A 57671-nucleotide genomic window follows, 5' to 3' on the forward strand; every position below is an offset into this window, starting at 1 on the left:
GGCAGCAGCATTTATGTCGGCATTTCTCGATGCCCTGACAGTTGTCGCTGTTATCATCAGCGTGGCGGTAGGTTTTTATGGCATCTATCACCAGGTGGCTTCCAATAGTGGAGAAGAAGGCAATATTCTTGATGACAGCAGCCTGGAAACAGACAGCAGAACCATCCTCGAACAATTCCGCGGATTTTTACGCAGCCTGATGATGCATGCAGGGGTGGGCACAGCACTGGGTGGCGTAATGACCATGGTGGGCGAACCGCAGAACCTGATCATTGCCAGTGCAGCTGGCTGGCATTTTAAAGACTTTTTGCTGCGCATGGCGCCTGTAACCATTCCGGTGCTATTTTTCGGTGTTATCACTTGTGTGTTGTTAGAAAAGACCCGCACCTTTGGTTATGGTGACCCACTCCCCGAAAAAGTTCGCCAGATACTCCAGGACTATGAACTACGCAGCAGCAAAAAGCGTACACGCCAGGACACCGTGCGCCTGGTTGTTCAGGGAATCATTGCAGTATGGTTGATTGTCGCGCTGGCTCTGCACTTAGCTGAGGTTGGCCTGATTGGTTTATCGGTGATTATTTTCGCAACAGCGTTGTGCGGTGTAACCGATGAACATGCAATCGGAAAAGCGTTTACCGAGGCCCTGCCTTTCACGGCTTTGTTAACCGTGTTCTTTTCGGTCGTTGCCGTTATTATCGACCAGCACTTATTTACCCCAATCATTCAGTTTGTACTGAATGCCAGCCCCCACGCGCAGCTCTCCTTGTTTTATTTATTTACCGGCGTGCTGTCATCCATTTCTGATAACGTGTTTGTCGGAACGGTTTACATCAACGAAGCCAAAAGCGCACTGGAAGCAGGGGTCATTACACTTAAGCAATATGAAATGCTGGCGGTTGCCATCAATACTGGCACCAACCTGCCATCCGTTGCCACACCCAATGGCCAGGCAGCATTTCTGTTTCTGCTTACCTCAGCACTGGCACCCTTGATTCGCCTCTCATATGGGCGGATGGTTATCATGGCATTGCCTTACACTATTGTCCTGACTTTGGTAGGGTTGTTCTGCGTTGAATTCACGCTGATTCCTATGACTGAGTGGATGCAAGTGCATCACTGGTTCACTTCGCCAACCTTATCAATGGTGGAATAACAAAAGGTCAGTTATTGCAAAAGAACTCACAAGCGGGGTTCTTTTGCAGGTTCAGATTTTCTTACGCTATTGTTTGATATTTCGCTGGCGCAATCAGTAAGTTGGGGTAGACTGCCACACAGTGATATATCCGGGATAAAAAATTATGTTGCGATATTTAAACCAGTGTTCACGTGGCCGTGGAGCCTGGCTATTAATGGCATTGACGGCATTAGCACTGGAATTGACGGCTCTGTGGTTTCAACATGTTATGAAATTACAGCCTTGCGTTATGTGTATTTATGAACGTTGCGCTTTGTTTGGTATTTTAGCCGCATCACTGGTGGGTGCTATTGCCCCCAAAACACCTTTGCGCTTTGTGGCGATGATTATCTGGGTTTACAGTGCTGTACGTGGGTTACAGCTTTCCTGGGAACATACCATGTTGCAACTTCACCCATCGCCCTTTGCTGTGTGCCCTTTCAAGGTAGATTTTCCAACCTGGTTACCACTTGATCAATGGGTGCCACAAGTGTTTGTCGCGACAGGAGACTGCTCCGTACGCCAGTGGCAATTCCTTACACTGGATATGCCACAATGGCTGGTAGGGATTTTTGCAGCTTACCTGGTTATGGCCGTGCTGGTTATCATTGCGCAGCCTTTTAAACCGAAAAGACGCGACCTGTTTGGCCGCTAAGCAATTGTATATATTAAAGGGAGGCCGCAGCCTCCCTTTAATTTTGCATCACGTTCAGGAAATTACTGGTGAGTTTGGCGTTTCGCCTCAATATTACGCAATGCCGTTATCACATCAGCCACAATAAAACACATGCCAATTATGATACAAATAGCAGCGACCGGGATCAGTGGCAAAGGGTCATGTAATACGCCGTACGCATCAACCACTGGTGGGAAAACATAATAAGCAGCTAAAAATGCGCCAGTAGCCACTAAGAAAGCGAATATCCAAATACCTCGAATCCACTTTTGCATGTTATTCGTTCCTGATGGTATCAAAACAAACAGAAAAGCAACGCGACAGGAAAACTCATAGGCCAGGTTGCCCCGACTAACAACGCGCTTAATCCCCGAATAACTGGCCTTTCCTTTGCCAAAAAAAACGTAATCAGCGTGCATAAAAATGCCATTACGCCATAAAAAACCAACATCTTCTGGTAAATTGTCATAGTTTCACACAAAACGTCACTTGACTTGCTGGCGTAATATGCGCGTTTTGTTGACTCAGATCAAGTTTATCACTCTGAGATTTACTACTGCAGCGGTGAGTCGGTAAAAAAGGCCTATAAAACAGGGTGAACGGCCAGATACCCGCTATCATAAGACAGGCTATCAATTTAAGACGGGAGCAGAATTATTTCTCCCACTCCGGCTTATTCAAAATATGCTCTTCCCAGTCACGCACATCTGATTCACGCACAGCAATATGGCGCACTGAAATGCGCTCAGCATGCATTGCCGCTTTAGAACCAGTACGCAATGGATGCCAGATTGGAAGCGGTTTGCCCTCACCCACCAGGCGGTAAGCGCAAGTGGGTGGTAACCATTCAAACTGTGTCAGGTTTTCACGCGTGAGCTTGATACAGTCGGGCTCATATTCAAAGCGGCGGGAATAATTACGGCACTGGCAGGATTTGATATTAAGCTGCTGGCAGGCAACATTGGTAAAATAAATTTCGTCAGTATCTTCATCCTGCAATTTGTGAAGACAACATTGCCCACACCCATCACACAACGACTCCCACTCAGCATCACTCATCTGCTCCAGGGTTTTCACTGCCCAAAATTCTTCTGCCGCCATTATTTAGCCCACCATCAAAAATAAGCTGCACCTTATAAACACTCTGCACCCAGGATGCAAGTCTTTAAATTGATGACCTGGGCACTACAACACTCGAGTAGATACCGACTTCCCGTCAAAAACCACTTCCAAATTATCACCGCTGTTTAGCGGGCCAACCCCTTCCGGCGTACCAGTGAGCACTACATCACCAGGGCGTAAGGTGAAATATTTGCTCATATAAGCAATTAACGGAATGATCGGCGTGATCATATCTTCCGTATTCCCTTGCTGGCGCCATTCGCCATTAATTTTTAACCCTAAAACTGTATTTTGTGGATTATTAGCAAAATCTTTAGCCGGGATAAAACCAGACATCGGGCAAGCGTTATCAAACCCTTTCGCTTTTTCCCAAGGCCGCCCCGTTTTTTTCAGTTCCGCCTGAACCTGGCGCAAAGTCAGATCAAGTGCCACACCATAACCCACAATACCCTGAATAACCTGCTCGGTAGTTGCCTGACGTAAGGTAGTACCAATGAGTACCGCTAATTCGACTTCATGATGGATTTCACCCAAACCTTGCGGCAGTGCCAATGGCTGTTTCAAATCACACAATGCTGTTTCTGGCTTAATAAACAGTACAGGCTCTTGCGGGGTTGCACTGCCCATCTCTTTGATGTGCTTTGCATAATTACTCCCCACACAGACCACTTTATTTACTGGATAATCGAGCAAACAGCCCTGCCAGTCATGATGCTGATACATGCTAATCCCCTGTAAAATGTTTTTACCTTGTTGATAAAACAACTATTGCGGTGAGCGTGGGGTGTGTCAATGACAAAATAGTAAGGTGATGAAAGAAAACAGGCAGCAGGGAAATACGCTGCCTGGCAGGAACATTAATTTTTATCCTGTACTTCGCGATGCTGCTTGAGTAAGTCCTCTACCGGAGGTGGTATTTGTAAATAATACCCTTGTGTTTCCAGGGCTTCTCTTACGGTATCAATATTGGCATTAGCCAGCTTTTTATCACCATTGAGTGGTAAGAGCATGGTCATAATAGGCTTTCCAAAACCCGCCATTAGCGCTTCCGGCACCCGGGAGAAATCGTCTTTTTTTTCAACATAAAGATAAGTCTGGTCGCGCTTGCTACTTCTATAGATCACACAAAACATGTTTTTTACTCTGAATCATTCGTTGGTGACTTGCTTCAACATATTCTGAACTATAACATGCCTGCTATGCTTGGGATATCGTCCCGTATTTTCGGGAATTTAAACTGAATTGAGTAAGGCCAGGATGTCAAATTCGCCCATTGAACTAAAAGGCAGTAGTTTTACACTCTCCGTGGTTCATTTGCATGATGCAAACCCCGCGCTTATCCGCAAAGCTCTTGAAGACAAAGTGGCCCAGGCCCCGGCATTTTTAAAAAATGCACCCGTTGTTGTGAATGTAGCCGATGTTGATGGCGCAATAATCTGGCAGCAAGTTAATGAAGCTGTTAGTGCATCGGGTTTACACGTTGTAGGTGTCAGTGGTAGTAAAAACCCGCAATTTAAAGCGCAAGTAGAATTGGCGGGCCTTCCTTTGCTAACTGAAGGCGCTAAACCCCCTCGCCCAGTACGTGAAGCAAAGCAAGACACGCCTCCTGCAACGCCTGAAGTCACCGTTTCCAGAACACGTCTGATTGATACCCCGGTACGTTCCGGGCAACGTATCTACGCTCAGCACAGTGATCTGGTTGTGACAAATCATGTGAGTGCCGGTGCTGAACTTATTGCCGATGGTAATATTCATGTATACGGCACCATGCGAGGACGGGCACTTGCTGGCGCAGCAGGTGATAAAGACGCACAAATATTTTGTACTCACCTCGTTGCTGAGCTGGTCTCAATTGGTGGGGTCTACTGGCTGAGTGACCAGGTTCCAACAGATTATTATGGTAAAGCGGCACGGCTAAAGCTGGTCGGCGGCGCTTTAACGGTTCAACCTTTATACTAAATAAGCCCTTTAACAAGGAACTCCTCTATGGCACGCATTATTGTTGTTACATCGGGTAAAGGGGGCGTTGGAAAGACTACGTCCAGCGCGGCCATCGCTACAGGTCTGGCCCAAAAGGGAAAAAAGACCGTTGTTATCGATTTCGATATTGGTCTGCGTAATCTTGATTTGATCATGGGTTGTGAACGTCGTGTGGTTTATGATTTCGTTAATGTGATTCAGGGCGACGCAACTCTCAACCAGGCGCTGATTAAAGACAAACGTACCGAGAACCTGCATATTCTTCCCGCCTCGCAAACACGTGACAAAGATGCACTGACTCGTGAAGGGGTTGGCAAGGTTCTGGACGAACTGAAAAAAATGGAGTTTGATTTCATTGTCTGCGATTCACCTGCGGGCATTGAAACCGGGGCGTTAATGGCACTCTATTTTGCAGATGAAGCCGTAATTACTACGAACCCTGAAGTCTCTTCTGTGCGTGACTCTGACCGCATACTCGGTATCCTTTCATCTAAATCTCGCCGCGCTGAAGCTGGCGAAGACCCTATTAAAGAACACCTGCTATTGACTCGCTACAATCCGGGGCGGGTTAATAAAGGTGATATGTTGAGCATGGAAGACGTGCTTGAGATTCTGCGCATTCCGTTGGTTGGTTTGATTCCCGAAGATCAGTCAGTTTTACGTGCATCAAACCAGGGTGAGCCTGTAATTCTTGATACTGAGTCAGATGCAGGTAAAGCCTATGCCGATACAGTAGACCGCCTGCTGGGTGAAGAACGTCCTTTCCGCTTCATTGAAGAAGAAAAGAAAGGTTTCCTCAAACGCCTGTTCGGAGGATAAATTATGGCACTGCTCGACTTTTTTCTTTCACGAAAAAAGAATACCGCCAATATTGCAAAAGAGCGCTTGCAGATAATTGTGGCAGAACGTCGCCGTAGCGAAATGGAACCCCAATATCTGCCCCAGTTAAAACGCGATATTCTGGAAGTGATTTGTAGGTATGTGAAAATTGACCCTGAGATGGTCACTGTTCAGTTAGACCAGAAAGGTGATGATATTTCAGTTCTGGAATTGAACGTCACACTCCCCGAAACTGAAGAAACCAAGTAACACTGGCTATACACCCACGCAATTATATGTGGTGCCCGCCTGAACAGGTTCTAACGCAGCCTGTTCAGGCACTGACTGTTGCGGGTTAATACTGTGCCAGTAAAGGCTTCAGGGAATCAGCCAGTAACTTTGCTCGCCAGCCATTTGTCAGCTCCGGTTTCAGGCCGGGCTTAAGTTGCCAGTGCCAGTTCAGTAACTGATTTATCTGGCGGCGCGATGCCAGCAATTCCGGGCTCAGACCACACTGTTCCCCAACCTGTTGTACAACAGCTTTAATCGCCTTAAAGGCTTTACGGTAGCCAGGCATATCAATCAGGCTGCTAATGGGCGCTGGCAGGTCGCTTTCGGGTATTTCCTGAGCCTTTTCAACAAGGCTGAGTAACGTTTTGCCATGATAGCGAATTTCGCTGCCATTAAGCCCCATGCCATCCAGCTCACCAAGTGAACCCGGTAAATAGCGAGCGACCGACAGCAAGTTTTCTTCTTTAACAACGAAGTTAACCGCCAGGTCACGTTTACGGGCTTCACGCAAGCGCCAGGACGCCAGAAGTTTGAGGCAACCCAATTGCCGTGGACGCAATTGCCACGCATTGCTAATGTCGCGCCAGGCCTCTTCCGGGTCAGTGATATCGCTGCGGCGCTGCATCATAAGCTGGCATTCGTCCAGTGCGGCATCCAGCCAGCCACTCTGTTGCGCTTCCTGATAAAGCTTGCCTGCCAGCGGCAGTAAATACCAGACATCAGCCGCAGCATACTCACACTGTTTAGTACTAAGCGGCCTGGCCAGCCAGTCGGTGCGTGCTTCACTCTTGTCCAGCACCACACCATCATATTTTTCAACCAGTTTGGCAAACCCCGTAGAAAGGGGCATTCCCGTAAAAGAAGCCAGCACTTGTGTGTCTATCATATTGACGGGCAAATTACCAAAACTGTGAAGAAAGACCTCAAGGTCTTCACTGCCAGCATGGAGATATTTGACAATATCAGACTGAGTAAGCAACGAAATAAAGGGTTGCCAGTTAGTTATATTCAACGGGTCAATTAGTGATAAACGCTCCCCATCAAACATTTGTACTAACCCCAGTTGCGGGTAAAAGGTTCTGGTGCGGACAAATTCAGTATCAAGCGCGAGGGTTGTATGACTGGCAGCGGCCTGGCACACTTCTTCAAGGGATGAATCATTTGTAATTATCTGATAGTTCAAAACAATTTCTCTATCTTTAGCTCATTACCCAAAAAAAACGCCGGGATCACCCGGCGTTATGGGAGATGGATTAAATTCTCAGGGCTTATTGTCACCTGCCTTCAGCACTTCGTCACGTAATTCTCGCCGTAAAATTTTGCCTACATTCGATTTAGGCAATTCTGAACGAAATTCAACCTGCTTAGGCACTTTATAACCTGTAAGGTGCCGACGACAAAACGTTATCAGTGCTTCTTCAGTTAATGAATCCTCTTTTTTTACAACAAAGAGTTTCACCATTTCACCACTGGCCTCTGATGGCACACCTACTGCTGCCACTTCCTGAACACCGCTATGTTGCATCACAACATCTTCGATTTCATTAGGGTACACATTAAACCCCGAGACCAGGATCATATCTTTTTTGCGATCGACAATACGCATAAAGCCTTCATCGTCCATGACGGCTATGTCACCGGTACGTAGCCAGCCATCCTGCAAAATTTCATCTGTTGCATCAGGGCGGTTCCAGTAACCCTCCATCACTTGAGGGCCTTTCACGCAGAGTTCACCAGGTTCGCCAGGCTTAACGCAATCACCATCGTCATTCACCAGACGAACATCCGTGGAAGGTACTGGCAAGCCTATGCTGCCACTGTGATAATCAATATCATGAGGATTTACGCTCACCAATGGTGAACATTCTGTGAGGCCGTATCCTTCAAGCAAATAGTGCCCGGTTAGTTTTTCCCAACGTTCAGCCACAGCGTGCTGCACCGGCATACCGCCACCAGCAGCTAAATTTAGCGTTGAGAAATCTAGCTTCTGGAACTCTGGGTTGTTAAGCAATGCATTAAATAAAGTATTCACACCCGTCATGGCAGTGAATGGATATTTGGCCAGTTCTTTAACCAAACCTGGAATGTCGCGTGGATTGGTGATAAGCAAGTTCTGCCCACCAAGCTCAATAAACAGCAGGCAATTCATGGTTAATGCAAAGATGTGATATAGCGGTAGCGCTGTGACCACCAGCTCTTTTCCGTTGAACAACAAGGGCCCATAGGTTGCTTTAACTTGCTCAATATTCGCGAGCATATTGCGATGAGTAAGCATTGCCCCTTTCGCCACCCCAGTGGTTCCGCCAGTATATTGCAGGAATGCCAGCGACGTATTTTCCAGTTCAGGTTTCACATATTGCATGCGATATCCCTGATGCATGGCGCGACGAAACGAAATAGCATCAGGCAAGTGATACTTTGGAACCAACCGCTTAACGTATTTGACGACAAAGTTAATTAACGTGCCTTTTGCCGTAGAAAGCTGGTCCCCCATGCGCGTCAGAATCACATGTTTTACTGGGGTATTTTCAACCACTTTTTCCAGTGTGTGGGCGAAGTTAGAAACAATGACTATCGCAGTGGCACCACTGTCTTTCAGTTGGTGTTCCAGCTCACGCGGGGTATACAATGGGTTAACATTCACCACAACCATTCCCGCCCGTAAAATACCAAACAACGCGACGGGATATTGCAGCAAATTCGGCATCATCAACGCAACCCGGTCTCCCGGTTTCAAACCGAGCCCTTCCTGAAGGTAAGCTGCAAATGCACGACTGCGTTCCTCCAGTTTGCGAAATGTCATGGTTTCACCCATGTTGATGAATGCTGGCTGGTCGGCATAACGCACACAGGCGTGTTCAAACAATTCAACCAGGGATTGGTAACGATCGGGATTGATCTCAGCCGGTACATCTTCCGGGTATCGGTTTAGCCAAACCTTCTTCAACGCATCACCTCTGTATGTTGTATTTATCGTCATCGCAACCCCAGAAACAAACAAATAATTAACATTATATTAACTCAGCGTACCAGTTAACTCTGTCACGCTGTGTACAGGTTGCGAAGCGCGTCACTAATTATTTTTCCGTCCATGAAAACAAAGAAACAGCGACAAAGTCACTGTTTCTAAATACTCAAACCCGGACCTCTGTTTAACTGATTATTCAGTCACAACTGATTCGACACGTGCCGGACCATAGTTGTAATACCCCCATGGAGCCGGGCGCATCCGTAAGTGGTAACCCGCCCCCCACATCCATGGGTCAACGACATCTGGCGGGCTTACTACCTGCTGCACTACACGCCAGCGCTTGAATCCATCCGCTTTCATGACCATCCAGGTATACTGGCTCTGGCCAATTTTGCCTTTTTCGGTTCCGGTAATCGGCCCGACAACAGTAATAAGGTGCCCTCGGTAATCAACCGGGTCGAGGAACCCCGCAACATCAGCATATATACGCCCAATGGACGCCTGACCGAGTACAGGCCTCGCACCATCGTCCAGAGGCATCACAGCAATCTCAAGGCGCGTTTTACCATCCAGATTCTGCAAGCCAATCACTTTGCCCCCGAAACGCGCTTCTTCCCCAACATACAGAGAAGGCGCATTCATCACCCTGACTAAATCCATTTGCGGAGTTGGGCTGGTGCCTTTTATAGCATCCGGTACACTCACACAACCGGTTAATAGCAGGCAAGCTGCAAGCCCCAAACCGTAAATACCGCGACGCACTGAAAAACCAGCCATGAAAAACTCCTTACTCAAAAAGCAAGTGCTGTTATTCCCGACCTGGTAATTTTTTCCAGGCCACTTCATTTCTCAGGTACACAGGCTCAGATTGCTCAACCGCCAAAGTTTTATGCTGCTCAACCGCCTGAATGGCAAACGGCAGCATGTCCTCGGCCATCGGTAAAGTAACGCCCGCGGATGTTACTGACAGACCGGTATCCTTTGCCATTTCTGGCCAGGCTTCCCAGCCAGTGCCTACAGTCACCCATTCACCTTCGAGTTGCTGTAAACGTGCCGTCACCGCTTCAGGCTTACAGACACATTCTGTTTCTTCTCCATGCCACTGGCCTTGCGCATCACGCTGATATTCAGCCCAATAAACTTCGCCCATACGCGCATCAATAGCGCATAACACCCGGGTTGCCCCAGATAAACGAAACGCGCCCTGCGCCATGGTAGCCAGTGTGGAAACGCCTGCCAGCGGCAATTGCGCGCCAAGTGCCAGCCCCTGGGCAATACCGATACCAATTCGTACACCAGTAAAACTGCCAGGCCCACGCCCAAAAGCGAGTGCATCAACATCTGACAAAGAAACGCCACTCTGGTTCAGTAAGTCCTGCACCAAAGGGAGAATACGCTGTGTGTGCTCGCGCGGGCACAGCTCAAAGTGGGCATATGTTTTACCGTCGTTCCACACGGCGACAGAACATGCTTCGGTGGCGGTATCAATAGCCAAAATTCGCATGGGTGGTACTAACCTCAGGAAAAAGACAATTACAAAATGGCGCGCATTCTAGCACACCCCAGGGGAAATTACTCCGCCGGGCTTTGGCACAAAAACGCCGCGGCCAGTGCGATGTCACGCGTGCGCGGTGCATCGGGCAGGCTTGCGAGAAAAACTTCACCATAAGGGCGCATCACTAACCTTGGATCGCAAATAACTAACACGCCCCGGTCGCTGGTATCACGAATCAATCGCCCTACCCCTTGCTTTAGGGTAATTACGGCTTCAGGCAATTGCACCTCATCAAAAGGCTCACCACCACGTAACCGGCAATCTTCCATACGTGCTTTCAATAACGGGTCATCGGGTGATGTAAACGGTAGCTTATCAATAATAACCAGTGACAGTGCATCCCCTCTCACATCCACACCTTCCCAGAAACTGCTGGTTGCGACCAGTAAGGCATTCCCGGCAGCAATAAATTGTTCCAATAATTGTGCTTTACTGGTCTCCCCCTGCAGCAGGACAGGGAGTGTCATAGTGGCGCGAAATTGTTCGGCCAGATCACGCATCATGGCGTGAGAAGTACATAACACAAAACAACGGCCATTATTCGCTTCTATCAATGGACGCAGCATAGCCGCCAGCTTACGACCACTACCGGGTTTTCCTGGTTCAGGTAAGCCGCGAGGCACACATAACAGCGCCTGGTGTGCGTAATCAAATGGGCTTGGCAGCAGTAATGTTTGTGCGTTTTCAAGGCCCAACCTGTCAGTGAAATGGTGTAAATTATCATTTACTGAAAGCGTTGCAGAGGTAAACACCCAACACCCTTTTTTCTCTTTAATCACTTCGGTGAATTTATCTGCCACACTGAGCGGTGTCAGTGCCAGGGTAAAGTTACGGCTGGAGCACTCATACCAGTAGCTGTAACCTGTCTGGCCAGTCTCTTTCAGCCGTTTTAACCGCGCACGGTATAAGGTCACTCGTTCAAAAGCCGCATCCAGCAATGCAGAGCGGCCAAGTGATAATTTTGCTACGTCGTAACATAACTCAAGGGAATCATCCAGCAGCAGCAAAGCCCGTTGAACGGCCCCATCAGCCAGTAAATCACGTAAATTCCCACGAAAACCCGGTTCACCTAACTGCATGCGGAAATCCAGCGTGCTCTGGGTGAGCCGGTCGGCGCACTTCATCAATTGCTGCGTGTCTTTTACTTCTGTGCGGTAAGCAATGGCAATGTCTTTTGCGACATCAAGCAACTGGCGGCTTGAAAGCGATTGTCCAAAATACTGACTGGCGATGTCAGGTATCTGGTGTGCTTCATCAAAAATGGTGACATCAGCATCAGGAATAAGCTCGGCAAACCCACTGTCTTTGACGACCATGTCAGCCATAAACAGATGATGGTTTACCACTACGATGTCCGCATCCATCGCTTTTTTACGGGCTTTAACCACATAGCATTCTTTATAGCGCGGGCAGTCGGCGCCCAGGCAATTATCATTGGTACTGGTTACCAATGGCCAAACAGGTGCATCTTCTGCCACACCATGGCAAGTGCTGGTATCACCATCTTCGGTTTCACTTACCCACTGGCGCAAAACCATCAAATCGCTCAGAGTTTGTACCGGTAAATCACCCCCGGCCAGCACTTGCTGTTCCAGGCGCTCAAGGCATAAATAATTGCTTCGGCCTTTGAGCAATGCACGCAGGCCAGTGTAACCCAGCGCCTTGGCAATAGTAGGTAAATCCCTGCTGAACAGCTGGTCCTGCAACGCCTTTGAGCCAGTGGAAATAATCACCTTTTTACCTGCCCGCAAAGCGGGGGCAAGGTAAGCATAAGTCTTCCCTGTTCCGGTACCGGCTTCAACAACCAGTGAATGGCTATTAGTAATTGCTGCACTGACAGCCTGTGCCATCAACCTTTGAGCTTCACGCGGTTTAAAACCGCTAATGGCCTGTGCCAGTTGCCCATCTGACGCAAAATCGTCTGCCACGTTTCCCCTCCCTAATGCCTGGCTGGCAGGCGTAAAGTGATGCCGATTATGTCAGGGGTGGGAAAGTTGTGCCAGTCATGGTGATTCTGACAAAACATTGTGGCACTCTGTGGGATTGTTTAAGAGTTATCGAGGAAAAAAGATGACGATTGTACGCCTTAATGCCGAAGACCGTTGGTCTGACGCTATCATCAACAATGGAACGATGTACTTTACCGTAGTCCCGGAAATTGACGGGGCCGATGCGCAACAGCAAGTTGAGAACTGCCTTGGGCAAATTGAAGCGATGTTGCAGGAACGCGGTGGGGATAAAACCCGCCTGATAGACGTAACAGTGTTCCTTGCAGACAGAAACGATTTTGCCGCACTTAACCACGCCTGGGATGCCTGGGTCGTGAATGGCAAAGCCCCCGTGCGCACAACCGTTCAGGCACTGCTTATGAACCCTGACTGGAAAGTTGAAATTAAAGTGATTGCAGCGATTTAAAACAGGCCCCGGACAGGGCCTGCTCACGGGCTCTGTCAGCTTTCTGGTTCGTCATCGTCTTCAAAACGAACCGGAATTGCTTCACCAGTAAAGGTTTCACGTATTTCTTTCGCAACCAGCGCAATGGCCTCGCCACTGCTCATACCCTGAGCCATCAAGGACTGAATACGTTCAACAGCCTTTTGTTGCTCTTCATGGCTTAATGCGGGTAAACCTGCAAACATAATCAACTCCTGATAAATTAACGTCTGATTATTTCATGCTGCCCGGCACAAAGCCAGATAACATGAATACTGTTACTCTTAATATTGTACTGAAGACGATTATCATGCCTGCTGAGTTACACCGCCTGTCCCTTCCCTGGCACAAAGATGCTATCACGCGTTACTTTGCTGCACTGAGCGATAAAACATGGGCAATGCTGCTCCATTCTGGGAATGCTGAGCACCCTTACAGCCGCTTCGATATTTTAGTTGCAGAGCCTTGCGCCACACTGGTGAGCTGCAATGGCTTTTCTGAATACAATGACGGGCAAAGCATCACCTCACTTCATGGTGACCCTCTGGCACTTCTGGATGAGTTAGTTCGTCGCTTTCCATTTAATCCAGCCCCAGATGAATCATTACCTTTTCAGGGTGGTGCGTTGGGTCTTTTTGGCTATGATCTTGGCCGCCAGTATGAACGCTTGCCATCCCATGCTGAGGCTGATTTGCATACGCCAGATATTGCGGTAGGTCTTTATGATTGGGCTCTTATTGCCGACCACCAAAACCAATCACTCACACTTATCAGTTGGCAGGATGTGCATAGCCGCCTGACATGGTTGAAATCTCAGTTACCACCAAGCCCGCGACCTTTTCATTTGACCTCGCCCTGGCAGTCAAATATGACTCAAGCAGAGTATCGAGCAAAGTTCAGTCAGATTCAGCACTGGCTGCATAGTGGTGATTGCTATCAGGTTAACCTTGCACAGCGTTTTTCCGCCCGTTACCAGGGTGATGAATGGCAGGCGTATCTGGCGCTAACAGAAGCTAACCGGGCACCTTTTAGCGCTTTTTTACGCTTACCCGGCAGTACCATACTGAGTGTTTCGCCTGAGCGGTTTATTTACCTGCATGATAAGCACATTCAGACACGGCCCATCAAGGGGACATTGCCCCGCTTGCCAGACCCGGTTGCAGATAAACATCAGGCTGAACGGCTTGCTACTTCAGGCAAAGATCAGGCAGAAAATCTGATGATCGTCGATCTGATGCGAAATGATATTGGCCGTGTGGCTGTTCCAGGGTCTGTGAGTGTTCCTGAATTATTTGTTGTTGAGCCTTTCCCGGCTGTACATCACCTGGTCAGCACAATAACGGCGCGGTTACCGGATGATAAACATGCCTGTGATTTGCTACGCGCCTGTTTCCCTGGTGGCTCGATTACCGGCGCGCCTAAAATTCGCGCGATGGAGATAATCGAAAGCCTTGAACCAAATCGGCGAAATGCTTGGTGCGGTAGCATCGGTTATCTGAGCTTTTGTGGCTCAATGGATACCAGTATTACCATCCGTACCTTAACCGCTGAACAGGGCTACCTGCATTGTAGCGCTGGGGGAGGTATCGTGGCAGAAAGTGAAGCTGATGCGGAATATCAAGAAACATTTGATAAAGTCAGCCGTATCCTTGGCGTATTAACGGAGTAACTGATGCACCTGAATGATTTATCTATGGAGATGTTTTTGTCCCGCTTTCAGTTGTTGCAACCAGGCACAAATGAAGTGTCACGCAATGCCCGCCAGGCTGCGGTGCTGGTGCCGGTTATCCGTCGGCCACAACCGGGGTTACTCTTGACGCGCCGCTCTCCCCTTCTGCGCAAACATGCAGGCCAGGTTGCATTTCCTGGGGGCGCAGCAGACAGCACTGACCAGTCGCTGGTAGAAACCGCATTACGGGAAGCCTGTGAGGAAGTCAGCATTCCTCCTGCTGCGGTTGAAATCATTGGTGTGCTACCTGCGGTGGACAGCGTCACGGGTTTTAGTGTCACACCGGTTGTCGGTGTTATCCCGCCAGGTATTCATTACCATGCAAACCAGGATGAAGTGGCTGATGTGTTCGAAATGCCACTCTCAGAAGCATTACGGTTAGCCCGCTATCACCCACTGGATGTGTATCGGCATAACAATGCGCATCGGGTCTGGCTTTCGTGGTATCAGCACTATTTTGTTTGGGGGATGACAGCCGGGATTATCCGCCAGGTCGCGTTGCAAATCGGTATGGATGCCTGAGTTGTAGCCTGGGATGTCTTTTGCGCATTACAGGTTTTTCCCATTAGCCAAATTGAGTGTATTCATTAGTTAAATTCATGTGAATAGTTTCCTCCCGGTAGCGATAACCTCTTACACTTAGCCCAGTTTTCTGCCTATATCAGTGGTTATCCAGGAGTGAATGCGTGATTAGTGTTTTCGACATGTTTAAAGTGGGTATCGGCCCGTCCAGCTCTCATACTGTCGGCCCCATGAAAGCAGGTAAACAATTTGCCGATGACCTGGTTACCCTTGGGCTGATTGACCGGGTGAGCCGTATTGCTGTTGATGTGTATGGCTCATTGTCACTGACCGGCAAAGGGCACCATACGGATATAGCCATCATTATGGGTCTTGCTGGTAACCAACCTGATAACGTCGACATTGATACCATACCGGCATTTATTCGTGATGTAGAAAACCGTGGGCGGTTGTTAATCGCAGGCGGGCAGGCAGAAGTGGATTTTCCTAAAGATGATGGTATGCGTTTTCACAGCGAGAATTTGCCCCTTCATGAAAATGGTATGCAAATCCACGCATGGGACCAAACATCACTCATTTACAGCAAGACCTGGTACTCAATTGGTGGCGGTTTTATTGTTGATGAAGAACATTTTGGTCAGGCCGATACTTCCCCGGTAACAGTTCCTTATCCCTTTGACTCGGCCAAATCGCTGTTGGCCCACTGTAAAGATACCGGGTTGTCTCTTTCCGGGTTAGTGCTGAAAAATGAGTTGTCATTACATTCACGCAAAGACATAGATGAATACTTTGATGTCATTTGGCATACCATGCGCGCCTGTATTGACCGTGGCATGAATACCGAGGGCGTGTTACCCGGCCCACTGCGTGTTCCCCGCCGGGCATCTGCACTACGTCGCTTATTGATGTCCAGCGGCAAGCTTTCCAACGACCCAATGAACGTTATTGACTGGGTCAATATGTTTGCACTTGCTGTTAACGAAGAAAATGCTGCTGGTGGCCGGGTGGTCACAGCCCCGACTAATGGTGCCTGCGGCATCGTTCCGGCGGTGCTCAGTTATTATGATCACTTTATTGAATCAGTAAGCCCGGATATCGCAATCCGTTATTTTCTGGCAGCGGGTGCCATTGGCACATTATTCAAAATGAATGCGTCTATTTCCGGTGCGGAAGTCGGCTGCCAGGGCGAAGTGGGCGTCGCCTGTTCGATGGCTGCGGCTGGTTTGGCTGAATTACTGGGCGGCAGCCCGGAGCAAGTCTGTGTCGCAGCCGAAATTGGCATGGAACATAACCTTGGGCTGACTTGCGACCCAGTGGCAGGCCAGGTTCAGGTTCCCTGCATTGAACGTAATGCAATAGCGGCCGTTAAAGCTATTAATGCGGCTCGTATGGCGTTACGCCGCACCTCTGAGCCACGTGTTTCGTTGGATAAAGTTATCGAAACTATGTACGAAACTGGCAAAGACATGAATGCAAAGTACCGTGAAACCTCCCGCGGAGGTCTCGCTATAAAAGTTCAGTGTGACTAACTGCTCTTTACTTCCCCGCCAGCAGTCCTGTTCCTAATGCGGCCCTGCTGGCGGTATTTACTCTGTGATACCGCAAACATAGGCAGGATAATTTCGCAACTATATGGTTATTTCCACTACACTAAAATTATTCTGAATTACCATCAGGTTACTTAAGGCAAACTGGCATGCACACCGCCCAACGGATGGTTTACCAGCATCAACGCAAACGGATTATCATCTGCCTTATTCTTGGGTTATTGGTGGTAGTGGCGACACTTTCAATCTGCTTTTTCCTGAATAAAACCACTCACCGGGCTGAGCATTTCACACTGCAACAGCAGACACGTGACGCACTGGACACCACACTTGCCCCGCTGATGGCACTACATCTACCCACTTCACTCTATTCAGAACACTGCGATGATGCCTCACTGCCATTGCGTGAGTATGTAGTTGCCCGGCCTTCGCTTCGTGCTGTCGCCCTTGTTAAGAATGGAGTGGTAACTTGCTCAAGCTTGTTAGGTGAGCGCCATGTTCCTCTTAGCAGCCACCAGAAGTGGTTCCCATTGGCAACGCCTTATATCTGGCTCGAAAAGGATAATCTGTTACCACAGCATGATCCTGTTCTGGCAATCTGGTTACCCACCACTGCCGATGGCATGAACGGTAGCTTGCAAGTGGTAAACATTGGTTACCTGGCTGATTTGCTCTGGGTGACGCAATCGGGGTCCGGTGAAAAGCTTGCTATCGGCGTGGGTGATACCTGGTTTATCCATAGTGAAGGCCTTGCCCATGCGCTGGAACCCAAACGTGGTGAAACCATTTCAACGATACCGTCATCCATTCACGGGATTTCTATTTCATTAATTGGCCCATCCATAACCCGGCTTGCCATTAGAGATCTCCCTTCTCAACTTCCTCTGGCATTACTCTGCTCTCTGTTTGCTGTCTGGGCTATTTTGATAACCACCACCAAGCGGCTGAGCTTCACCCGCGAATTGCAAACCGGGATAGCTCAAAAAGAGTTTGTGCTTTACTGCCAGCCACTGTTCAATTCTGCAACACTGACATGTACTGGTGTTGAAATTCTGTTGAGGTGGGATAACCCTCGCCAGGGCCCGATATCCCCCGAAACATTTATTCCCATTGCAGAAGAAATTGGTCAGGTTGCCAGCCTGACACGTTACGTGCTGTATGAAACCGCCATTCGTTCTGCCTGCTTCCCTACAGAAGCGGATTTCCATATTGGTATTAATGTCGCGGCGCATCATTTTCGCCGTGGGGAAATACTGGCGGATATTAAGCAATACTGGAATGCTCACAAACCGGCACAGCAACTGGTGATGGAGTTGACGGAACGAGACAAGCTGGAGGACGAGGATATCCAGTATATCGCTGCAATGAAAACACTGGGTGTTAAGCTCGCAATTGATGATTTTGGTACCGGCCACAGTTCCTTACAGCGCCTTGAAATGCTTGAACCGGATATTCTCAAAATTGATAAAAGTTTTGTTACCGCCATTGGCTCGGGGGCAGTCAACACCCCTATTATTGATTTGATTGTCGCTCTTGGGCATCGCCTGCACATCGATATGATAGCGGAAGGAATTGAAAGCCAGGAGCAGGCAAAATATTTACGCGAGCATGGCGTGTCAACTCTGCAGGGATTTCTTTATGGCGAACCCCTGCCGGTTGAAGAGTTCAGTGAATGGCTGGCCCGCTATCAGCAGGCCGGCCCGTCACCAGCAGGGGATTAACCATGAAATGTTTACTGTGTATCCGTCAGCATGGGATCACGCTCAATATGCACCCTTTCAACCCGGTACTCATTAACTTCCAAAATAGTAATGACCAGTGAGGCAATATACAGCTTATCGCCCTTCTGGGGCATTTTACCTTCGTGCGCAATCACCAAACCCGCGACCGTTGCAACATTGCTTTCCTCAGTCAGGCGTTCTTCAAGCCCAAGGTAGTTCTCCAGCGCATGTAAATCAGTGCTGCCTTTAACCAGTAATCCGTTGTTCTCTGGCTGAATATCCAGGGTTTCATCCGCATCTGGGAATTCACCAGCAATGGCTTCTAACACATCCAATGGTGTAACCAGCCCCTGTATGACACCAAACTCGTTACTGACAATAACAAAACTACCGCGGGATCTGCGCAGTATACCCAGCAGGCTGATTGGATCTAATGTTTCCGGCACAACTATCCCTGGGGAAGAAGCAGCAACAGAGGCAAGGTCTTCGCCTTTATTGAGAGCCACCAACAACGATTTTGCTGTAACCACGCCGATCAATTCATCCAGCTCACCCCGGCAAACAGGAAACAAGCTGTGTGGTGATGACATCAGTTGGTCACGAACTTCATCTGGCTGGCGCGTTACATCCACCCAACTCATTTCATTACGGGGCGTCATGATAGTTCGTACTGAACGTGATGACAGGCTCAATACGCCATTAATCATATAGCGCTCTTCTTCAGCAAACAGCTCTTCCTGGCGTTCCGGTAAAGGATGCTGCACTACAGGGCCTGACTGACTACGTTTACCCATCAACTTCAGGATTGCCCGGGCAGTTCTGGCTCGCCTCGGTAGGTGCGCGTGTTGCCGTACCGCATTGCGGTGAGCTAGCTGGTTAAAACTCTCAATAAGCACGGAGAAGCCGATCGCCGCATACAAGTAGCCTTTAGGAATATGGAAGCCAAAACCTTCGGCGACCAGGCTCAGGCCAATCATCAGCAAAAAGCTCAGGCATAACACCACTACTGTCGGGTGTGCGTTAACAAAAAGCGTCAACCGACGGGATGCCAGTAACATGATTACCATTGCGATGACAACCGCTGCCATCATCACTGGCAAGTGGTTAACCATACCCACAGCAGTAATTACTGCATCGAGGGAGAAGACTGCGTCCAGTACAACGATTTGCAGCACTACAGTACTAAAACTTGCATACCCGTTACCGTGGCTATCATCATGGGGCCGATTTTCCAGGCGTTCATGTAATTCAGTGGTCGCTTTGAACAACAAAAACAACCCGCCAGCCAGCATTATCAAATCCCTGCCAGAAAATGACCATGACGCCACACTAAACAGAGGCGTTGTGAGTGTCACTACCCAGGAAATAAGCGAGAGTAATAGAAGACGCATGACAAGCGCGAGGGACAACCCAATAACACGAGCCTTATCCCGTTGTGCCGGAGGCAATTTATTAGCCAGGATGGCAATAAACACCAGATTGTCGATGCCCAGAACAATCTCCAGCACCACCAGGGTCAGCAAGCCAACAACGACCGAAGGATCCATTAATATTTCCATCAATGATGACTCCTGCAGCCTCTGGCAGATAGCGGCAAAACAGCGCTGAAGCGTTTTTTGGGTAGTTCACCACCTGAGTGGCTCAAGGAAGCACAATAAACACCCGGACGGGCAGAAAGGAAGGTAAAGAAGCGTCGGTGACGATCCATATAGTAGGGCTTACCCTGCACTCCAATTGTAAAAAGAGCAATCATCCTAACAATAAATTATAACTTTTGCTTAATTTTTACCTAAGCTTGCAATAAAACCCTCACTTTTCTTCAAGATACTTAACTCTGCAACTGAAAATTGAGTTATCAGTAAATTAACGACCTGAGTCACATAATTTATTTTTTTACTATCTAAAATAAATCTCGCTGATGATTTCATTACTTAATCAATTCATAACGTTGATATTTTGCATCCCCATAGTGTTTAAAGGGCGAACAGGAGGTAGCAAGTGACCATTGCTATTGTCATAGGCACACACGGTTGGGCAGCTGAGCAATTGCTCAAAACTGCTGAAATGTTGCTTGGCGAGCAGGAAAACGTAGGCTGGATCGATTTTGTTCCCGGCGAAAATGCGGAAACCATTATCGAAAAATACCAAGCTCAATTGGCGAAACTGGAAACAGGAAAAGGGGTACTTTTTCTTGTGGATACTTGGGGTGGGAGCCCATTTAATGCAGCCAGCCGAATTGTTGTAGACAAAGAAAACCATGAGGTTGTTGCCGGGGTTAACATCCCCATGTTAGTCGAAACGCTGATGGCGCGTGACGATAACCCTTCATTTGATGAACTGGTCAATATTGCTGTAGAAACGGGCCGTGAAGGTGTGAAAGCACTGAAAGCACAGCCTGTAGCAAAACCTGCCAAACCCAAACCTGCGGCTGCACCAGCAAAACCCATGACTGATGCAGATTATATGGTGATTGGCCTGGCGCGAATTGATGACCGTCTGATTCACGGCCAGGTCGCTACACGCTGGACCAAAGAAACCAATGTTAACCGAATTATCGTGGTCAGTGATGAAGTTGCTGCTGATACCGTCCGTAAAACATTGCTCACTCAGGTGGCTCCTCCTGGGGTAACCGCCCATGTTGTAGACATCGCCAAAATGATCCGTGTTTACAACAACCCCAAATATGCAGGTGAACGTGTCATGTTGTTGTTCACCAATCCAACGGATGTCGAACGCATTGTTGAACAGGGGGTAAAAATCACAACCGTCAATATTGGGGGGATGGCCTATCGACAAGGAAAAACACAGGTAAACAACGCCGTCTCCGTTGATGAGAAAGATATTGAGGCATTCCGCAAGCTGAATGCACGGGGCATAGAGCTGGAAGTTCGCAAAGTTTCCAATGACCCGAGACTCAAGATGATGGACCTCATCAATAAAGTCGGAAAGGAATAATTACGCTTTCGAGCCGTCACCCTGGGTGACAACGGGTTCGTTATTCAGTCTGTTTACGTTATAGGAGAAGTACAATGGAGATTTCTACTCTTCAAATTGTGCTGGTGTTTGTTGTCGCTTGTATTGCCGGTATGGAATCCATACTGGATGAATTCCAGTTTCACCGTCCTCTTATCGCCTGTACGCTCATTGGGGCAGTCCTGGGTGATATGAAAACCGGGATAATCATTGGTGGTACCCTGGAAATGATTGCGCTGGGTTGGATGAACATCGGGGCGGCAGTTGCACCTGATGCAGCACTGGCATCAATTATTTCAACCATTCTGGTTATTGCTGGCCACCAGAGTATTGGCGCAGGTATCGCTCTGGCAATACCGCTCGCAGCAGCAGGCCAGGTTCTGACTATTATCGTGCGTACCATCACTGTAGGTTTCCAACATGCAGCGGATAGCGCGGCAGAAAAAGGCAACCTGAGCGCACTTTCCTGGATACATGTTTCCGCACTACTGCTCCAGGCAATGCGTATCGCAATCCCGGCAGTCATTGTTGCTATCTCTGTAGGGACCAGTGAAGTCCAAAACATGCTTAATGCATTGCCTGAAGTGGTGACCAGTGGTCTTAACATCGCCGGTGGCATGATTGTTGTTGTTGGTTATGCAATGGTCATCAACATGATGCGTGCAGGCTACTTGATGCCGTTCTTCTATCTGGGGTTCGTCACCGCTGCATTTACCGATTTCAACCTGGTAGCGTTGGGTGTTATTGGCGCTGTAATGGCAATTCTCTACATCCAGCTCAGCCCGAAATATAACCGCTCTGCAGCTGCACCTGCGCAGGCATCTGGCGCAAATGACCTTGATAACGAACTGGATTAATAGGTGAGCGATATGGTTGACATGACTAAAACTACTACTGAGAAAAAACTCACCCCAGGGGATATTCGTGGCGTATTCATTCGCTCCAATCTCTTCCAGGGTTCATGGAACTTTGAACGTATGCAGGCGCTCGGTTTCTGTTTTTCAATGGTGCCGGTAATTCGCCGTCTCTACCCGGAAAACAATGAAGCACGCCGTCAGGCTATTAAGCGTCACCTGGAGTTTTTTAACACTCATCCATATGTAGCGGCTCCTGTACTGGGCGTTACACTCGCCATGGAAGAACAACGTGCCAATGGTGCAGAGATTGACGATGCGGCTATTAACGGTATCAAAGTTGGTCTGATGGGACCTTTGGCAGGTGTAGGTGACCCGATTTTCTGGGGTACCGTTCGCCCTGTATTCGCAGCACTCGGTGCGGGTATTGCGATGAGTGGCAGCTTGCTGGGACCCATTCTGTTCTTTGTACTGTTTAACCTGGTCCGCCTGCTTACCCGTTATTACGGCGTAGCTTATGGTTACCGTAAAGGGATCGACATCGTTAAAGACATGGGCGGTGGCTTCCTGCAAAAAATGACGGAAGGGGCGTCCATTCTTGGCCTGTTTGTCATGGGGGCACTGGTCAATAAGTGGACTCATGTAAACATTCCCTTGGTGGTGTCTAAAATAACCGACCAAACGGGTGCCGAAAAAGTCACGACCGTACAAAACATTCTTGACCAGTTAATGCCAGGCCTGGTGCCACTGCTGCTCACATTTGCCTGTATGTGGTTACTACGCCGTAAAGTTAACCCGCTGTGGATTATTATTGGGTTCTTCGTAATTGGTATTGTTGGTTACGCTATTGGCCTGCTTGGCCTGTAACCGTAAAACACCAGGCCGGGGTCGCCCCGGCCTGCTTGCAGACAGGGATAACCTATGTCGTTTACGGATATCATCATTCTGGTTTTAACTCTTGCATTCTTCGCCTTTGCCCTTTACGACGAATTCATCATTAACCACCTCAAATCCCCCACTCTGCTATCGATACCTTTGTTACGCCGTAGCCGTGCTGACGGGATGATTTTTGTCATTCTGGTCGCAATCCTTATTTGGAATAACGTACAGACTCAGGGCTCGACATTCACTACATGGTTATTAAGTGCGCTAGCATTAGTTGGTTTCTATATTTTCTGGCTACGTACTCCACGCGTTCGGTTCAAAAAAGAGGGATTCTTTTTTAGTGGGCTTTGGACACCTTACTCAAGAATAACGGCGATGAATTTATCTGAAGATGGAGTGCTGGTTTTTCAGTTAGGTGAACGTCGATTATTGATCTCTGTCAGAAATATAGACGATCTAGAACGAATATATAAATTTATGGTTAGTAATCAATAGGATATAAATATAGCCTTGTCTATATATTATAACTCAATGCATAACAAGGCTTATTTTTCATTCATATTTTGTTGTCTATTCAATCAATTCCATTAATCTGCTCTTCATTATTAGTTATAAGTGAAAATAGTTATCATTACCAAATAATATCAATATTGTTTTATTCCCTAAAATTATGTTAAGGTGCGCGCATCATTGGGGAGTAGCTGATTTCCGTAATTGGAAATGTACGTGTCAACATACTCGTTTAAATAACGTGGCACGTGCGGGCTGTAATTAATACAGTCAGGCGAGACCAAAGACAGTTACTGGCGCTATTTACTGGGGGCGCAGTGCTGTTCTTTGTTTATCTCCCGGTCAGGATGTCCCATGAACCTTTCAGCTATGATTCTTCTCGCCCTCGGCATGTCAATGGATGCATTCGCTGCGGCAATTGGCAAAGGTGCCACTCTCCACAAACCCAAATTTAGCGAAGCACTGCGTACCGGACTTATTTTTGGTTCAATAGAAACACTGACACCACTTATTGGTTGGGGTTTAGGGTTAGTCGCCAGTCAGTTTGTCCTTACCTGGAATCACTGGATTGCGTTCCTGCTGTTACTCTTTCTTGGTGTACGTATGTTGATTGAAGGGATCCGTGGGGAAACTGACGAAGATGAAAAACCACTTGAACGCCACAGCTTTTGGCTCCTTGCAACCACCGCCGTAGCAACCAGCCTGGATGCCATGGCAGTTGGTGTGGGGTTGGCGTTTCTGGACGTCAACATTATCCATATGGCGTTGATGATAGGCTGTGCCACGTTGATAATGTCCACTCTGGGTATGATGATTGGCCGCTTTATTGGCCCGCTACTCGGTAAACGGGCTGAAATCCTCGGCGGCCTGGTACTCATTGGTATTGGTTGCGAAATTTTATGGGCGCACTTCGCAGGTTAAACCAGGCTATCACGCTGCCATACCTGAATCAGAAAATCTGCTTTGCAGGTAAATGACGCTTTGGAAAATAATGCTGCTTTGGTTTCTTCACTGGCATGCCAGGCAAAAGGCGTCATTTGCAATAATGCCCCAGCCTCCTTGCCAGTTAACTGCAAAGTTGTCTGAAGTGGTAGCGAGCCTGCCAAACTGAACCCGGCAAGCAACTCGCTATGTTCAGGATGTAAACGTACCTGCGGGTAAATAAGCGCTTTCAGCTCATACAGGTGCTCTGGGCCTGGCACTGCAGTGATAACAACCCCACCCGGCTTCACTACCCGCTGTAACTCCTTACTATTACAAGGAGCATAAATGCGCACTACTGCATCCAGGCTATTGTCATCAAAAGGCAAACGCTGGCTGGAGGCGACACAAAAATTGACAGACATATAACGTTTCGCTGCCATGCGAATGGCTGCTTTGGACACGTCCAGCCCGTAACATTCGCCATCACGTTGTTTTACCAACTCACCAAATGCGCTGGTGTAATAGCCTTCACCACACCCAATATCCAGCATGGTGGGTGCATTTTCTGGTAACCACTGGGCAAGTTGGCTGGTGATAAGCGAACGCAGTGGCTCATAGTGACCGCTATCAAGAAATTCACGCCGTGCCTGTATCATCTCCACGTTATCACCAGGGTCCTTAGACCGCTTATGATGAACGGGTAATAAATTGATATACCCTTCGCGCGCCAGGTCAAAACGGTGCCCGGCATTACAGACCATACTTTTATCTTCATTCTGCAAATGCGCGTGGCACAGCGGACATAAATACAACATAACCACTCCTGTAAAACTAACTGGGCGCAGTTTACCTGCAAGTTCAGATGCAGGAAATGGTTTTACAAGGCAGGATGAGTATCATCCTGATGCCCGAGCACTATCAGATTCGGATCTCCGGCCGGAATGCCATCAGGCTCTATATTTTCAAGCTGCAGTACATTACCCATAATCTGGCTGAAGACAGGCGCAGAAACTGCCCCGCCATAATACTTGCCGTTAGATGGGTTATTAATCACCACGACCAGTGCAAAACGCGGATCACTGGCAGGAGCTACCCCGGCTGTATACGCAATATAGTTATCGATGTATTTACCATCCGGGCCGATTTTTTTCGCGGTCCCAGTTTTAACAGCAACCCGATAATCTTTTACTGCTGCCTTAATACCACCGCCACCAGGCAAGGCCACACTTTCCATCATGTGTTCGACTTCATGAACAATCTTTTCTGGCATTACCCGCGTTCCAACAACCGGCGGGTCGACACGGGTTATCGAAAGCGGACGGGAAATACCAAAGCTGCCTATCGTGGCATAGACATGTGCAAGCTGCAGCGGTGTCACCATCATGCCATAACCAAACGCAAAAGTTGCGCGATCCAGTTGGCTCCAGAAACGCTTGTGCGGCATGTAACCTGAGCTTTCCCCGGTCAATCCCAGGCCCGTACTTTGCCCGAAACCAAAAGCCTTATAAGTCGTTATCAAATCCTGTATCGGCATTGCCAGTGATAGATGAGACACACCGGTATCACTGGATTTTTGCAAGATGCCGGTAAGTGATAATTCAGGGTACCACCCCACGTCACGAATACGGTGCCCATCAACGACATAGGGATGAGTGTCAATCACATCATCAGGTTTGACGATTCCCGCTTTTAAGGCGGTCATTATCACCATTGGCTTAACTGTAGAGCCAGGTTCGAAGGTATCGCTGATTGCCCGGTTACGGAAATCATCCAGTTTCGCGCCATCACGGTTATTCGGGTTGTAAGTTGGGTAACTCGCCATAGCAAGAATTTCCCCTGTACGCACGTCAATCAGTACAGAGGCCCCTGAATCAGCCTTGTTCCAGCGAACAGCATTACTCAGTGCATCCTCTGTAACTGCTTGCAACCGCTTATCGATGCTGAGAATAATATTATGAGCGGGTGTCCCTGGTACCTCTGTGATGTTTTCTACTACGTGCCCATAGCGATCTTTACGTACCAGGCGCTTGCCTTCCTTGCCAAGCAATTGGCTATTGAAGCTTTTTTCGATGCCCTCAATGCCCTGTCCATCAATATTGGTAAAACCCAGCAGATTCGAGGCTATATGCCCGGAGGGATAAAAACGACGAGACTCTTCGCGCAAAGCAATGCCTGGCAGATTAAGTTTATCTATCCAGTGCGCCTGTTCAGGGTCAACTTGACGGGCAAGGTAGATGAAGCGCCCTTGAGGGTTCTGGTTGATACGTTCGGAGAGAGAATTAAGGGATATTTTCAAGGCACTCGCTAACGCCTGCCAGCGGTCATTAACCTTAACACCGCCTTTCTCAATAACGGTTTTAGGATCGGCCCAAATCGCTTCCACAGGGACACTGACTGCCAGAGGGTCGCCATTGCGGTCTTCTATCATGCCGCGCGGCATGATAATAGGCTCCTCGCGCAATGAACGCATATCCTCTTGTTGCACTAACGGCCCAGGCGAAATTATTTGCAACCAGCCAACCCTGCCGAGTAATAGAACAAGGCTCAGGAGTATAGCAAGACACAACAACCCGAAACGCCATGAAATGAAGTTACCCGTTGGCAACACAGGATTTTTCTTCACACACATCCCTTCTGAAACAATAAAAAGACCCGGAAATTAGAACCTAATCGCAGCCAGAAAGGGAGAAAACTCTGCTAATACCTTCACGATATTGCAACAAGACACAAACAGAAACGCATTGTGAAATATTTTGTAAAACACTGCCTGTACTAAATAGATAAAAGCCCCGCTATAAGCGAGGCTTCTGAATTGTGGTATATGTGCGTGGCTTACGCCGTGCAACTTACAGGGCTACAACGTTTACCGCTGCCGGGCCTTTCTGACCATCCTGAATTTCAAACTCTACGTTCTGGCCTTCAGCCAGAGTTTTGAAGCCATTCCCCTGGATTGCAGAGAAGTGTACGAACACATCTTTGCTGCCATCAGCCGGAGTAATGAAACCAAAACCTTTTGCTTCGTTGAACCACTTAACTTGACCTTTGATCTTTGCCATTTCAAAATTTCCTTAGTTTGTTTCTACGCCCACAGGCATACCTGAGATAAAACAGAGACATTACTGCTTGAGGCACTAATAAAAGGTTCGGCAGAGAAGCGGTATTCAACGACAACGTGTTTACTCAAAACTTCTTTACTGAAAATGCCACACATAAACAGAACTGTACCTCGTTTGACTCAAATTGTTATCACATACAACGTTTATAATGGCAAGCCATTTTTAAACATGCATCGATCTACCGCACAAATTTCAGTAAGTTAGTTTTTCATGACTGCACAATTATGCGCAAATACTCATTAAACAAAACTTATGGCCACAGTTAACTCTGTGACTGTGCAGCTATTTTTATGCGACTTTTCTAACATAGACCAATCACTTCCCTGCGTCCAGCAACTCTCAGCAAAAGAGATATAGAAAATTCAACTGACTGAATACAGCGCATAGCTATGCACTTCCAATTGCTTAACCACTGCCTGTTAATGCTCAATAATGTGATTCAGATTCCATTCTGAAACATGCACCAAAATAATGACAGTTTAATGAAGCTGCATCAAAATAATGCAAAAAACCATTTATCAATGAATATAAAAAACCTGCCACCAATAGCCCGGCAAATATAACCAGAAAGATATTATAATAATTAAATGTTATTTTTAATTAACGCATGATATTGACCTATTCTGCAGCATTGGAAATATTTCGAATCTTCTCCTTCATTTTTCATCACCTGCAGTAGTTTATCGGGCGGCTCATCAATGGTTTCATCTGCCAGCTCAAAGACACCCCAGTGGACAGGGATAGCAAATGGGCGACCAAGTTGCTGCCATACCTTTACACTTTCAGCCGGGGACATGTGATGTGGACGCATGAACCATTCTGGTGCATAAGCGCCTACGGGCAAAGCAACCATATCCGGACGCCCAATGCGCAAAACAAAATCAGCCAGTTGTGGAAAGTACCCGGTGTCACCGCTGAACCAAAAACGACTACATCCACTTTCAATAACCCAGCCACACCATAAGGAATGGTTACGGTTCCAGGGTGTTCTCATACTCCAGTGTTGTGCTGGCACAGCGGTAAATACCAATCCTTCCCAGATATGTGACTGCATCCAGTCTAACTCCACGAACTGCCGGATGCCCCTCCTCTGCAACCAGCTGCCCAAGCCAAGAGGGACAAAATAACAAGCCTGAGGAAAGCGGCGTTTGAGCAGCTTGATAGTCCGGCTATCAAGATGGTCATAATGGTTATGGGATATCACAACGGCACTTATTGGGGGAAGCTCATCGACTGTAGTACATGGAGGCGTTTTTCGACCCGGCCCAATAAACGAAACGGGTGATGCGCGTTGAGAGAAGACAGGATCGATTAGAATGTTGAGATTATTGAGGCGTACCAGCATAGATGCATGCCCAAGCCACCAAACACCGTCTTCTGTCGTTGAGAAATCAGCGTACTGCCACCATGTGTGCACAAAATTCTCATAACCGTTGGCTGGTGGGTGAGGTAGCTTTGCCTTTTTACGCTCAGAACGCCATTTATCGAGGTCTCCGGGGCGGTGACCTGCAGCAGGGTCAAGATTTGCGAATCCGTTAATACGGTGATGCGCTTTCTTTGAGTCAAACCAGGGATTTTTCCAGACCATACTGTAATGCCACCGCTCACGGTGATTAGTCTTAACGTTCAGCAACCAGACGGATAAAATCGTCACCTTCTTCTTGCGTTGCTAACTGCGGAGCTGGTTCTGAGCCAGCGTCCTCATGTTTTACTTCATCTGCCTGTTCATTGGCATCACATAACCGACGCAGCAACACGATTTGGCGTTTCTGCTGATCAACGAGTGTATTGAGTAACGCGATTTGCTGGTTTGCTTTGACACTAGCGCGGTTTACAAAAAACCAAAGAATAAGACCAACGATAACCATTATTGCCGAGAAAACCATAGGCATGAAAGCTACCGTGCCTGAGTTCACTACATTGTCCATCTTACCACCTCACAAAAAAACCATTATACCACCGGCAATACGGTGAAAAGCCAGCAGCAAAATAATTACCAGGGAATGTACTTATTAATTGTACAAATACCGCTGAAAAACTGGACATCCTGATCGCACATTACGTTGAAAACCTGCAACCACACCAGCAATGAGGCCACCAGTAGTGCCACCAGGAGTACCCATCGGTATTTTTTCACCATATTCTCCAGTTATCGATCATTGGCAATAAGATAGCATGCTAATGTTAAACCAAGTGTCTCTGCATACAGGATGCGTTTTTAGGATTCATCATATTGTCATATCCCCCTTCAAAATTGATGATACTGGAATAATATCAATGATAAAGAGGTTCTATGCGACTGATTATTCGGTTAGTAATTGCTCTTGCAGTTTTATGGGTAGGCCTGTTAGTGAGTGGGTATGGCATTTTAATCGGATCACATGAGAATGCCGCCGGGCTTGGCATTAAATGTAACTACCTCACCGCCCGCCACATCACGTCTGCACAGTATCTGCACCTGGACAATAATTTCCTCGGTGTAGCCAGTTGCCCATTACTGCGCAAGACTGACGAAGTCATAGATACAGGGCAATGATCGTCAACGCACCGGCTAACCGGTGCGTTGTTAACTATATTGTCATTCAGAATGGGTAATCGTTGTAGCCCATTTGCTGAGAAATAATACGCGCTGCGTTGTGAAGCATACTCACATACTCATGAAGTTTTTCTTCAGAAAAGCGCAATGTGGGGAAAGAAATACTCAACCCAGCAATGACCACACCAAACCGGTCGAATACCGGGACAGCAATACAACGCAACCCTTCTTCCTGCTCCTCGTTATCTTCCCCAAAACCTTGCTGGCGAACTACATCCAATACTTCAAGTAATTCTTCAGTGCTGCCGATAGTTCTCTCAGTGCTGCGGGTATACTCAACATGCTCAAGGATGGAAAGGACTTCATCACGCTCACGCCATGCTAACAGCACTTTGCCAATCGCAGTACTGTGCAATGGGTTACGCCGACCAATACGTGAATACATCCGCAGGTTATACATTGAATCGATTTTATGGATGTAAACAATACTGTCTTCATCCAGCGCACCCAGGTGAATCGTTTCTTTTGTTAAGCGTGATAATTCGCGCATTTGCAGATCAGCACTGCGAATAAGATCAACGTTTTGTAACGACTTAGCCCCCAGTTCAAACAATTTAAGGGTGAGAGAATATTTCTCTGACTCCCCTTCCTGGGCAACGTAACCAAGCGATTTCATTGTCTGTAAAAACCGGTAGACCGTGCTTTTTGACATCATCACGCGTTGCGACAGTTCAGTGATACCAATCTCTCGCTCTTCACCTAGTGCCTGAAGAATCCCAAACACCTTCAGCACTGAAGATACAGAATCAGGCTGTTTATCCAGATCTGCCACTGACATTAATCACCTCTATCGCGCATGTTTTATAAAATTCAGAACCGGTTTTTAGTATATGTGGATGGCAACTTGCTCGCAACGAGTCATCGCTTATTCGTTACAAATCTGCGACATATACCCGATATATAAATGTTAGAATGTGCACTATCATTACAATGTTGGTACAACTCACATTTTTCTATGGAAAAAACACTTTCAGATGGCCTGCCGTTGCCTCAACGTTACGGTGCAATACTAACTATAGCGATTGGTATCATGATGGCGGTGCTGGATGGCGCAATTGCGAACGTTGCCCTTCCCACGATTGCCCGTGACCTTAATGCCTCTGAAGCAGCATCTATATGGATAGTCAATGCCTACCAAATCGCAATTGTCATTAGTTTACTGACCTTTTCCTTTCTGGGTGACATGTTTGGCTACCGGCGTATCTACAAAGCTGGGTTGGTTTGTTTCACTGCTACTTCTTTTTTATGCGCGCTCTCCACAAACCTGGAAATGCTGACAGCAGCACGTGTATTACAGGGAATTGGTGGCGCAGCACTGATGAGCGTGAATACCGCACTGATTCGGTTAATTTACCCGCAATATCAGTTGGGGCGAGGAATGGGCATTAATTCGTTCATTGTCGCCGTTTCCGCAGCAGCGGGCCCTACTGTTGCGGCTGCAATACTTTCCGTTGCCAGTTGGCACTGGCTGTTTTATGTCAACGTTCCGTCCGGAATCATCGCCCTGGTGCTGGCGATGCGCTTTTTACCACCCAACCCTCAAGGGGGCCGGAAACAAAGCTTCGATTTACCCAGTGCAATCATGAACGCACTGACATTCGGGCTGTTAATTACCGCCTTAAGCGGTTTTGCTCAGCAACAATCAGGTGTGATTACACTCATTGAATTAGTAGCGGCATTGCTGATTGGCTTCTTTTTCGTTCGCCGACAGCTAAAGCTGACAGTGCCACTGCTCCCAGTGGACCTTCTGCGTATCCCACTATTCACTTTATCGTTATGCACTTCTGTATGTTCATTCTGTGCGCAAATGCTAGCACTGGTTGCACTCCCTTTCTATTTGCAATCCACCATTGGGCGTAGTGAAGTTGAAACCGGGCTGTTATTAACACCCTGGCCACTTGCAACAATGGTGATGGCGCCCCTTGCCGGGCGGTTGATTGGGCGTATTCATGCAGGACTGCTTGGTGGAATTGGAATGTTCCTGATGCTGGTTGGGTTGTTTGCGTTAGCTTTCATGCCCAACCTGCCAACGGATTTAGATATTATCTGGCGCATGGCCTTATGTGGGGCTGGTTTCGGATTATTTCAGTCGCCAAACAACCATACGATTATTGTGTCTGCCCCAAAAAACCGAAGCGGTGGTGCAAGTGGCATGTTAGGTACAGCCAGGCTGCTGGGCCAAAGTAGTGGCGCCGCCCTTGTAGCGTTAACGCTGAACCTTTCAGCAACACAGGGCACACAATATGCACTGATAATGGCGGGTTGCTTTGCCACCGCTGCTTGTATTATTAGTAGTTTAAGGGTTACCCAGTCATTACCTGAAAATTGACAATGCCTGAAATGGCAGCAGGTTTCATATGTGAAAAAGGCGTGCCGAAGCACGCCTTTCATTTATCAGAACAACATCTATCAGAACAATATCACTACTTCAGATACTGGCCAGTACGCAACGCTTCAATACGTTTATCCAACGGCGGGTGAGACAAAAACAGCTCACTTAATGTTTTTGACTTCCCGTTGATGCAAAACGCCATCATGCTGCTTGCTTCCTGTGGTTCATAACTGGTTTTAAGACGCTGTAGTGCCGCAATCATTTTTTCACGCCCAACCAGGTTTGCAGACCCGGCATCGGCGTGAAACTCACGGTAACGAGAGAACCACATTGTGATTATGCTCGCCAGGATACCAAACACCAATTCAAGGACCATCGAGACAGCAAAATAAATCATTGGGTTGCCATTCGTCTCTTCACCATCATCACGGTTGCCAGACAGAAAACCAGCGGCAATCTGTGCAAGGATACGAGAGATGAAGATAACGAAGGTGTTCACCACCCCCTGAATTAGCGTCATGGTCACCATATCGCCATTCGCAATATGGCTTATCTCATGGGCAATAACCGCCTCAGCTTCATCACGGCTCATATTTTGCAGTAAGCCAGTGCTGACCGCTACCAGTGATGCATCCCGGCGGGCACCCGTTGCAAAAGCGTTAATATCCGGAGCGTGGTACACCGCCACCTGCGGCATAGCGATCCCCACTTGCTGTGACTGACGACGAACAGTTTCAAGTAACCAATGCTCTGTTTCATTGCGGGGTTGCTCAATCACCTCCCCACCGACAGAACGTAACGCCATCCATTTGGACATCAGCAGCGATACAAAAGAACCACCGAAGCCAAACAGCAGGGCCATAATTAATAACCCCTGGACACTGCTTGACTGAATTCCGGTCAGGCTCAGCACCAGCCCGAAAACCACCATAACGGCCAGGTTGGTTAACAGGAAAAGCGCAATTCGCATCATATATTTATTTACCTCGTTTTAACAAAACGCTCTACGCGATGAATCACATCGTAGGGTTATCGTGCGCATTTTCAAGTGTCTCAGGCCAGCAAGTGATTAAAAAAACATAACTTTACATTTTGTCTTAATTTACTGACGAGATAAACAACAAAACCAACGACTCTTCATAAAAAGAGAAAAGCCCCTGGTAATGTCCTTTTTCGCCAACATATTCGCAACAGCCACTTGCACCACCATGACAAAAGATTCCGATTCACTACAAAAGCGTGGCCAAAAATACAGGGTTATCCAGTAAATACAGCACAGGTAGCGTTCTAATCCATGGGGTCGTGCTGGTTTTGAGCAGGTCTCAGGGGCCTTTATGACAGTGGTACGCCAGGTCTGGCACACGACTAGTGGATTACAGACAGCACAAGCCTGAATCAATGCGCTTTGTGCCAGGCAAACGAAAGCGGATATGGATAGAAAAATAAGGGATAAAAAAGGCCTTCAAAGAAGGCCTTTCAGTAACTTAAGACACACTTATGTGTACCTTAAATAAGAGTATTGATTAAAACTACTGCGCTGCCGGTGCTGCTGGCTGTTTACCTGATTCCATATTCGCAAGGTCAATCGCAATGTGGACGGTTTCATCCAGGTAAGGATCCGGCTCCTGATAATCTTTCGGCAGGTCCTCAAGTTTTTTGAGCAGTGGCTTGCCTTCTCTTTTCAGGCGGTCATTAATCCGTGCCAGGCGCAAAGAATCATCTTCCTGATTCTCCTTCTCACGCTGAGCAAGGTTCAGAGAAACAATATTACGGCGGTCCTTGTTAGCATTAAACCGTGCAATATCTTTCATAATATACTGAAATTCCGGGTCTTTCTCGATACGAGCCTGATGCAGTTTCAGTAACTCAGGTTCGAAAGGCGTCATACTCCCGGTTTTCGTATAGTGCGCAGCTTTGATACTGTCCCAGGGTAAAGCATTATCTTCATACTTTTCACCGGTTTCAGTATTTTCCGTTCCTGTCGGCATCATGATATCTGGCGTAACACCTTTTAACTGCGTGCTTCCACCATTGATGCGATAGAACTTCTGAATAGTGTACTGAACAGAACCCAGTGCAGGCCACTCTGGCCGCAACATCTGGTCATAGATACGATTAAGCGAACGATATTGCTGAACAGTGCCCTTACCAAATGTTGGTTCACCAACAATTAACGCCCGGCCATAATCCTGCATCGCAGCAGCAAAAATTTCTGATGCAGAAGCACTAAAGCGGTCAACCAGCACAACCAGCGGGCCTTTATAGTAGGTAATACCATCAGTATCGCTGTCTTCACGCACTTTGCCGTTGTTATCCCGCACCTGAACAACCGGGCCAGAAGGGATAAACAATCCAGAAAGTGAAACCGCTTCCGTAAGTGCTCCACCGCCATTACTGCGCAAATCAATAACAATGCTGTTAACGTTCTGTTTTTCCAGTTTTTGTAACTGGACTTTGACATCATCTGTCAAACCGACATAAAAGCCCGGGATATCCAGCACACCAACTTTCTCGTTACCGACTGTTTTCACCGACATCTTCACTGCACGGTCTTCGAGGCGAATACGTTCACGAGTCAGCGTTACTGTTCTGGTTTTACTGCCCTTACCTGCAGGAAGAATTTCAAGGCGAACTTTACTACCTTTCGGGCCTTTAATCAGAGCAACCACATCATCCAAACGCCAGCCAATCACATCGACCATTGCTTTGCCAGGTTGTCCAACCCCAACTATGCGGTCACCTACATTGATAGCTTTGCTTTTAGCCGCAGGGCCACCAGCCACCAGTGAATTAATCACGGTGTAATCATCATCCATTTGCAATACTGCACCAATACCTTCGAGAGAAAGACTCATTTCGGTATTGAATTGTTCAGTATTACGTGGCGAGAGGTAGTTCGTATGCGGGTCGATTTCATGCGCGAAGGCAGTCATCGCTAATGAGAAAACGTCTTCGCTGCGCGTTTGAGCCAGCCGACGAATAGCGAATTTGTAACGCCGGGTCAGCGTTTCGCGAATTTCTTGATCATTTTTACCAGTGAGCTTAAGGCTTAGCTCATCATATTTAACCTTTGCATCCCAGAGTTTGTCCAACTCAGCCTGAGATGCAGGCCAGGGGGCTTTGCGCCTGTCAAGGTTAATTGTTTCATTACTGGAGAAGTTCATCGGCCGCTGCAGCACTTTGAGCGCATATTCATAGCGCTCAAAACGGCGTTTTTGGGCCAAATTGTACAAATCATAAAACAAATCCAGCTTACCACTACGCAGCTCATCACCAATACTGCCTTTACGGCTCTCAAATTGCGCGATGTCGCTGGCTAACAGGACATTATGGCTGTAATCGAGAAGGTTAAGGTAACGGTCGAAAATTTTACCTGAAAATTCAGCGTTAAGATCGAACTGGCGATAGTGAGAACGGGTAAAGCGTGAGGTTACACGTTCACTGACGGTGGGATGCTGAGGTTCTTCTTTGAGAACGGGAAGTTGATCAACACGCGTGATGTCTTCCACAGCTAATGCATTACCCACCAACAGAAAAAGCCCGGCAAAAGCCGAAAGCCTAAAAATTTTGTTCATGCCTGGGTTGACCTCCGTCTCAGAACAGCAAATGTTCTGCGCGCACTAACATTGACATACCTGAAGTCAGCGCCACACGGACACCGTCTTTGGTAATTTCCTGTACAGTCGCATCCATTGCTGAATTACCCGCTTTAACCTTTATAGCCTGCCCCAATTTCAGTACTGAAATATCCGTCACAGGTTTATGGTTAGTTTCCTCTGCTGGCCGTGGCTTTTTGTTCACAGGCGCTTTGCGGGGTGCATTTTCTTTGCGACGAGGTGCAGAAGCTGGACGAGGCTTACGTTCACGGCGGGCAGCAGTTGCTTCACCGTTTTCACCAGAAGCAGCGGCAGCAGCGCGTTTTTTCGCTTGTTGCTCATTCCGCTGTGCCTGGACACGTGCTTTCGCTTCTTCCAGTTGTTTGCGGGCATGTTCTACATGTTGTTCTTCCAGTTCACCACAAGGGTTACCATCCAGATCAACACGTATTGCGCCTGGCTTAACGCCGTACAGGTAGCGCCAGCTGGAGGTGTACAGACGTAACGCAGAGCGTAACTGCGTTTTGCTGAGGTTCTGCTCCCCTTCCACTCGTGCGACAAGATCCTGAAAAATACCAATTTTCAGGGGACGAGCTTCACCTTCAGCAGTGAAACAGAGCGGGAAACGCTCAGCAAGAAAAGCGATAACTTCTTTACTGCTATTCAACTTAGGTTGATTTTCCATGAAATTTCCTGATTACAACGGACTTTGCCAACCATCACAGGCACGAACAGGCGTCATTATAATGACGCCATTTGTAATTGCTACGTTATCCGTTGATTATCATGCATCTGTTAGAAAGAATTTTTCGAAATCTGTGCCAGAGAGAAGCTTTTCCAACTCTGTGACCAGGGTTCTCAGCCCGCGTTCGTCTTCCTCATCAAAGCGGCCATGCTCAGTGCTGTCGATGTCAAGCACACCCAACTGGCGGCCCGCGATGGTTAACGGAAAGACAATTTCTGCATTGCTGGACGCATCACAAGCAATGTGCCCATCAAACGCATGAACATCTTCTATACGCTGCACTTTATTTGTAGCAATCGCCGTGCCACATACGCCCTTACCAAAAGGAATACGCACACAGGCAATTTTTCCTTGAAAAGGCCCTAAAACCAGCGTGTCACCTTCCAACAGATAGAACCCAGCCCAGTTGACTGACGAAAGACGTTCAAACAAAAGTGCGCTGGTATTTGCCAGTACTGCAAGGAAACTGGTTTCCCCTGCCATCAGTGCTGAAAAATCCCGGTTCAACTCTTGATAAAATAGCTCTTTATTCATTAATAGTTCACTTGGTTGTATAACGTCACTGCCCGGACTACTAAAATAAGCAATAAATGCCCCAAGGCTCAAGATGAATCCTTTTTCAGGGTAGACTATCCCATCCATTTGACAGGCAGAATTCCCGATGCACCTTAAACTGCGGATAGCCCGGCTACTTTCTATGCCAGCACGAAGCGAAGCCTTGCCAAACACAAGTGAGGCACATTATCAGCGTTGTCACGAATGTGACACGCTTTTTTTGTTACCTCCGCTTACGCGTCGGCATACAGCTTATTGCCCTCAGTGTAATGCGCATGTTGACAGTGGCCGTGACTGGTCGATGAAACGGCTAACTATCGTGGCTGTCGCGATGCTTATTCTGATGCCATTTGCCTGGACATCTCCACTATTAAGTATCTGGCTATTAGGGGCCAGAATTGATGCCAGCCTGATGCAGGGTATCTGGCAAATGGTAAAACAAGGTGACGTAATCACTGCGTCCCTGGTTACATTCTGCGCAGTAGGTGCACCAGCAACACTGGTGGCGTCTATTCTTTACTTACGAATAGCACCACGCATTGGGATGAATACACGCCCGGTGCTTCTCATGCTCAAACGCCTGAAAGAGTGGATAATGGTTGATATCTACCTGATAGGTATTGTTGTGGCTATCATAAAAGTACGTGACTATGCCTTTATTCAGTGGGGCGAAGGGCTGGTTGCATTTATCGCATTGGTCATTCTCAGCATCCTGACCATTATCTACCTTAATATTGGGCAACTATGGCAACGGTTTTATCCCCAACCTTTGTTGAAAACTGCCAATCCACATACCCGAGTTTGCCTGGCCTGCCACTACACTGGGGAGCCAGACGAGCGCGGGCGCTGCCCGCGTTGCCATGTCCCTTTACGGCATCGCCGCAGACACAGTTTACAGAAATCATGGGCAGCGCTGGTAGCTTCCCTCATGTTCCTGATACCAGCTAATTTATTACCTATTTCCATTATTTATGTGAACGGCGCACGCCAGGAAGACACTATTTTGTCCGGCATTATCTCCCTTGGGCATGGTAATTTGTTTGTCGCTGCCATTGTCTTTATCGCCAGTATCCTTGTGCCTTTTACCAAAGTTATTGTGTTGTTTGCCTTGTTACTCAGTATTCACTGCCGTTGTGAACAGGGGATTCTGACCCGGATGAAAATGCTGCGTATTATTACCTGGGTCGGCCGCTGGTCCATGCTGGATTTATTTGTTATTTCGCTCATGATGTCCCTGGTTAACCGTGAGCAACTATTGGCCTTTACGATGGGACCAGCCGCGCTCTATTTTGGCGTAGCTGTAGTATTAACTATGCTGGCTGTTGAATGGCTCGACAGCCGGCTTTTTTGGGATGCTTATGAGTCAGGAAAACATGACGCCACCTGAAGCAACAGTGAAAGTTAAACGCCGCATATCTCCCTTCTGGCTCCTGCCGTTTATTGCCTTGCTGATTAGCGGGTGGCTGGTTTGGAATTCCTGGCAGGAGCATGGCACCACAGTGACTATCGATTTTGTCTCTGCTGACGGTATTGTTCCGGGGCGCACGCCAGTGCGTTACCAGGGGGTTGAAGTCGGTACAGTGCAGGATATTCAGCCCAGCAAAGACCTAAGTAAAATAATTGTTACCGCAAGTATTAAACGTTCCATGCAGGATGCACTAAGGGCCGGCACTCAATTTTGGCTGGTGACCCCCAAAGCGTCTCTGGCCGGTGTTTCAGGGCTTGATGCCTTGGTAGGCGGTAATTACATCGGTATGATGCCGGGGCCGGGTAAAGAAGAAGACCACTTTACTGCCCAGGATTCACAACCACGTTATCGAGAGAACAATGGTGCTCTGATGATTCATCTTCAGGCCCCTGACCTGGGGGCGCTGAGTAGTGGTTCAAAAGTGTATTACCGCAAAGTTCCCGTTGGGCACGTGTATGATTACACTCTGAGCAAACAAGGTGTTTCCATTGATGTATTAATCGACCGGCGTTTTGCAAACCTCGTAAAACAAGACAGCCGTTTTTGGAACGTATCCGGATTAAAAACAAACTTCAGTTTCAGTGGTGCCTCCATTCAGTTAGAAAGCCTTGCGGCACTGGTTAATGGGGCCATTGCATTTGACTCACCGCAAGATGCCGGGCAGGCACCACAAAATGCACAATTCACCTTGTACCCAGATATCGCCCAAAGCCAGCGAGGTGTTCATGTGACGCTCTCCCTGCCCGGTGGCAGCGGGTTAAGGAATAACAGCACGCCGCTGATGTACCAGGGATTACAAGTTGGCACGTTAACAAAAATAGCGCTCGATAAAGACGGTACCGTGACAGGTGAACTGACTGTTGACCCGAGTGTGGTAAATTTATTACGTGAAGGTACGCGTATTACTCTGGCACAACCAAAAGTTTCACTGGACAACCCCAACCTTAGCGCCCTTCTCACAGGAAGCACACTGGAACTCCACCCCGGAGATGGCAAGCCACAACATCATTTCACTGTAGTCCCTGATGGCGAAGCGCTGCTAGACCAGGCTGATGCACTCGCACTGACCCTCACTGCACCAGACAGTTATGGTGTCAGCCCAGGGCAACCGGTGTTAAGCCGGGGCATTCAGGTGGGCCAGGTTGTTACCCGGACACTGACGCCAGAAGGTGTAAAATTTACCATTGCGATTGACCCGACATACCGCTCACTGGTTCGTGCCGACAGCAAATTTATTGCTAATAGCAAGCTTGATATGAAAGTGGGCCTTGATGGTGTTGAATTCCTTGCAGCGCCACCAGCTCAATGGCTCAATGGTGGTATTAATCTGCTGGCTGGCAACCATGGCGATGCTAAAACCGATTACCCACTATTTGCCAATTCACAGCAGGCGAAAGACAACCAGCAAAACGATGTTCTCACAGCCACGCTCACATTAACTGCTGATAACCTGCCTGATATTCAGCAGGGTTCTGTTGTCCTGTATCGGAAATTTGCAGTAGGGCAAGTTATCAGTATCAAACCTCATACAGGGTCTTTTGATGTTGGTGTCTACATTGAACCGCAGTATCGCAACCTGCTCACCCCGGACAGCGTTTTCTGGGCTGAAGGTGGTGCAAAAATTCAATTAAACGGGCACGGGCTGACAGTCCAGGCATCGCCACTCAACCGTGCCATTCGCGGGGCGATCAGCTTTGACAGCCTGCCAAGTTCCGCTAACTCACTGCCTGTATCTGAAAAGCGTAAATTATGGCCTTCAGAAACTGCCGCTCGCGCCATTGGTGGCCGAATTACACTTCATGCGTACAGTGCAGACAAGCTGGCCTCGGGTATGCCGATTCGTTACCTGGGCATCGATATTGGCCAGGTGGAATCTTTATCTCTAATCACAGAACGCAACGAAGTACAGGCACAAGCGGTACTTTACCCCGAATATGCCAATACTTTTGCCCGTAAAGGAACCCGTTTCTCTGTTGTCACCCCGCAAATTTCTGCAGCTGGAGTCGCAAACCTTGATACTTTGATTCAACCCTACATTAATGTTGAGCCGGGTAAAGGGGGTCGCCAGCGTGACTTTGACATTCAACTGGCGACTATTTCAGACTCCCGCTACCTTGACGGCCTAAGTATTACTGTCGAAGTTCCTGACGCAGGCTCGCTGTCTGTCGGCACACCGGTACTATTCCGGGGTATTGAAGTTGGTACGGTGACAGGCCTTGGTCTTGGAACGCTCTCTGACCGGGTTATGGTGTCCTTGCGCATAGGAAAACGCTACCAGGACCTGGTACGCAACAATTCCGTATTCTGGCTGGCATCAGGGTATAAACTGGACTTTGGCCTGGTTGGCGGCGTAGTGAAAACAGGGACATTCAACCAGTTTATTCGTGGTGGGATTGCGTTTGCCACACCGCCCAGTACACCACTTTCACCGAAAGCACGCACTGGCCAGCATTTCTTGTTACTGGATAACGAACCGAAAGACTGGCGCGACTGGGGTACAGCCATACCTCGTTAATTATTCACCACAGCCACCGCGCGTCAGCCTGTCGGTTGGTGCGCGGTTTTGTGGTAAGCTGCCCGCCTTAATTTGTAATACAGGGACACAACGTGGCCGCATCGCACGATCTTTTTCTTCCTCCAGAATTTTTGCAACTCATGGGTGACATACTGCCCAACAGTAGTTCACTGGATTCGTTTCTTGCTTATTGCGCGAAACCGCTGCGCCGCAGTATTCGTGTGAATACGCTGAAAATTTCAGTTGCTGATTTTCTTATCCTGACAGCGCCTTATCAGTGGCAACTCACTCCTGTTCCCTGGTGCAGCGAAGGTTTCTGGGTTGAACGTGACGATGAAAACGAGCTACCTCTTGGCAGCACTGCTGAGCACCTGAGCGGGTTATTCTATATTCAGGAAGCCAGCTCAATGTTGCCTGTCTCTGCCCTGCTGGCACAATGTGCAACTCAGCCTTCCTGCATGATGGATATGGCCGCAGCGCCTGGGTCTAAAACAACCCAGTTGGCGGCCTGTATGGGCAACCAGGGTTTTATTCTGGCAAATGAGTTTTCCAGCAGCCGGGTGAAAGTCTTGCATGCCAACCTAAGCCGTTGCGGTGTCATCAATACTGCGCTAACCCACTTCGATGGCAAAGTTTTCGGTGCCGCCTTACCTGAAATGTTCGATGCGATTTTGCTTGATGCACCTTGCTCTGGTGAAGGTGTAATACGCAAAGATGCCGATGCACTAAAAAACTGGTCCATAGAAAGCATGCACTCCATTGCATCCACTCAAAGAGAATTGCTGGAAAGTGCGCTGCACGCCCTGCGTCCCGGTGGAACCCTGGTATATTCTACTTGTACCCTGAACAGGCATGAGAACCAGGAAGTTTGCAATGCACTACTCAGTGCTTATCCTGAACAACTGACTATTTTGCCCTTGGGCAACCTGTTTTCTGGTGCCGAAAAAGCATTAACCTCAGAAGGTTACCTTCATGTTTTCCCACACATTTATGACAGCGAAGGTTTTTTTGTCGCCTGCCTGCGTAAACATGCCAGCCTGCCTGTGCCTGAAAAACCCTCCTTTAAACTGGGTACATTTCCTTTCAAACCCGCCAGCCGCAAAGACAGCCAGGCAATACAGCTTGCTGCTGCACAAGCTGGTTTATCCTGGCCTCAGTCACACAATCTGTGGGTGCGCGATAATGAGTTGTGGCTATTTGCTCAAGACATTGAGCCTTTACTTAACAAAGTACGCTTTTCCCGTTGTGGAATCAGGTTGGCAGAACGGCACAATAAAGGCGTGCGCTGGCAGCATGAAGCTGTCGTAGCCCTTGGTAACGCCAGCGCAGAAAATGCATTCATCATTAACGGCGAACAAGCCCAGGAATGGTACCGCGGTAGAGATATTTTTCTTAACACACCACCAAGTCACAACGAGGTTCTGGTGGTATTCCAGAAACAGGTTCTTGGGCTGGCAAAGAAAGTGGGTAGCAAATTGAAAAACAGTTACCCACGCGAGCTGGTCAGAGATGGTGCTTTGTTTACTGCTGTAGAATAGTGTCCCTGACTAAAATTTACGCACTTTTTGATTTGGCAATTTGTGTCATCTTCACTACGCTTCATAGGTATGGCCTTATCTGGTCATACCACCTGCTAACAACTCATGGAGCATGCGATGACCAAAACCAGTGTTCGTATAGGGGCTTATGAAATTGATGATGCAGAATTGCATAGCGGGAAAGAAGGGAAAACCCTGACTATCCCATGTAAATCTGACCCGGATTTATGTATGCAACTGGATGCCTGGGATGAGCAAACCTCAATTCCAGCCCAAATGGGCGGTGCCACTTCGGAACTGTACCGCCAGGACTACGATAAAACTGCTGATGCGTGGGTTATGCGGGTAGAGTAGCACCATCAATGGTCCTTACCCAATGGCCAAATACCCTTAAACAGGAAACGTCTCTCTTCCTTTTTAAGGTTATGTATAAACTGATAATCTGTTTTCATGACATATTTTGGATAGCGGGTGCCTCATTCACCAATGAGACATTGTTATCAGCCATCTCCCGCCTCCCGGCGGGCTTATTTTTAGCAAGTATTCCCCAAGCTTAATTCCCTCCCCTACACTTAAAATACAGTGCCACGATTGACGTGAGGGACGCATGTACACGCTTGTACTTTTTGTTTGTTATCTCAATGGTGGTTGCAAGACATTACCGATTGAAAATTTTGCCAGCGAAGAACAATGCCTGTATGCAATGAAAGACCAAGGCATTCGCCAGGGAGGGTGCTATCCCTATGAAGAAAAACACCGCGTGAAAGGTTTCCGACCAGCACGGATTCACAGCGATTTATGGCTATTGCAGCGCCACTAATGTCAGGGTATTGCCAAATACAACCCCGGTATCAATGTAGTGTTGATTGAAAAAATGCTTCGGTTTTTTTAGTGGCGTATGCCCGAAGTAAAAGGCATCAGCCCCTCTAATAAGTTCGCCTTTTCCCTTAATATTCCGTTGTAAACGTGCCCTGCTCCATACCACTTGCCCCGGGTCAACATCAGCCTGCCACTTCCACTGCGCCAATGGGTAATCAGCATGTGCAATGATAATCCGTTTATCCTGCACAATTAATTCAATTATCAGAGGAAGGGTTTTACAACGACGAAACAAGGATTCTGCCTGTTTTTTTGCCTCTTCATTAAGCTCACTAAACCACCTGCCACCATTCATTTCCCACAAAAATCCATCTTCTGTATTGTGGCTCGTATTACGTAATGAATTAAGTGCCATCACCTCGTGATTACCCTGAACTGCACGAAACCATGGTTTATCAATTAGTGCCAGGCACCCAAGGCTGTCTGGTCCCCTGTCTATTAAGTCACCTACAGAAATAACTAAATCTTGCCAGGGATCAAAACGAACCAGTCTCAGTTGCTCAGCCAATTGCGCCAGGCAACCATGCAAGTCACCCACCAGGTAAATATGCCGCCAGTTATGCCCATCAATGCGTTGATACATAAATTCCCCCACCTCACTCAGTATAGCTACCAGTGGGGGTAGTTCTGTCAGAAGCTTTCCCACTCTTCGCTATTATCACCAGTCATAGTGGGTTTTCCGGGCAATGCCGGGCGAACAGGTGCCCGTTTGTGTTGCACCGTCGCAGCTGAAATACGGAACATTTCTACCAACCCTGCGAGGCGAGCGGCTTCCTCCTCCAGTGCACCAGCGTTGTGCGATGAATCAACAACCATCGCCGCGTTCTGTTGAGTTGTGGTGTCCAGTTCAGAAATCGCATGGCTTATCTGGTCAATCCCCCTGCTTTGCTCATCAGACGCGGAGGCTATCTCTTTCATAATGTCATTAACGTGTGATACTGAGGTGAAAATGTTCTCCATCGTTTTTCCAGCCTCATACACTTGCGAAGACCCCGTTTGAACACGCGATACTGATTCTGTAATTAGCGTTTCAATTTCTTTTGCGGCCTGTGCACTGCGAGAGGCCAGCATACGGACTTCTCCTGCAACTACCGCAAACCCACGCCCTTGTTCGCCAGCACGGGCTGCTTCCACTGCCGCATTCAGTGCCAGTATGTTGGTCTGGAATGAAATCCCATTAATGACATTAATGATTTCAGTAATTTTTTTCGAACTGTCCGTAATGCTGTCCATCGTTTTAATCACTCCACGGACAATATCACCGCCTTTGCCAGCATCCTGGGTTGCCCCGGTTGCCAACTGGCTGGCCTGATGTGCGTTTTCAGCATTACGTTTCACCGCAGAGGTTAACTCCTCCATGCTAGCCGCTGTTTCTACCACCGCTGCCGATTGCTGTTCAGTGCGAGATGCAAGGTCATCATTACTTGCAGCTATTTTCCCGCTGGCATCCACCACATGCACAACACTAACCTGAATATCACCGATCATTTTATGCAGGCGAGCGTTCATTTTTCCCATGGCTGAAGTCAGTTGCCCCAGCTCGTCATTACTTGCTGGTTGTATCCTCTGGGTTAGGTCGCCATCTGCAATATGCTCAGCCAGTTGAAGGTTATCCTTAATCGGTTTAGTTATCAGACGGGTGATATACCATGCGGCCAGTAAACCAAACAGAATGGCAAGAATAGAAATCACAATCATCACACTAATAGTATGAAAAATAATGGAGCGATTTTTTTCTGCTTCAGTATCATTCAATACCTGTACCGCCTGGGTCAGTGATTGTGCAGACTCACTCAGTACACTTGTCGCTTGTGCGCTTTCCTGGTAAATATGATAGTAACTCTGCATATTTTTCATGAACTGCTCAAAATAGTGCCAGGCTGGGTCTATCACGTTGAAAGGTAAATCGGCTTCATGTGAAAAGCTGTTATACATTTTCTGCGCCTGAGCAATTTTCTCTGACGCCTGGTCGACATAAGCCTGTTCCCCATGCATTTGAACATCATGAGCGATATCGCGTACATCACTCAACAACAGCATAAAGTTAAACAATTTATTGACCTGTGCTTCTGTCAGTGGGGTATTTTGAATAGCCTGATAATAATCATCTAATTTAGCCTGGCTCGTTTCCTGGCTTATCCCCTCAATCATAGACTGACGTTCTTTTTCTTTTTGATAAACCTGCTCATAACTGGACTGGTAAGAAGTAAATTCCTTTTTTATACCCTCAAGTAGTGGAAGATCATCTGATTGCCAGGTTAATTTGCTATTATTTTCAATTAAATCAACTGTTCTGGATAACTCCTGTCTATTCTTATCCAGAACCGACAGATCATTGTTGGCAAGATAGGTGAGCCGTGCGCTTCTTAGCTTATCAAGCTCTGCTGACAGTTTGTTCGCAAAATCATTTTTCGCTGTATGATTTTTTATATCAAACAGAGCATTAATGCCAAATGCAGAAACTAAAACCACGATAATTATAGCAACGGAAAAACCCAAATATAATTTAGCCGTGATTTTTAGCTTTTTCAGCCCAAACAGTTCCAGAGTCATACAACTGTTCCTTATTTAATGCAGAGCGTTTTTAAGATACAAAGACACCACTTCAGGTACAAAGTGAAACCATAGCTTATCTATCGGCAATACTGCTCAGACTTTTATAGTGCATTAAGATAAAGTGATAAGATTGTTTAAAAACAAATGCTTTTATTGATCCACTTACATCTAACAACACTAACACCATGATCATAAAAACTTTTCCAGCATCGACCATTCAGCATCAATTAAGTATTTATACAGCCACATTAATATTTTATAATTTAAAATAACTTGCCAATCAGTTGTTCTGTTTTCAATCTATTTATCTGGCTTTTATAGGCGATTAAGGAATGAAGAGCTTACCCTTTTGTGGCCGAAATTTTACTGGCTGAAACACTGCATGGCGCGTATCCTGCCAGAAAGTTAATATATGCCGCACAGTTTCAGGAACACAAAATGAACCGTCTTTCTCCGCTGCTGGCCAGCACACTGTTTTTCTTCAGTTGCCACACTGCTCTGGCAGCCAGCGGTTTTCGTGACATGGATTTTGGCAGCAGCCCGGATGTAATTAAAGAGAAAGCACACTGCACACTCTCTGGCCCGGTAAAAGTCGAAATTGGGGAAATGTACCAGTGCGCAGACTTCCCATTCGAAAGTGGCGTAACCCACGCCGAGTTTTTCTTTGCTGGTAACCAGTTTATTCGCCTGGGTATTCGGGTTCCAGTTGATAATACGGCGGAAACGATTAATTCGCTGGCTAAGAAATACGGGCTGGTCAGCGCACCAACAGAAGACGAAATAGCTACAGTCCGCACTACTCCTGGACAGTCAGTGATGTTTACCTTTGACGATGGAAATATCGCGCTCTACTTTGCCAGCGACAGCCAGGGCAACACCAGCACTGTATTACTGCTCTCATCTGCGGATGCCAAAGCACTGCAAGATGCCCACGCAGATGATCTGTAACCTTTTAAGGTGATTAACTCACGAATCAGAAAGTGTTAATAGAGAAGTGTGAACATCTTCTAAGATTTAACCCTAACATTTTCAGCAGCCATGCCGATAACAGCTTAACGTGAGCATTTTATGCGCACGTTTGCTTATTCGCCGATTAGGGTTTTCCCTTTTCATGTCCTGTATCGTTCCGATATTTTTACTAAATCAGGATATTAAGATGGATGTATCACAGATTGCTGAACTGTCTACTGGCCTGACCACCATGCAAACCAACAACGAGGTTAACACCTTGATGCTGAAGAAAACGCTGGATAGCCAGGCGTCAGTAGCTACGCAGTTGATTAACGCAGCACCTTCACTCCCGGCAAACCCGGCCGTGGGTCGTAATATCAACACAACAGCCTGATAAGCAACCTGCTCAGGTACTTTCCACTATCCCGGGCCTTACCGGGATAGTTTTTTAATCAACTTGCTATCAGTTATGTTTGTCAGACTCGCCTAAAAAATAGAACCCAAAAGGCAAAGAGCCGATGATGGTAAACATCAGGGTGTAAATCAGTACCCACGCACTTTGCATAAAGTACATAGAAACCGACCATTCAGACATCGGCATATTGTATTCATCTACAACCCCGCCAAATGTGGCTTTGCCAATCACCGAAAGAGCAACAATAAAGACAAGTGCAACGCACAACAAAAATTTTTTGCCATTACGAGTGTGAAGTTTTTCGAACATAGCGCCTCCTGATGGATGTTGATTCAATGCGCTGGTTGTGTAAACAAGGTGTTACTTTTACCATATTCAGGCTTTAGGGTGAATGGCTATCAGTCACAACTCCACTCCCGCAGTAACAAATCTCGGCCTTAAAGCCCCGTCATATGCCGTTTCACCACAAAAATGTGCCCTGACTGGCAAACGAAGAAAAATTTTCGCTAATAAATTCCCCTATCGTAAATCTTGCGCTAACTCTGCCGATAATTCCATGACAACACGTAACTAGCGCAATCAGATTCAGTAAGCACAACGACATGAAAAAATATGAACAAAACAATTTTTACTGCCGCTAATGTGCTTCCTCTGGCAAACAGCCGGGGAATTGTCAGGCGCACTCTCATTACAATGATAATCATGATTAGCGCCATTTTTATGACGGTCATCGTTACGCTGTTTTCTATTGCCAATACACTTAATCAACAATCTGACCTGCAGAATCAACATCTCCTTTTGAAAGCGCTAAATACACGCCAGGAAGCAATCCGTACACATCTTGATGATAATGCAAACTGGGGAGAAGCCTACACAAACCTTCATGTGAAGTTGAATACAAAATGGGCATGGGATCAGCAAAACCTGGGCAGCTCACTTTATACCGCTTTCCAGTTCGAAGGCGTATTCGTGCTTGGTCCGGAAGATATTACTCGCTACAGCGTAATCAGTGGCAAGTTGGTACACACACCGTTCCAAAACTGGTTAAACATACCCGTGTTACCCATGCTCCACCAACGCCTTCACCAATCTGGGGGTAAAGCTATTTCTCAATTTGCTATTGCCAATAACACGCTTGTTTTGTTGGCAGCCGCAGAGATTCAGACAGGTGATGATAACACTATCAATCCAGTGCCTGGCCCACCGTCCATTATGATTTTTGTCGACCGTCTCACCCCTGAAAAATTACGTGAAATGGGCCTTGAGTACGGTGTTCTGAATACCCATATCCATACCCGCTCACAACAAATTGATTCAGACAAACCTGAGTCAGGGTTTCCGCTGCGAACCAGTACCGGCATCATCAGTATAGAATGGACCAGTTCAAACCCAGGAGGGGCGCTATTAACCTGGGTGCTACCTTCAATGGTATTTCTCTTCTTTGCCACACTATTTTTGGCGCTGGCTCTGATGCGCCACGCCATGCTCAGGGCGCGCATGAATGATGAAAGCACATTTTTATTGGAACAAGGCCGAATGGCGCTGGCTGCAAGCGAACAACGTTTTCGGGATGTTGCGGAAACAACCAGTGACTGGATTTGGGAAACTGACGATAAGCTCTGTTTTAGCTGGATTTCAGGTAGTTTTCCTATGATAAACGGCACCCCAGAACAATCATGGATTGGCCGCCCACTTACAACATTTCTGCTCGATTCACAGCCCATATATCGCCTGACGCAATGGGCCAGTTCAGCGCCTCTTGGCAGCCACCTGTCACTCGAACAGTGCCAATACCACACGCCCAATAAACAACCACATTATTGCAATCTGGTTATAAAAAAAGTCAAAAAATCAGATGGTCGCCAAGGGTTTAGGGGAACAGCAAATGATGTCACACAGAAAGTTGAAACCCAGGCAAGGGTACGTTACCTCTCTGAACATGACGAGCTGACCGGGTTACCCAATCGGGTCCAAATGCAGCAGTTTTTACACCAAAAACCCTTAACACAACTTGGCCATGACCAGCAGATTGCCGTACTTACAGTGGACCTGGATAAATTCAAACCGGTGAATGATCTGTATGGCCATTCTGTGGGTGATAAAATCCTGCATGATGTTTCTGCCCGCATGCGTGAACATGTGCCCGACACGGGTTTAGTCACCCGCTACGGCGGTGATGAATTTATTATCATACTCCCCACCACAACCGGTTCTCAGGAACCAGAAAGGCTTAGTGATGCGCTACTTTCGAGCCTGACTCAAGCGTTTCACCTTGAAGACAGCGATGTTTTTATTGGGGCCAGTATTGGTATTGCTATCGCACCACTTCACTCAACAAATGTTAATGATTTACTGCGTTATTCAGATATCGCCCTCTACCAGGCCAAGCATGATGGCCGCAACTGCTGGAGGCTTTACCACCCTTCTATGGAAGAGCAAATCATCCAGCGGCGTGAATTGGAAAATGAACTTCGCGATGCCATTCATACCGGGCAGTTGCACCTGGTGTACCAGCCACGCCATGATGTGCGTACAGGCAAAGTAACGACCATCGAAGCACTTATTCGTTGGCAACATCCACGGCTTGGTTTACTTCTGCCAGATCAATTCATCCCTCTGGCAGAAGATACAGGGCTTATCTTTCAGCTTAGTGACTGGGTACTGGCCACCGCCTGCCGGGATGCCGCTATTCACTTCGATACGGTTTCAGTGGCGGTGAACATCTCTGCGATTGAATTTCGTGTTTCTGGGTTTGTTTCACGCATTCACCATGTGTTGACCACTTCCGGGCTATCACCATCACGACTGGAAATAGAAATATCAGAAAATACAGCGCTGAGTGACCCGGACAGAGTCACCGATATCATGTTGTCATTAAAAAGTATTGGGGTACGCTTTCTGATTGACGATTTCGGTGCAGGTTATGCCTCATTGAGCTACTTACATGGCTTTCCTTTCGATGGAATCAAACTGGATAAATCTTTCGTAATACCCACTGATACCTCCGAAAATGCCCGTCGGGTAGTGGAAAATATTGTTGGGCTCGGTAAAGCCTGCTCCTTACATATTACTGCTGAAGGGGTTGAGACCCAGGAGCAGTTAACCTATTTAGAATCTTTACGTTGTGATGCTTTGCAAGGGTACCTTATTGGGCGCCCTGTGCCATTGAAAGAATTGAAGCAATGTTTGAATGAATAACCCAAAAGCCCTATTTATCCTTAGTGCATACATTAACAGGCTGAGATGACTAACCGCGGTCACTCGTGAGATTAGTAGCTGTAAAAACCCGGCATGAGACCGTTCTTGAATAAATTAACTACCAGATTCATCACAGGGTGCTCAGATTTTGGCGTTAATACTTTGACATCAATACCCTGGCATAAACTTCAGCAGACCATTACGAACGGCCAAGTGTAATATTATTAGTCTGAGTGACAGATGAATATGATGAAATTTAAAACGAGTGTAAAACCAACAGTAGTGTGCTTACCCAATTTATTCTCTCGATGTAAAAAACCCCGGCAAGCGGGGTTAGTCTACATGAATTCATTTAGCTATTGTTACTATCTCTGAGCAGTAAAGCCTGGAGATGATCAATCTAAGGGTTTCGCGTTACTATCTTTATTAACATTATTTTTTAATCTTCCCTCGCTGGGTACGAATAACAAAATATTATAACAAGCCCAATAATCCTAAAACGGTAAAATGGAAACTTATCATTAATGCCAATTCAGGCCGTAACACGGTCTTTAGAACGAATACCCCAAGCCGACAACCCATGTTTTCGCTTTAAAATCATCGAGTTTTGCAAATTCCCAGGCTGTATCAACAACAATATTATGAGTTATGTTCGTTTGCATGCCAAAGCCAAGAGCAACATTATTAGCCCGTTCAGAGTAATAACTCCGGCCATCTGCAGAGGACGTATAAGTACTGGCTTTTCCGTTTGCCCAGCCCACAAGGCCATAACCTGAAAAATACTCATTCAAGCGATAAGATGGCCCCACGGTTATACTCGTGTATTTTAGGATTGTGTTACTCTCTGAACTTAAGTAAGCACCGTCATAAGATTTACGTGTATGAGTTAGTGATGTTATTACACCGAAGCCATTCTCAATTTCATAATTAAGCTTTATATTAATTCCACGCGGCTCATCTGAAAGTTTATAACCATCATACTTAGCATGGCTTTGTGCGAAACCAGCAGAAAGTGTTGATTGTCCGTCATAAGCCAGAGCAATTGATGAGAAGCTTACAGTGCTGGCAGCTAATACCAGAGCGTTTATTGTTTTATTCATTAATAAATTCCCAATTCCATTTAGTCAAAATCCAGTGGATTATAAAATATGAAGATAAACACTCTATAAACAAAAAGTGAATTTCAATATTTTAATACAAAAAAATAACCAACCTGACATTCTTTTTGCAGGTTCTTCTTTCCTTTTGAATCAGCATGCTCTGCATTCTTGTAAACAAGGCCTTTTCTGTACTACCAGCGCTTAATAGCAACAAACATTTTGGACTGATTCTTGTAAGTGTCGTCGTATCCTTATTTACCTAAAAACCTTTTACTAAGTAGTGGCACCTGGTTCTGCCTCGCCTGGGAGTAACTGCTCTGTTCCTGCACTGAACGCTGTGCACACCCGTGGGGCTGAAGTCAGAAACAGTAAAATCAGAGCGAATTAACAAGAATATCCTTAGAATAGGCAGTAGGGTATTGAATGACTAGTTAAATCAGACCTTAGTATTAGAATGTGAACACCTGCCTGGTTAGGCTGGTAACTAACTTATTATTTTTATTAAAAAACATCAACAGCATTGACGCGCAAACCAGACAGGAAAAGATATGTTGTTTCCACTTCATCAGTAAAATATCGAGACAGAGAGAATATTGATGGCAAGGACGTATACACCCGGTTATTGCATTGTTGAACAACCAGGAACGCTGGATTTTCAGGCCAGAATGTTATCCCAGGATTACAAGAGCGATGCCGCTAAACAGTTCATGCAGGTTACCGCATACACTGTGGCTTAAACCCGGTGAGATACTGGCCATAACGGATCCCAGTGCACCATTGACGACATCAATGCTTAATCAGTTCAGATAGACCAAACATAAAGTTAAAATACTGCTATATAAAGACGCCTATAATGATGAATTTGCGCAAAAACTCCTGGGCCACACATCAGAAAATACCACCCGCATCTACCTTGATGAACGCGATAATAAAGCTTTCGTGATGCTGTGAATTTATACCGGTTGCGGTTACCTCTGTGTGAATGTTGTGGTATAACGGGAAAAGGCCGGAATACAGAAATTCGGGCGGATTTTGGGATCGTTCCTGTAATTCTCTGATTTATAAGGCGACAAAAAAAAGACCGAATACGATTCCTATATTCGGTCCAGGGAAATGGCTCTTGGGAGAGAGCCGTGCGCTAAAAGTTGGCATTAATGCAGGCTATTAGCCTTGCCTTTTAAGAATAGATTACCGCGTCAGCTTTTCCAGTGTTTGGCAAAATTGGAGCATAAAAAACATTAACTGACGGGTAATAGTCGCGAAAAACCCGTAACAGAAACAACTCTGTTACGGGTTTTCTTTTATTTATGGCATCAGTAAATCAACCAGTTAACCACACAGGTGGCTTGCTCGTTCAATAAATGGCTGCAATGACATTTTTTTACCGGGATGTTGGGGATCATCTATCTGAATAACGGAGATTGGCTGCCCTGAAGCTTTTCCTTCTGCCACTTGCTGCTCTGCAACCTGGTTTAGAGGGTATTGCATCAACGTACTCGGGTTAATGACATAAAGCGCATTACCCGGGCGGCACACCAGCATGACCTCTTCGCGGTTAAAGGCCCATTTATCTTTACCCACTTGAAACCGGCTTACAGTCTGTATTTCAGAAGACGCCTGAGCCACGAATGTTGTAGCCAATAACGCCAGTCCAATAGTTAACTTTCTCATTTATCTTGCTGCTCTCTTCAAGCCCGGACAGCAGAAAAACGCTGGCGGCCCGGTTTGTTACCCAACAGAAATTTGCCCCAGACTATAACCATTATTTACCCTCTGCGTCACCCTTCATGCGGTAAAGAATTCATGCGATTCTATTGGGACTAACCTAAAGACCAAGTCTTATCACAGGGTTTATGATTCCCTGATTACAGGGTACACTTCGTGTGTTATCAGGAGGCGTTATGAATACAAACCTTGCAAATATTCCCCAGGAAGAAATGGACAAAATCAATGTAGACCTCGCTGCAGGAGCGGTCGCATTCAAAGAACGCTACAACATGCCGGTTATTGCAGAACAAGTAGAGCGAGAACAACCAGAGGCCCTGCGAACCTGGTTTCGTGAGCGCTTAGTTGCTCATCGACTGGCATCTGTAAATCTCTCTCGCCTGCCTTATGAACCAAAATCGAAATAACGATTACATCAAGTGACATTTTTTTACTCAATATCCCTTAGAGCCTATCCCATTAGGGCCATTTTACTTGCCATTTTGAACCTGGGCAGTGCTCGAAATCCTCACGTACTCCGTGTACGCTCCGGTTTCTACGCGCTGTCCGTGTCCAGACTGGCTGCGACAATAACGCCTGGTGGGATAGGCTGTTAATCTTTCCTATACAGACTTTCCTGATTGAAATATCTCACCCCGGTAGTGCCGGGCCTATTTTAATGGCAAATATCATCAGTACCAGTTCGCCGGGGAAAAGTGCATGTTGGGATGAGCACGGGCAATTGCTCATTCGCGCTGAAAAAGATGAAGTATGGTGATTTGCCGCCGCAAGGAAAATGTATGGCAGGGAGAGATCCTGCCACTCCTTAACTGATGAGAAAAGACAAACTTAACCCAACCGTTTTTCTGCCAGGCCAATGAGGAAAGCACATTCAAGCGCCACTGTATCGTAATACTGGTAGCGCCCTGATTTACCGCCGTGGCCTGTTTCCAGATCGGTCCATAGTAGCAACAGATGTTGATCTGTTTTCAGCTCTCTTAATCGAGCTACCCACTTTGCAGGCTCCCAGTACTGAACCTGGGAGTCATGTAAGCCTGTTGTCACCATCATATGCGGGTATGCCTGCCGTTTGACCTGGTCATAAGGACTCCATGATTTGATAGCCCAGTAATCTTCAGGGATATGGGGATCCCCCCATTCTTCATACTCGCCAGTAGTTAGAGGAAGAGATTCATCGAGCATCGAGGTCACTACATCAACAAAGGGGACCTGTGCCAGTACACCACGGAAAAGCTCTGGTCGCAGGTTGGCAACAGCGCCTACTAATAACCCCCCTGCACTACCGCCCATCGCATATAACTGGTTGGAATCCCCTATACCACGAGCCAGTAGAGCCTCACACACATCAATAAAATCATTGAATGTATTGGCTTTGCGGGACAACTTTCCGTCTTCATACCAGGATTGCCCCAGTTCACCACCACCTCGCACATGGGCAATAGCATAAACAAAACCACGGTCAAGCAGACTCAGCCGTGTTGTACTGAAATCGGCGTCAATACTTTCACCATAAGCCCCATAGCCATAAACCAGCAATGGATTCTGCCCTGTCCGGAACAAGTCCTTACGCCAGACAAGCGATACCGGTACATGAACCCCATCCCGGGCCTCAATCCATATTCTGTCGCTCTGGTAGTGTTCCGATTCGAACCCATATACTTCCTGCTGTTTCAACAAACGCCGTTCACCAGTGCCCATGTTGATTTCAAATACAGTTTGCGGACGTGTCATTGAGGTATAAACATAGCGCAGCCATTCACTGCCGGGCTCATGATTATTACTGGTCCAGACTACCCAGGCGGGATCATCAAATTCCAGACGTTGTTGGTGGCCATTTGTTCTGTCTATCAGGCGTAACTGCGTCAGGCCATTCTCGCGTTCTTCAATTACCAGCCAGTGATTGAAGAGCGTGAAATCCTCAACCATCACTGTATTACTGGCAACCTGAACTATATCCCAGTCATCTCGTTTTGCCTGCGAACAGGTATACAGCCCAAAATTTTTACCATCACGGTTTGAGCGCACCCAGAATTTACCCTGGAAGTGGTCAAGGTCATATTCATGCTGTGCTTCTCGCTTAAGAAAACATTCCGGTGCCGCGCTGGAATCATTGGCATCCAGTATCCAGGCTTCACTTGTTGTAGTGCTGTGCACAGCGATAATCACACACTCAGTTGAGCGTGACTTATAGATACCAACGTAAAAACGATTATCTTCTTCCTGATAGACCAGTTCGTCATTTTCTGTAGTATCGCCAACCCGGTGCCGCCACACCTGATAAGGTAACAAGGTTACTGAGTGTTTTTTTACATAATAAAACGAAGCAGAATCATTCGCCCAAACCACACTTCCAGACAGTTCGGTAATGGTGTCATTAAGCCACGTGCCGTTAACCAGGTCCTTTAGATGTAATTGATACTGGCGGCGAGAAATGCGGTCTTCTGTTATCGCCATCAGGCAATTATTCGGAGAGACACTCAATGCACCTAAATCGTAGTATGCCCCGCCCTCTACACGTTGGTTGCAATCCAACAAGGTTTGCCACGCATCGTCACCATCACACTCTGCTGGCTGGCGCTGCCACACTGAATATTCGGCATTTTCATCAAAACATTGCCGGTAACGGTAACCGTTACGCACCCATGGGGCACTGCTCTCTTTTTTGGGCAAACGAGCAACCATTTCGTCGTAAAGTGCTTGCTGGAACTGCTCTAGTGGTGCCATGGTTTGCATGCAGTAAGCGTTTTCAGCCCGAAGATACTCCAACACTTCGGGTGACTGGCGTGAATCATCCCGTAACCAGAAATAATCATCAGGGCGAACATCGCCGTGCTGGCTTAAGGGGTGCTGTTGCTTTGCTGCCTGAGGGGGAAAAACTGGCGAACGGGCCATAATAACTCCTGAAGATGGCACAACTGCCGCACAGAATATCACGCTAATTTAGCGTGGGAAGGAATTTGCCTGTCACTTAGAGCCACTATAAACAGGCAAGCCGTACAACACGTTAGCTAACACCGTGCTTGTTACTGTGCACGGTAGTCAAGCCTAACGCTGGTAATCCGCACTACCTGCCTTACAATCCACTGTGACTTGGTAATGTAAATCTTGCTTTTTGCCACGAACAACCAGTGGCACAACCCAGGTATCGCCATTGTGGTGCATATCCTTTACATTCACCCAGGCGACGGGATCATTCTGCCCCAATGCTTTCTGGTCATCAGACCAACGTTGCAATTGGTTTTGCAGGTAATCATTTTTAACTGTTGCGGCAATATTGTCCGCTTTCATGTTTTCACAGGAAATGAAGCTTACCCGTTTTGCTGCTGCATCAACTGTTACTGATACTGCCAGCAAAGCAAACGCCGCCATACACCCTGTTAAAATGCCTGTTTTGTTCACACGCTACTCCGTGATTTCTCATGTTGTGAGAAAAGCATGGTACAAAACAGGCAACCTGCAAGTCGATTCAGACGACTTTCACTTTCTTTTCAAGGGAAACAGGCTCATTTTCGGTAACATCTGGTAACTTACCTGAACCTAAAATACCGTTCAGTTCATCTTTGTGCTCAGCAAGCCACAATGCAAGTTCCTCGCGCTGCCGGCCTTCCATCTCGACCGGGGCACTTTCCAGGTAGTCAGTCAGGCACTCGGCCAGATCTAACATTTTGTCATAGGCATCTGCCTCTTTTTTGCTGACAAA

At 47.2% G+C, this 57671-nt stretch carries 59 protein-coding genes, 1 pseudogene and 1 riboswitch (2 of these 61 running past the window's edge); of the genes and pseudogenes, 28 read left to right on the plus strand and 32 right to left on the minus strand.

Annotated elements, in window-relative coordinates:
* A protein-coding gene (gene nhaB / locus LC084_RS07710) for a sodium/proton antiporter NhaB (protein WP_226570594.1) crosses the window boundary here: on the plus strand, window positions 1–1153 show its 3' portion. 410 nt of this gene lie to the left of the window's left edge; only the last 1153 of its 1563 coding nucleotides appear in the window; its start codon lies off the left edge, out of view; the stop codon is at window positions 1151–1153.
* A gap of 145 nt (window positions 1154–1298) precedes the next feature.
* Window positions 1299–1829: a disulfide bond formation protein DsbB gene (gene dsbB / locus LC084_RS07715; RefSeq protein ID WP_226570595.1), complete on the plus strand. Its 531-nt coding sequence runs from the start codon at window positions 1299–1301 to the stop codon at window positions 1827–1829.
* A 62-nt stretch (window positions 1830–1891) separates the two neighbouring features.
* On the opposite strand, the gene LC084_RS07720 is transcribed toward dsbB, so the two are convergent.
* The 5 genes from LC084_RS07720 to LC084_RS07740 form a co-directional block, all read right to left on the minus strand.
* The gene (locus LC084_RS07720; protein ID WP_226570596.1) at window positions 1892–2125 is read right to left on the minus strand and encodes a DUF3955 domain-containing protein; all 234 of its coding nucleotides are present in this window, start codon (window positions 2123–2125) and stop codon (window positions 1892–1894) included.
* 20 nt (window positions 2126–2145) lie between these two features.
* Entirely contained in the window at window positions 2146–2319 is a 174-nt protein-coding gene (locus tag LC084_RS07725; protein WP_226570597.1) for a GhoT/OrtT family toxin, read from the minus strand.
* 185 nt (window positions 2320–2504) lie between these two features.
* Complete coding sequence (locus tag LC084_RS07730) at window positions 2505–2951, minus strand: YcgN family cysteine cluster protein (protein WP_226570598.1); 447 nt, start codon at window positions 2949–2951, stop codon at window positions 2505–2507.
* 84 nt (window positions 2952–3035) lie between these two features.
* On the minus strand, window positions 3036–3695 hold the full coding sequence (locus LC084_RS07735; protein ID WP_226570599.1) for a fumarylacetoacetate hydrolase family protein: 660 nt from the start codon (window positions 3693–3695) through the stop codon (window positions 3036–3038).
* Window positions 3696–3829: 134 nt separating this feature from the next.
* A complete protein-coding gene (locus LC084_RS07740) occupies window positions 3830–4105 on the minus strand; it encodes a YcgL domain-containing protein (protein WP_226570600.1) in 276 nt (91 codons plus the stop codon).
* Window positions 4106–4229: 124 nt separating this feature from the next.
* On the opposite strand from LC084_RS07740, the gene minC reads away from it, so the two are divergent.
* From minC to minE, 3 genes are read left to right on the plus strand one after another with little or no spacing between them, the layout of a single operon-like run.
* A complete protein-coding gene (gene minC, locus LC084_RS07745) occupies window positions 4230–4931 on the plus strand; it encodes a septum site-determining protein MinC (protein ID WP_226570601.1) in 702 nt (233 codons plus the stop codon).
* Between the two features lie 27 nt (window positions 4932–4958).
* Window positions 4959–5771, plus strand: a complete 813-nt coding sequence (gene minD / locus LC084_RS07750; protein ID WP_036107324.1) for a septum site-determining protein MinD — start codon at window positions 4959–4961, stop codon at window positions 5769–5771.
* A gap of 3 nt (window positions 5772–5774) precedes the next feature.
* Window positions 5775–6041 (plus strand): cell division topological specificity factor MinE, encoded by a 267-nt coding sequence (minE, locus tag LC084_RS07755; RefSeq protein WP_064594084.1) that lies wholly within the window; start codon window positions 5775–5777, stop codon window positions 6039–6041.
* Between the two features lie 85 nt (window positions 6042–6126).
* On the opposite strand, the gene rnd is transcribed toward minE, so the two are convergent.
* The 5 genes from rnd to LC084_RS07780 form a co-directional block, all read right to left on the minus strand.
* On the minus strand, window positions 6127–7245 hold the full coding sequence (gene rnd / locus LC084_RS07760) for a ribonuclease D (protein ID WP_226570602.1): 1119 nt from the start codon (window positions 7243–7245) through the stop codon (window positions 6127–6129).
* Between the two features lie 78 nt (window positions 7246–7323).
* Window positions 7324–9009, minus strand: a complete 1686-nt coding sequence (gene fadD, locus LC084_RS07765; protein WP_226571171.1) for a long-chain-fatty-acid--CoA ligase FadD — start codon at window positions 9007–9009, stop codon at window positions 7324–7326.
* A 213-nt stretch (window positions 9010–9222) separates the two neighbouring features.
* Entirely contained in the window at window positions 9223–9810 is a 588-nt protein-coding gene (locus LC084_RS07770) for a Slp family lipoprotein (protein WP_226570603.1), read from the minus strand.
* 31 nt (window positions 9811–9841) lie between these two features.
* The gene (gene tsaB / locus LC084_RS07775; RefSeq protein ID WP_226570604.1) at window positions 9842–10537 is read right to left on the minus strand and encodes a tRNA (adenosine(37)-N6)-threonylcarbamoyltransferase complex dimerization subunit type 1 TsaB; all 696 of its coding nucleotides are present in this window, start codon (window positions 10535–10537) and stop codon (window positions 9842–9844) included.
* 68 nt (window positions 10538–10605) lie between these two features.
* Entirely contained in the window at window positions 10606–12516 is a 1911-nt protein-coding gene (locus LC084_RS07780) for an ATP-dependent DNA helicase (protein ID WP_226570605.1), read from the minus strand.
* 142 nt (window positions 12517–12658) lie between these two features.
* Between LC084_RS07780 and LC084_RS07785 the strand changes: the two genes are divergently transcribed.
* Window positions 12659–13003, plus strand: coding sequence for a RidA family protein (locus LC084_RS07785; protein ID WP_226570606.1), 345 nt, complete (start codon window positions 12659–12661; stop codon window positions 13001–13003).
* Between the two features lie 35 nt (window positions 13004–13038).
* Here LC084_RS07785 and LC084_RS07790 read toward each other — a convergent pair whose 3' ends face one another.
* Complete coding sequence (locus LC084_RS07790) at window positions 13039–13227, minus strand: YoaH family protein (protein ID WP_226570607.1); 189 nt, start codon at window positions 13225–13227, stop codon at window positions 13039–13041.
* A 104-nt stretch (window positions 13228–13331) separates the two neighbouring features.
* Here LC084_RS07790 and pabB point away from each other — a divergent pair, with 104 nt between their 5' ends.
* The 4 genes from pabB to LC084_RS07810 all read left to right on the plus strand — a co-directional run bounded on the left by pabB (window position 13332) and on the right by LC084_RS07810 (window position 18540).
* Window positions 13332–14690 (plus strand): aminodeoxychorismate synthase component 1, encoded by a 1359-nt coding sequence (pabB, locus tag LC084_RS07795; protein ID WP_226571172.1) that lies wholly within the window; start codon window positions 13332–13334, stop codon window positions 14688–14690.
* Between the two features lie 3 nt (window positions 14691–14693).
* Window positions 14694–15272: a CoA pyrophosphatase gene (locus LC084_RS07800; protein ID WP_226570608.1), complete on the plus strand. Its 579-nt coding sequence runs from the start codon at window positions 14694–14696 to the stop codon at window positions 15270–15272.
* Between the two features lie 164 nt (window positions 15273–15436).
* A complete protein-coding gene (gene sdaA / locus LC084_RS07805; protein WP_226570609.1) occupies window positions 15437–16801 on the plus strand; it encodes an L-serine ammonia-lyase in 1365 nt (454 codons plus the stop codon).
* A gap of 167 nt (window positions 16802–16968) precedes the next feature.
* The gene (locus tag LC084_RS07810) at window positions 16969–18540 is read left to right on the plus strand and encodes an EAL domain-containing protein (protein WP_226570610.1); all 1572 of its coding nucleotides are present in this window, start codon (window positions 16969–16971) and stop codon (window positions 18538–18540) included.
* Between the two features lie 11 nt (window positions 18541–18551).
* Here the strand turns inward: LC084_RS07810 and LC084_RS07815 are convergent, their stop codons facing one another.
* The gene (locus tag LC084_RS07815) at window positions 18552–20099 is read right to left on the minus strand and encodes a TerC family protein (protein ID WP_226570611.1); all 1548 of its coding nucleotides are present in this window, start codon (window positions 20097–20099) and stop codon (window positions 18552–18554) included.
* A 439-nt stretch (window positions 20100–20538) separates the two neighbouring features.
* On the opposite strand from LC084_RS07815, the gene manX reads away from it, so the two are divergent.
* The 5 genes from manX (at window position 20539) to mntP (ending at window position 24683) form a co-directional block, all read left to right on the plus strand.
* Window positions 20539–21495, plus strand: coding sequence for a PTS mannose transporter subunit IIAB (gene manX / locus LC084_RS07820; protein ID WP_226570612.1), 957 nt, complete (start codon window positions 20539–20541; stop codon window positions 21493–21495).
* A gap of 74 nt (window positions 21496–21569) precedes the next feature.
* Entirely contained in the window at window positions 21570–22370 is an 801-nt protein-coding gene (locus LC084_RS07825; protein WP_226570613.1) for a PTS mannose/fructose/sorbose transporter subunit IIC, read from the plus strand.
* A 12-nt stretch (window positions 22371–22382) separates the two neighbouring features.
* Complete coding sequence (locus tag LC084_RS07830; protein ID WP_226571173.1) at window positions 22383–23234, plus strand: PTS mannose transporter subunit IID; 852 nt, start codon at window positions 22383–22385, stop codon at window positions 23232–23234.
* Window positions 23235–23288: 54 nt separating this feature from the next.
* The gene (locus LC084_RS07835; protein ID WP_226570614.1) at window positions 23289–23747 is read left to right on the plus strand and encodes a DUF986 family protein; all 459 of its coding nucleotides are present in this window, start codon (window positions 23289–23291) and stop codon (window positions 23745–23747) included.
* Window positions 23748–23932: 185 nt separating this feature from the next.
* Window positions 23933–24116, plus strand: a riboswitch (yybP-ykoY riboswitch).
* Window positions 24117–24683 carry a manganese efflux pump MntP gene (gene mntP / locus LC084_RS07840; protein WP_226570615.1) on the plus strand — a complete coding sequence of 189 codons (567 nt, stop codon included), beginning with the start codon at window positions 24117–24119 and terminating at the stop codon, window positions 24681–24683.
* Here the strand turns inward: mntP and rlmA are convergent.
* The 7 genes from rlmA to mgrB all read right to left on the minus strand — a co-directional run bounded on the left by rlmA (window position 24680) and on the right by mgrB (window position 29939).
* Complete coding sequence (gene rlmA, locus LC084_RS07845) at window positions 24680–25501, minus strand: 23S rRNA (guanine(745)-N(1))-methyltransferase (RefSeq protein WP_226570616.1); 822 nt, start codon at window positions 25499–25501, stop codon at window positions 24680–24682. The two genes, mntP and rlmA, sit on opposite strands and share 4 nt — an antisense overlap.
* 62 nt (window positions 25502–25563) lie before the next feature.
* A complete protein-coding gene (gene ftsI, locus LC084_RS07850; RefSeq protein WP_449826306.1) occupies window positions 25564–27309 on the minus strand; it encodes a peptidoglycan glycosyltransferase FtsI in 1746 nt (581 codons plus the stop codon).
* A gap of 223 nt (window positions 27310–27532) precedes the next feature.
* On the minus strand, window positions 27533–27742 hold the full coding sequence (cspE, locus tag LC084_RS07855) for a transcription antiterminator/RNA stability regulator CspE (RefSeq protein WP_036107273.1): 210 nt from the start codon (window positions 27740–27742) through the stop codon (window positions 27533–27535).
* A gap of 23 nt (window positions 27743–27765) precedes the next feature.
* A complete protein-coding gene (locus LC084_RS07860; protein WP_072006922.1) occupies window positions 27766–27897 on the minus strand; it encodes a DUF2627 domain-containing protein in 132 nt (43 codons plus the stop codon).
* Window positions 27898–28385: 488 nt separating this feature from the next.
* Window positions 28386–29390, minus strand: a complete 1005-nt coding sequence (locus LC084_RS07865) for an MBL fold metallo-hydrolase (protein WP_226571174.1) — start codon at window positions 29388–29390, stop codon at window positions 28386–28388.
* A gap of 31 nt (window positions 29391–29421) precedes the next feature.
* The gene (locus LC084_RS07870; RefSeq protein WP_226570618.1) at window positions 29422–29730 is read right to left on the minus strand and encodes a YebO family protein; all 309 of its coding nucleotides are present in this window, start codon (window positions 29728–29730) and stop codon (window positions 29422–29424) included.
* 65 nt (window positions 29731–29795) lie between these two features.
* A complete protein-coding gene (mgrB, locus tag LC084_RS07875) occupies window positions 29796–29939 on the minus strand; it encodes a PhoP/PhoQ regulator MgrB (protein ID WP_226571175.1) in 144 nt (47 codons plus the stop codon).
* 156 nt (window positions 29940–30095) lie between these two features.
* On the opposite strand from mgrB, the gene LC084_RS07880 reads away from it, so the two are divergent.
* Window positions 30096–30338, plus strand: coding sequence for a YobH family protein (locus tag LC084_RS07880; protein WP_226570619.1), 243 nt, complete (start codon window positions 30096–30098; stop codon window positions 30336–30338).
* A gap of 46 nt (window positions 30339–30384) precedes the next feature.
* On the opposite strand, the gene kdgR is transcribed toward LC084_RS07880, so the two are convergent.
* Window positions 30385–31176 (minus strand): DNA-binding transcriptional regulator KdgR, encoded by a 792-nt coding sequence (kdgR, locus tag LC084_RS07885; RefSeq protein ID WP_226570620.1) that lies wholly within the window; start codon window positions 31174–31176, stop codon window positions 30385–30387.
* A 177-nt stretch (window positions 31177–31353) separates the two neighbouring features.
* Here kdgR and LC084_RS07890 point away from each other — a divergent pair, with 177 nt between their 5' ends.
* Window positions 31354–32727, plus strand: a complete 1374-nt coding sequence (locus tag LC084_RS07890) for an MFS transporter (protein WP_226570621.1) — start codon at window positions 31354–31356, stop codon at window positions 32725–32727.
* A gap of 94 nt (window positions 32728–32821) precedes the next feature.
* Here LC084_RS07890 and htpX read toward each other — a convergent pair whose 3' ends face one another.
* The 4 genes from htpX to LC084_RS07910 form a co-directional block, all read right to left on the minus strand.
* On the minus strand, window positions 32822–33703 hold the full coding sequence (gene htpX / locus LC084_RS07895) for a protease HtpX (protein WP_226570622.1): 882 nt from the start codon (window positions 33701–33703) through the stop codon (window positions 32822–32824).
* Window positions 33704–34259: 556 nt separating this feature from the next.
* Window positions 34260–36305, minus strand: coding sequence for a carboxy terminal-processing peptidase (prc, locus tag LC084_RS07900; protein ID WP_226570623.1), 2046 nt, complete (start codon window positions 36303–36305; stop codon window positions 34260–34262).
* Between the two features lie 19 nt (window positions 36306–36324).
* On the minus strand, window positions 36325–37011 hold the full coding sequence (proQ, locus tag LC084_RS07905) for an RNA chaperone ProQ (RefSeq protein ID WP_226570624.1): 687 nt from the start codon (window positions 37009–37011) through the stop codon (window positions 36325–36327).
* A gap of 99 nt (window positions 37012–37110) precedes the next feature.
* Window positions 37111–37605, minus strand: coding sequence for a GAF domain-containing protein (locus LC084_RS07910; RefSeq protein ID WP_226570625.1), 495 nt, complete (start codon window positions 37603–37605; stop codon window positions 37111–37113).
* 163 nt (window positions 37606–37768) lie between these two features.
* Between LC084_RS07910 and yebS the strand changes: the two genes are divergently transcribed.
* The 5 genes from yebS (at window position 37769) to LC084_RS07935 (ending at window position 43967) form a co-directional block, all read left to right on the plus strand.
* Complete coding sequence (yebS, locus tag LC084_RS07915) at window positions 37769–39013, plus strand: membrane integrity lipid transport subunit YebS (RefSeq protein ID WP_226571176.1); 1245 nt, start codon at window positions 37769–37771, stop codon at window positions 39011–39013.
* The gene (locus LC084_RS07920; RefSeq protein WP_226570626.1) at window positions 38985–41609 is read left to right on the plus strand and encodes a PqiB family protein; all 2625 of its coding nucleotides are present in this window, start codon (window positions 38985–38987) and stop codon (window positions 41607–41609) included. Before yebS ends, LC084_RS07920 begins: the two co-directional genes overlap by 29 nt.
* A 92-nt stretch (window positions 41610–41701) precedes the next feature.
* A complete protein-coding gene (gene rsmF / locus LC084_RS07925) occupies window positions 41702–43147 on the plus strand; it encodes a 16S rRNA (cytosine(1407)-C(5))-methyltransferase RsmF (protein ID WP_226570627.1) in 1446 nt (481 codons plus the stop codon).
* A gap of 117 nt (window positions 43148–43264) precedes the next feature.
* Window positions 43265–43501 (plus strand): DUF1480 family protein, encoded by a 237-nt coding sequence (locus LC084_RS07930; RefSeq protein ID WP_226570628.1) that lies wholly within the window; start codon window positions 43265–43267, stop codon window positions 43499–43501.
* 253 nt (window positions 43502–43754) lie between these two features.
* Window positions 43755–43967 carry a DUF1482 family protein gene (locus LC084_RS07935; protein ID WP_226570629.1) on the plus strand — a complete coding sequence of 71 codons (213 nt, stop codon included), beginning with the start codon at window positions 43755–43757 and terminating at the stop codon, window positions 43965–43967.
* On the opposite strand, the gene LC084_RS07940 is transcribed toward LC084_RS07935, so the two are convergent.
* Together LC084_RS07940 and LC084_RS07945 are read right to left on the minus strand one after the other, a co-directional pair.
* The gene (locus LC084_RS07940; RefSeq protein WP_226570630.1) at window positions 43950–44609 is read right to left on the minus strand and encodes a metallophosphoesterase; all 660 of its coding nucleotides are present in this window, start codon (window positions 44607–44609) and stop codon (window positions 43950–43952) included. The two genes, LC084_RS07935 and LC084_RS07940, sit on opposite strands and share 18 nt — an antisense overlap.
* A gap of 47 nt (window positions 44610–44656) precedes the next feature.
* Window positions 44657–46579 (minus strand): methyl-accepting chemotaxis protein, encoded by a 1923-nt coding sequence (locus LC084_RS07945; RefSeq protein ID WP_226570631.1) that lies wholly within the window; start codon window positions 46577–46579, stop codon window positions 44657–44659.
* Between the two features lie 441 nt (window positions 46580–47020).
* Here LC084_RS07945 and LC084_RS07950 point away from each other — a divergent pair, with 441 nt between their 5' ends.
* Window positions 47021–47530 (plus strand): hypothetical protein, encoded by a 510-nt coding sequence (locus LC084_RS07950; RefSeq protein ID WP_226570632.1) that lies wholly within the window; start codon window positions 47021–47023, stop codon window positions 47528–47530.
* A 208-nt stretch (window positions 47531–47738) separates the two neighbouring features.
* A complete protein-coding gene (locus LC084_RS07955) occupies window positions 47739–47927 on the plus strand; it encodes a YjfB family protein (protein WP_226570633.1) in 189 nt (62 codons plus the stop codon).
* A 69-nt stretch (window positions 47928–47996) separates the two neighbouring features.
* On the opposite strand, the gene LC084_RS07960 is transcribed toward LC084_RS07955, so the two are convergent.
* Entirely contained in the window at window positions 47997–48257 is a 261-nt protein-coding gene (locus LC084_RS07960; RefSeq protein WP_226570634.1) for a DUF2534 family protein, read from the minus strand.
* Window positions 48258–48560: 303 nt separating this feature from the next.
* Here LC084_RS07960 and LC084_RS07965 point away from each other — a divergent pair, with 303 nt between their 5' ends.
* Entirely contained in the window at window positions 48561–51146 is a 2586-nt protein-coding gene (locus LC084_RS07965; RefSeq protein ID WP_226570635.1) for a bifunctional diguanylate cyclase/phosphodiesterase, read from the plus strand.
* Between the two features lie 551 nt (window positions 51147–51697).
* Here LC084_RS07965 and LC084_RS07970 read toward each other — a convergent pair.
* Window positions 51698–52246 (minus strand): Ail/Lom family outer membrane beta-barrel protein, encoded by a 549-nt coding sequence (locus tag LC084_RS07970; protein ID WP_226570636.1) that lies wholly within the window; start codon window positions 52244–52246, stop codon window positions 51698–51700.
* 596 nt (window positions 52247–52842) lie between these two features.
* Here LC084_RS07970 and LC084_RS07975 point away from each other — a divergent pair.
* Window positions 52843–52983, plus strand: a complete 141-nt coding sequence (locus tag LC084_RS07975; RefSeq protein ID WP_226570637.1) for a hypothetical protein — start codon at window positions 52843–52845, stop codon at window positions 52981–52983.
* A 97-nt stretch (window positions 52984–53080) separates the two neighbouring features.
* A pseudogene (locus LC084_RS23340) lies at window positions 53081–53197 on the plus strand (tyrosine-type recombinase/integrase); the annotation flags it as partial.
* 378 nt (window positions 53198–53575) lie between these two features.
* Here the strand turns inward: LC084_RS23340 and LC084_RS07980 are convergent.
* Window positions 53576–53917, minus strand: a complete 342-nt coding sequence (locus LC084_RS07980) for a YebY family protein (RefSeq protein ID WP_226570638.1) — start codon at window positions 53915–53917, stop codon at window positions 53576–53578.
* A gap of 230 nt (window positions 53918–54147) precedes the next feature.
* Between LC084_RS07980 and LC084_RS07985 the strand changes: the two genes are divergently transcribed.
* Entirely contained in the window at window positions 54148–54378 is a 231-nt protein-coding gene (locus LC084_RS07985) for a DNA polymerase III subunit theta (protein WP_226570639.1), read from the plus strand.
* 421 nt (window positions 54379–54799) lie between these two features.
* Here LC084_RS07985 and LC084_RS07990 read toward each other — a convergent pair whose 3' ends face one another.
* The 3 genes from LC084_RS07990 to LC084_RS08000 all read right to left on the minus strand — a co-directional run.
* Complete coding sequence (locus tag LC084_RS07990) at window positions 54800–56863, minus strand: S9 family peptidase (protein WP_226570640.1); 2064 nt, start codon at window positions 56861–56863, stop codon at window positions 54800–54802.
* A gap of 153 nt (window positions 56864–57016) precedes the next feature.
* Window positions 57017–57370, minus strand: a complete 354-nt coding sequence (yebF, locus tag LC084_RS07995; RefSeq protein WP_226570641.1) for a protein YebF — start codon at window positions 57368–57370, stop codon at window positions 57017–57019.
* A gap of 67 nt (window positions 57371–57437) precedes the next feature.
* Window positions 57438–57671 carry the 3' portion of a YebG family protein gene (locus tag LC084_RS08000; RefSeq protein WP_226571177.1) on the minus strand. Its footprint extends 54 nt past the window's final position, so the window shows 234 of its 288 coding nt (coding positions 55–288); its start codon lies beyond the right edge, outside the window; it ends in the stop codon at window positions 57438–57440.

It is taken from the genome of Mangrovibacter yixingensis (genome assembly GCF_020523985.1).
GTDB classification, from domain to species: Bacteria; Pseudomonadota; Gammaproteobacteria; order Enterobacterales; family Enterobacteriaceae; genus Mangrovibacter; species Mangrovibacter yixingensis.

Excerpts from the sequence above, each read along its gene's own strand:
- LC084_RS07835 (WP_226570614.1), top strand. The coding sequence starts at position 23,289 with ATGTCGTTTACGGATATCATCATTCTGGTTTTAACTCTTGCATTCTTC.
- LC084_RS07930 (WP_226570628.1), top strand. The coding sequence starts at position 43,265 with ATGACCAAAACCAGTGTTCGTATAGGGGCTTATGAAATTGATGATGCA.
- prc (WP_226570623.1), bottom strand. The coding sequence starts at position 36,305 with ATGAACAAAATTTTTAGGCTTTCGGCTTTTGCCGGGCTTTTTCTGTTG.
- LC084_RS07970 (WP_226570636.1), bottom strand. The coding sequence starts at position 52,246 with ATGAATAAAACAATAAACGCTCTGGTATTAGCTGCCAGCACTGTAAGC.
- LC084_RS07945 (WP_226570631.1), bottom strand. The coding sequence starts at position 46,579 with ATGACTCTGGAACTGTTTGGGCTGAAAAAGCTAAAAATCACGGCTAAA.
- LC084_RS07730 (WP_226570598.1), bottom strand. The coding sequence starts at position 2,951 with ATGGCGGCAGAAGAATTTTGGGCAGTGAAAACCCTGGAGCAGATGAGT.
- LC084_RS07990 (WP_226570640.1), bottom strand. The coding sequence starts at position 56,863 with ATGGCCCGTTCGCCAGTTTTTCCCCCTCAGGCAGCAAAGCAACAGCAC.
- LC084_RS07960 (WP_226570634.1), bottom strand. The coding sequence starts at position 48,257 with ATGTTCGAAAAACTTCACACTCGTAATGGCAAAAAATTTTTGTTGTGC.
- tsaB (WP_226570604.1), bottom strand. The coding sequence starts at position 10,537 with ATGCGAATTTTGGCTATTGATACCGCCACCGAAGCATGTTCTGTCGCC.
- dsbB (WP_226570595.1), top strand. The coding sequence starts at position 1,299 with ATGTTGCGATATTTAAACCAGTGTTCACGTGGCCGTGGAGCCTGGCTA.
- LC084_RS07985 (WP_226570639.1), top strand. The coding sequence starts at position 54,148 with ATGAATACAAACCTTGCAAATATTCCCCAGGAAGAAATGGACAAAATC.
- LC084_RS07980 (WP_226570638.1), bottom strand. The coding sequence starts at position 53,917 with ATGAGAAAGTTAACTATTGGACTGGCGTTATTGGCTACAACATTCGTG.
- LC084_RS07910 (WP_226570625.1), bottom strand. The coding sequence starts at position 37,605 with ATGAATAAAGAGCTATTTTATCAAGAGTTGAACCGGGATTTTTCAGCA.
- LC084_RS07940 (WP_226570630.1), bottom strand. The coding sequence starts at position 44,609 with ATGTATCAACGCATTGATGGGCATAACTGGCGGCATATTTACCTGGTG.
- kdgR (WP_226570620.1), bottom strand. The coding sequence starts at position 31,176 with ATGTCAGTGGCAGATCTGGATAAACAGCCTGATTCTGTATCTTCAGTG.
- LC084_RS07860 (WP_072006922.1), bottom strand. The coding sequence starts at position 27,897 with ATGTGTGGCATTTTCAGTAAAGAAGTTTTGAGTAAACACGTTGTCGTT.
- LC084_RS07815 (WP_226570611.1), bottom strand. The coding sequence starts at position 20,099 with ATGGAAATATTAATGGATCCTTCGGTCGTTGTTGGCTTGCTGACCCTG.
- LC084_RS07725 (WP_226570597.1), bottom strand. The coding sequence starts at position 2,319 with ATGACAATTTACCAGAAGATGTTGGTTTTTTATGGCGTAATGGCATTT.
- LC084_RS07810 (WP_226570610.1), top strand. The coding sequence starts at position 16,969 with ATGCACACCGCCCAACGGATGGTTTACCAGCATCAACGCAAACGGATT.
- LC084_RS07740 (WP_226570600.1), bottom strand. The coding sequence starts at position 4,105 with ATGTTTTGTGTGATCTATAGAAGTAGCAAGCGCGACCAGACTTATCTT.
- pabB (WP_226571172.1), top strand. The coding sequence starts at position 13,332 with ATGCCTGCTGAGTTACACCGCCTGTCCCTTCCCTGGCACAAAGATGCT.
- LC084_RS07965 (WP_226570635.1), top strand. The coding sequence starts at position 48,561 with ATGAACAAAACAATTTTTACTGCCGCTAATGTGCTTCCTCTGGCAAAC.
- LC084_RS07785 (WP_226570606.1), top strand. The coding sequence starts at position 12,659 with ATGACGATTGTACGCCTTAATGCCGAAGACCGTTGGTCTGACGCTATC.
- LC084_RS07950 (WP_226570632.1), top strand. The coding sequence starts at position 47,021 with ATGAACCGTCTTTCTCCGCTGCTGGCCAGCACACTGTTTTTCTTCAGT.
- LC084_RS07880 (WP_226570619.1), top strand. The coding sequence starts at position 30,096 with ATGCGACTGATTATTCGGTTAGTAATTGCTCTTGCAGTTTTATGGGTA.
- minE (WP_064594084.1), top strand. The coding sequence starts at position 5,775 with ATGGCACTGCTCGACTTTTTTCTTTCACGAAAAAAGAATACCGCCAAT.
- yebS (WP_226571176.1), top strand. The coding sequence starts at position 37,769 with ATGCCAGCACGAAGCGAAGCCTTGCCAAACACAAGTGAGGCACATTAT.
- minC (WP_226570601.1), top strand. The coding sequence starts at position 4,230 with ATGTCAAATTCGCCCATTGAACTAAAAGGCAGTAGTTTTACACTCTCC.
- LC084_RS07825 (WP_226570613.1), top strand. The coding sequence starts at position 21,570 with ATGGAGATTTCTACTCTTCAAATTGTGCTGGTGTTTGTTGTCGCTTGT.
- LC084_RS07720 (WP_226570596.1), bottom strand. The coding sequence starts at position 2,125 with ATGCAAAAGTGGATTCGAGGTATTTGGATATTCGCTTTCTTAGTGGCT.
- LC084_RS07800 (WP_226570608.1), top strand. The coding sequence starts at position 14,694 with ATGCACCTGAATGATTTATCTATGGAGATGTTTTTGTCCCGCTTTCAG.
- htpX (WP_226570622.1), bottom strand. The coding sequence starts at position 33,703 with ATGATGCGAATTGCGCTTTTCCTGTTAACCAACCTGGCCGTTATGGTG.
- rlmA (WP_226570616.1), bottom strand. The coding sequence starts at position 25,501 with ATGTTGTATTTATGTCCGCTGTGCCACGCGCATTTGCAGAATGAAGAT.
- LC084_RS07890 (WP_226570621.1), top strand. The coding sequence starts at position 31,354 with ATGGAAAAAACACTTTCAGATGGCCTGCCGTTGCCTCAACGTTACGGT.
- cspE (WP_036107273.1), bottom strand. The coding sequence starts at position 27,742 with ATGGCAAAGATCAAAGGTCAAGTTAAGTGGTTCAACGAAGCAAAAGGT.
- LC084_RS07920 (WP_226570626.1), top strand. The coding sequence starts at position 38,985 with ATGAGTCAGGAAAACATGACGCCACCTGAAGCAACAGTGAAAGTTAAA.
- LC084_RS07830 (WP_226571173.1), top strand. The coding sequence starts at position 22,383 with ATGGTTGACATGACTAAAACTACTACTGAGAAAAAACTCACCCCAGGG.
- proQ (WP_226570624.1), bottom strand. The coding sequence starts at position 37,011 with ATGGAAAATCAACCTAAGTTGAATAGCAGTAAAGAAGTTATCGCTTTT.
- LC084_RS07790 (WP_226570607.1), bottom strand. The coding sequence starts at position 13,227 with ATGTTTGCAGGTTTACCCGCATTAAGCCATGAAGAGCAACAAAAGGCT.
- LC084_RS07955 (WP_226570633.1), top strand. The coding sequence starts at position 47,739 with ATGGATGTATCACAGATTGCTGAACTGTCTACTGGCCTGACCACCATG.
- LC084_RS07935 (WP_226570629.1), top strand. The coding sequence starts at position 43,755 with ATGTACACGCTTGTACTTTTTGTTTGTTATCTCAATGGTGGTTGCAAG.
- LC084_RS07975 (WP_226570637.1), top strand. The coding sequence starts at position 52,843 with ATGGCAAGGACGTATACACCCGGTTATTGCATTGTTGAACAACCAGGA.
- mntP (WP_226570615.1), top strand. The coding sequence starts at position 24,117 with ATGAACCTTTCAGCTATGATTCTTCTCGCCCTCGGCATGTCAATGGAT.
- minD (WP_036107324.1), top strand. The coding sequence starts at position 4,959 with ATGGCACGCATTATTGTTGTTACATCGGGTAAAGGGGGCGTTGGAAAG.
- LC084_RS07865 (WP_226571174.1), bottom strand. The coding sequence starts at position 29,390 with ATGGTCTGGAAAAATCCCTGGTTTGACTCAAAGAAAGCGCATCACCGT.
- LC084_RS07870 (WP_226570618.1), bottom strand. The coding sequence starts at position 29,730 with ATGGACAATGTAGTGAACTCAGGCACGGTAGCTTTCATGCCTATGGTT.
- LC084_RS07770 (WP_226570603.1), bottom strand. The coding sequence starts at position 9,810 with ATGGCTGGTTTTTCAGTGCGTCGCGGTATTTACGGTTTGGGGCTTGCA.
- LC084_RS07735 (WP_226570599.1), bottom strand. The coding sequence starts at position 3,695 with ATGTATCAGCATCATGACTGGCAGGGCTGTTTGCTCGATTATCCAGTA.